The sequence below is a fragment of the Kitasatospora nipponensis genome (assembly GCF_039528135.1).
In the GTDB taxonomy this organism is placed as follows: Bacteria; Actinomycetota; Actinomycetes; order Streptomycetales; family Streptomycetaceae; genus Kitasatospora; species Kitasatospora nipponensis.
Map to the genome: position 1 here is coordinate 1 of NZ_BAAALF010000041.1, position 52,175 is coordinate 52,175.

Consider the following 52,175-nt stretch of genomic DNA (forward strand, 5'->3'; position numbering starts at 1 on the left):
GCCGCCGGGACGGCGGCCCCGACCACCGGTCCGGACTCACCCGGTGAGCTGGCGGCCCGCTGCGTACGGGAGTTGACGGCGGGTCTGCGGCTGTGGGAGAGCGCCGCGCCGGGCACGCCGGAGCCGGCCGCCGAAGGGGCGACCGGCTCGGGTTCCAGGCCCTGACGACCGGCTCTGAGCGCCCGCCGGGAGCAGCGGCTGAGGGTACTGGCTCAGAGCACCGGCTCCAGCGTGCCGGTGTGCAGCTCGCCGACCCGCCCGCCCTCGCCCTCGTACGTCCAGAACGCCCGCACGGTCAGCTTCGCCAGGTCCATCACGTGGCTGACCGTGATGCCGCTCTGCTCGGTCCAGCTGACGAAGTACACCTGCGGCGCGACCAGCGCCACGTGCAGCGCCACGTCCTCCCACTGGCCGGCCGACTCGCCCAGGCCCTCCCAGCGCAGCCGCGTGCCGTCGGCCGAGTAGGCGTTGCGGAAGGCGGCGCCGTTGTCGACCTGGAAGAGGTACGTCCGGCCGGCGAAGCCCGGCAGGGCAGCGGTCTCGGTCATGCTGGTGGTGTTCCTCGTCTCGGGAGTCGTGGACCGGGATGTCGAACGGGTGCGTCCCCCAAGCTATCCGACCGGCGCGGAGGAGGGACAATGGTCGAGCGACACGCCCGTACCGCCACGTGCCGGTCCTCCGGCCAGCGGGTGGCCCGCCGGTGCACGCGGCGCTGCGGGGAGTCGGGAGGCTGACATGCGTAAGGTCGCCGACTGCCGGGAGTACCCGAGCGAGATGAACTGCTCGCTCGCCATCTCCGGCAACGAGGAAGAGGTCGTGCGGGCCGCCGCCGAACACGCGGTCTCGGTCCACGGTCACCAGGACAGCCAGGAACTGCGGGACCAGATCCGGGCCGGCCTGAAGGACGAACTGGTGCTCCAGCACACCTGATCCGCTGATCCGCGGCCCCGGCCGCTCACCCCTGCCCCGGACCGTACGGAGAATTCCGTATGGCCCGGGGCGGGTGCGTTCTGCTGCAGTGGAGGGGTAGCCCCGAGGAGGTGGGAGCCATGGCCGACGCCGTGGACGAGGAACGGACGATGGAGTTCCTGGGCCGGGTGGTGACCGATGCCGGAGCCGCGGTGGCGGGGCTGTGCACCTCGCTCGGCGACCGGCTGGGCCTGTACACCGCGATGGCCGGCTCCGGGCCGATGACCGCGGCGCAACTGGCCGAGCGGACCGGGCTGCAGGAACGCTACGTCCGCGAGTGGCTGGCGGCCCAGGTGGCCGGCGAGTACGTGACGTACCAGGCCGAGGGCGACAGCTACCTGCTGCCGGACGAGCACGCCGCCGTGCTGGCCGATCCCGAGGCGCCGACCTACGCGGCCGGTTTCTTCACCATGATGCAGGCGCTCTACGGCACCGAGGACACGCTGATGGAGGCGTTTCGCACCGGCCGGGGCGTCGGCTGGGAGGAGCACAGCAGCGCGCTCTTCGCCGGCACCGCGAAGTTCTTCCGCCCCGGCTACACCGGCGCGCTGGTCCCCGAATGGATCCCGGCCATGAACGGCACCGAGCGCAAGCTGCGCGACGGGGCCGAGGTCGCCGACGTGGGTTGCGGCTACGGCTACTCGACGATGCTGATGGCCAAGGCGTACCCCGCCTCGAAGTTCCACGGCTTCGACTTCCACGGCCCCTCGATCGAGGCTGCCCGCGGCATCGCCGCCGAGCAGGGCATGGCCGACCGGGTGACCTTCGAGGTGGCCACCGCCCAGGACTTCCCCGGCGCCGGCGAGGGCTACGACCTGATCACCTTCTTCGACTGCCTGCACGACATGGGCGACCCGGGCAGCGCGCTGCAGCACGCGCAGGAGGCGCTGGCCCCGGACGGCGCCTGCATGATCGTCGAGCCCAACGTCTCGGCCGACGTGCGGGAGAACGCCAACCCGATCGGCCGCGCGGTGGTCTCCGCCTCGGTCGCGGTCTGCCTGCCCTCCGCGCTCGCCCAGCAGGGCCCGCAGGCGATGGGCAACCACGCCGGTGAGGACGCCATGCGCCACCTCGCCGACGACGCCGGACTGCACCACTGGCGGCTGGCCGCCGAGAGCCCGGTCAACCGGGTGTACGCGGCCAGCCGGTAGCCGGCCCGTGGATCGTCCGTAGAACGTCCCTTCCGCAGACCGCCTCCCTTGGGCCGGGGCGGTGCCGCAGGGCCGGGTTTGTCGGGGCCCGGCTTGACCCGGCCTCCCCGACGGCGCACGCTCCAAGAGTGGCTCCGTCCGGGGAGGCCGGGTTGCGGCGTATCTGCGCCGTGATCGACCTGCTGCTCGACGCCGTCGACGAGGAGACGCTCCTCCCGGCGCTGTTCCCCACACTGCTGCGCGCCGTGCCGGGGGACAGCCTCACCTGGTCCACCCGCACCCCCGCCGGCCGCTTCCCGCTGCACTCGCCAGCCACCCTCTACACCCCCGACGCGGTGGCCGGCTTCTACCGCCACGCGGCCCAGGACTCGTTATTCCGCCACACCGACACCGGCACCGGCATCCCGCTGCGCCGCTCCGACCTGCAGTCGCGCACCGAGTACCACCGGCTGGGCACCTACCGCGAGGCGCTGCGCGCGGTGGACGCCGAGTACCAGCTGGCGATGGCCTTCCCGGCCGGCTGGGCGCGCACCGGGCGGCGCACGGTCTGCGTGGCGATCAGCCGCGGCGGCAGCGACTTCACCGACGCCGACCTGGAGGCCGCGGTGCTGCTGCGGGCCCGGCTGACGCACGCGCTGGACCGGCTGGCCCCGCCGCAGCGGCTGCCGCACTCGGTGACCGCCCGGGAGGCCGCGGTGCTGGACCTGCTCGCCCGCGGGCTGACCGACCAGCAGATCGGCCGACGCCTGGAGGTCTCGGCCCGCACGGTGGACAAGCACCTGGAGCACGCCTACGCCAAGCTGCGGGTGCACAGCCGGGTGGAGGCCGCGGCGCTGTGGCGGGCGGCGGCGGCGGTCGACGCGCGGTAGCAGCGCGGTGGCGCGGTGGCAGGGGAGGTGGGGGTGGACCCGTGGGGCGCATGTGAGTTCTGTGACAGGGCGTTGTCAATGATCTTGGGGTCTGCCTACCCTGCAGATCGTTCGTCGTCCACCGGCGGGCCCTGTCGCCGGGACGCCGAGTCCTGCCCGCCCGTCGGCCGGAACCACAGCATCGCACCGGGCAGGAGCGGGGGACCCACGGTAGTGCCACGACCCCGCGCGCGCCGACCGCCCCTCGGGCCCGGCGCGCAGCACACGCGGAGTCCTGGCTAGGGGTGAAGCCGTCCTCACCGACGGCCGGGCCACCTTGCGGCCCGAACCCGACAGCTCACCTCGCAGGCGTCGCAAGAGGACTCCCCATGATCCCTTCCGCCAAGCCTGCCCGTCTCGGTCTGGTCGCCGGAGCGCTCGGTCTGCTCGCCGCCCCCGTCGTCGGCCAGGCCCACGCCTTCGCCTCGACCACGACCGCGCCCAGGGTCACCCAGGACCGGCTGACGCCCACCACCGCCACCGCCGGCGCCGCGACCACCGCCTCGCTGACCCTGCACGCCAGCTCCTGCTTCACCGCGAAGACGGTGGGCGTGGGCGTGCGCGACGCGGCCGGCGCCAACCTCGACTTCCCCGGCTCGCTGAGCAACGCGCGGATCTGCCCCGGCGGGCTCTCGCTGACCACCGGCGCCCGCACGCTGGCGGCCGGCAGCTACAGCACCTTCGGCTTCTACCAGGACCTGGCCGGCGCCTGGCACAACCTCCCCGCGCAGACCCTGACGGTCGGCACGGGCGGCAGCACGACCCCGGCCCCGAAGCCCACCCCCACGCCGACTCCCACCCCCACCCCGACGCCGACCCCGGCCCCCGCGCCCGGCGGTTCGCCCGTCGCCGGCAAGAACCTGACCTGGTCCGACGAGTTCAACGGCCCGCTCGACGGCTCGCGCTGGAACAGCTCCACCACCAGCTCGTTCAAGTACGGCACGCACAACCCGGACGACAACAAGCTGGACTGGCTCACCCCCTCCGACGTCGCCGTCGCCGGTGGCACGGCCACCTTCACCGCCCAGCCCAGCAGTCACACCCTGGAGAACGGCAAGCAGGCCTGGACCACCGGCCTGCTGACCACCGAGGGCACCAGCCAGGGCTTCAAGGTCAAGACCGGCGACTACGCCGAGACCCGGGTGCAGCTGCCCGGCGCGGCCGGTGCCTGGCCGGCGCTGTGGACCTGGCAGAACGGTGGCAACGAGATCGACTCCTTCGAGTACCACCCGGACAACCCGAACCTGCTGGAGCTGACCAACCACGTCAACGCCGCGCAGAAGTACTACACCGACGCCAACGCGATCAAGCCCGGCCAGTGGGTCACCATCGGCACGTACTACGGCGCGAACTCGGTCGACTACTACGTCAACGGGGCCAAGGTCTTCTCGGACAACACCGGGGTCGGCGCCAACTGGTCGGCCTACCTGATCCTCAACCTGTCCATCGGCGCCGGCGCCTACCACCCGGCGCCCAGCGGCACCGCGCCGATCAGCTTCGCCGCGGACTACGTGCGGGTCTACCGCTGACCCTTTCCGGGACGAGCCTCCTTCGGACCAGATGAGCGCGGGCGCCGCGGCGCCCGCGCTCACCGCGTTCCGGTGACCTCGATCGTGAACGAGCCCGTGTTGTTCGCCGGGTTCGGGTCGCCGGCGCCGGTCACCAGCACCTCGCCGCGCAGCCTCCCGCGCGCCGAGGCGGCCAGTTGCACCGGCACCAGCGCGGTCGCGCTGCGCAGCGCCGGCAGACCGGCGCCGAAGGAGCAGCGCACCTCGCTGCCGGCCGCCAGCACCGCGCAGCCGGCCGGGAAGTACGGTCCCACCGCCCTGGCTCCCGGCGGCAGCAGCACGGTCACCACGAAGGCCCCCGCCGGCCCCGGCCCGCCGTTGGCCACGAAGGCGAGCACGGTGGTGCGGCCGATCCCCGGCGCCGGGTCGGGATCGAGCGGCACCACCTGGAGGTCGGCGCCGGTGGCGCCCCAGGCGGCGGGGGCGGGCACCGCGGCGAGCAGGGCGGCGGTCAGCAGCGGAACGATCGGCAGTCGCATGCGATCACTCTAAGCCTCGCCGAACTCACCCGCGGTGACCGACCTCCGTCCCGTCAGGGCGCCAGCACCGCGCCGAGGCGCTCGGCGATCTCGCGCATCACCGGGACCAGGGCGGAGTCACCGGTCTGCTCCTCCAGCGCGCGGATCCGGGCCTCGGGGCCGCTCACCGACAGGGCGGTGGGGGTGGGTGCGCCGGGGACGGCAACCGCGATGCAGCGCACGCCGATCTCCTGCTCCTGGTCGTCGACGACGTAGCCCGCCGCGCGGGCGGCGGCCAGTTGGGCGAGCAGCTCGTCCGGGTCGGTCAGGGTGAACTCGGTGTGCGCCGGCAGCTGGTGGGGGCCGAGTACGGCGCGGGCCTCGTCCTCGGGCAACTGCGCGAGCAGCGCCTTGCCGACGCCCGTGCAGTGCGGCTGCACCCGGCGGCCGACCTCGGTGAACATCCGCATCGAGCGGCGCGACTGCACCTGTCCGACGTAGACCACCTCGCCGCCCTCCAGGACGGCCAGGTTGGCGGTCTCGCCGGTGGCCTCCATCAGCTCCGCCAGGTAGGGGCGGGCCCAGCTGCCGAGCAGTCGCCCGGCGGTCTCGCCCAGCCGGATCAGGCGCGGACCCAGGGTGTAGCGGCGCGCGGTGTCCTGGCGGACATATCCCTGCTGTGCGAGGGTACGAACCAGCCGGTGGATGGTGGGCATCGGAAGGCCCGAGGTGGTGGACAGCTCGCTGAGGGTGGCGATCCCGCCGGAGTCGGCGAGTGCCTCCAGGAGCTGGAAGGCGCGCTCGACCGACTGCACGCCGCCACTGCTGCGGTCGGAGCCTGTCGGTGCTGCGGCAGGAGTGCTGGCCACCGGCGTTCCCTTTGCTGTCGGGGGAGGAGTAGAGTCCCAGCGATCTACTCAACAAACCGTTGAAATTCTGTATCGCGGAAACTAGTCTCCACCTTACAGAATCGAACTCGCCGGTAGGTGGGTTCAGATCGGGGAAGTTCCCACCGGAGCTCCCCTCAACAGGCTCAACCGTCCAAGGAGTGTCCTGCCCATGGCTACAGATCAGGGACCCGCCGGCGCCGCCCCCGCCGCTCCGGTCGTCACTGTCGCCGGACCGCGCGTCCCCCGTGCGGAGGAGGTGCTCACCCCCGAGGCGGTCGCCTTCGTCGTCGGCCTCCACCGCGCCTTCGAAGGCCGCCGGCAGGAACTCCTCGCCCGCCGCCGGGTGCGCCGCGCCGAGATCGCCCAGGCCGGCACCCTCGACTTCCTGCCCGAGACCGCCGCGGTGCGGGCCGGCGACTGGACGGTGGCCCCCGCGCCGCGGGCCCTGCAGGACCGCCGGGTGGAGATCACCGGTCCCACCGACCGCAAGATGGTCGTCAACGCGCTCAACTCCGGCGCCAAGGTCTGGCTGGCCGACTTCGAGGACGCCACCTCGCCCACCTGGCACTCGGTGGTCAGTGGCCAGGTCAACCTGATCGACGCCTTCGAGGGCCGGATCGACTTCACCTCCGAGCAGGGCAAGGAGTACCACCTGCGCCCCGCCGCGGAGCTCGCCACCGTGGTGGTCCGCCCGCGCGGCTGGCACCTGGACGAGAGCCACCTGCTGGTGGACGGCGTGCCGGTGGCCGGCGCGTTCTTCGACTTCGGCCTCTACTTCTTCCACAACGCGGTGCGGCTGCTCGCCAAGGGTCCCGAGGACCCCAACTCCGGGCCGTACTTCTACCTCCCCAAGACCGAGAGCCACCTCGAGGCCCGGCTGTGGAACGACGTCTTCACCCACGCCCAGCGCCAGTTGGGCATCGAGCACGGCACCATCCGGGCCACCGTGCTGATCGAGACGATCACCGCCGCCTTCGAGATGGAGGAGATCCTCCACGAGCTGCGCGAGCACGCCGCCGGGCTCAACGCCGGCCGCTGGGACTACCTCTTCTCGATCGTCAAGAACTTCCGCGACGCCGGTGAGCGCTACATCCTGCCGGACCGCAACAGTGTGGGCATGACCTCGCCGTTCATGGCCGCCTACGCCCGCCTGCTGGTGCAGACCTGTCACCGGCGCGGCGCGCACGCCATCGGCGGCATGGCGGCCTTCATCCCCTCCCGCAAGGACCCCGAGGTCAACGCCGCCGCGCTGGAGAAGGTGCGGGCGGACAAGGACCGGGAGGCCGCCGGCGGCTTCGACGGCTCCTGGGTGGCGCACCCCGACCTCGTCCCGGTGGCCCGCGCCAGCTTCGACGCGGTGCTGGGCGATCGCCCCAACCAGAAGGAGAACCCGGGCTCCGCCGAGGTGGTGACGGCCGCCCAGCTGCTGGACATCGCCGGCGCCGGCGGCTCCTGCACCGAGGCCGGCCTGCGGAACGCGGTCGCGGTGGGCCTGCGCTACAGCGAGGCCTGGCTGCGCGGACTCGGCGCGGTGGGCATCTTCAACATGATGGAGGACGCGGCCACCGCCGAGATCTCCCGCTCGCAGATCTGGCAGTGGATCCACAACGGCGTGGTGCTCGCGGACACCGGCGAGAAGGCCACCGCCGAGCTGGCCCGCCGCCTGGTCGCCGAGGAACTGACCACGATCCGTGCGGAGTCGGGGGACGAGGCGTACGCGGCCGGCCGGTGGGCCGAGGCGCGCGAACTCTTCGAGCAGGTCTCGCTCGCGGAGGACTTCGTCGACTTCCTGACGCTGCCAGGCTACGCACGGCTCGGCTGAGCCCGTACTGCCGTTTCGTACGGTCCACCGCGGCGAACTGTCCCCGGTGGACCGTACGCGTTCGCGCCGCTCGCGCTAACGACCGGCCGCGCTGTCGACCGGCCGCCGAGCGCCGGCCGACGGCTGCGGGGCCGCCGGGTCGCGGGGCGGGGTGCGCAGGACCAGGACGGTGACCAGCAGGGCCAGCACGGTGATGGCGGTGGCACCGGTGAAGGCGGCGTCCAGGCCGCGGACCAGGTGGTGCACCGGGTCGCCGGAGCCGTGCCGGCCGGCGGTGCCGTAGACGGTGACCAGCACGGCCAGGCCCACCGTGCCGCCGGTCCACTGCAGGGTCTGCAGCAGCCCGGCCGCGGCGCCCGACTCGGCGGCGCCGACACCGGTCAGCACCAGCGCGCTCATCGGCATGAAGCTGAACCCGGCGCCCAGTCCCAGCACCAGCATCGGCCCGAGCAGCGAGGTCAGGAAGCCGCCGTCGGCCCGCAGTTGGGTGAGCCACAGGCCGGCCACGGTGAGCAGCACGGCGCCGGCCACCAGCACCGGGCGCGGTCCGAAGCGGGCCAGCGCCCGCGGGGCCAGACGCACCGCGGTGAACATCGACAGGGTCAGCGGCAGGAAGGCGAAGCCGGCGCGCAGCGGGGAGTAGCCGAGCGCGTTCTGCACGAAGAGGGTGAGGAAGAAGAAGGCCGGCAGCATCCCGGCGGGTATCAGCAGCAGGTTGAGGTAGGCGCCGGCCCGGTTGCGGTCGGCCAGCAGCCGCAGCGGGACCACGGGTTGGGCCGCGCGGCGCTCGATCAGCAGGAAGCCGGCCAGCAGGAGCAGCGCCGCGCCGAAGCCGGCCAGCGCCTGGCCGTCGCCCCAGCTGTGCCCGGCCACCCGGATGAAGCCGTAGACCAGCGCGGTGGTGCCGAGCGTTCCGGTGAGCGCGCCGGCGGCGTCGAAGTGGCCGCTGTGCCGCGGCGGTTGGGTGATCAGGCGAGGGGCCGCCAGGGCCACCGCGGTGCCGACCGGCACGTTGATCAGCAGCGCCCAGCGCCAGGAGACGAACGAGGTGAGCAGCCCGCCGAGCACCAGGCCCACCGAGGCGCCGATCCCGGCGGTGGCGGAGTAGATGCTCAACGCCCGGTTGCGCTGCGGCCCTTCGGCGAAGTTGGTGGCGATCAGCGCCAGCACGTTGGGGGTGGCCAGCGCCGCGCCGACGCCCTGCAGGGCGCGGGCGGCCAGCAGCCAGCCGTTGTCGGGCGCCAGGCCGCCGAGCAGCGAGGCGAGGGTGAAGAGCAGCACACCGGCGGTGAAGGTCCGGCGCCGGCCCAGCCGGTCGCCGATCCGGCTGCCGAGCAGCAGTAAGCCGCCGAAGGCCAGCGTGTAGCTGTTGAGCACCCAGGAGAGCCCGGTGGGGCTGAAGTGCAGCTCGTGCTGGATCTTGGGCAGGGCGACGTTGATGACCGTGGAGTCGACGCCGATCATCAGGTAGGCCCCGACCAGCACGGCCAGGGTCGCCCCTGAGCCCCGTTCGGTGGGCGTGGCGGTGTTGGATACGGGAGACAGGATCGTCATGGGGTGGGCTCCGGGGGAGACGAATAAGCGGAGAGACTCTCCAGTTGACGGTCAGTAAGATACGGAGAGTCTCTCCGCTTCGCAAGGAGGTATGGGGCATGCCCGAGCGGCCGATGCGGGCCGATGCGCGCCGCAACTACGAACGGTTGCTGAGTGCGGGGGCGGCGGCCTTCGCCGAGCGCGGCGAGGACGCCTCGATGGACGAGGTCGCCAAGCGGGCCGGCGTCGGCGCCGGCACGCTCTACCGGCACTTCCCGACCCGCGAGGCTCTGGTGGAAGCGGTCTATCGGGCCGGACTGGAGGCTGCCTGCGCGCAGGCTCGGGTGCTGCTGGAGGCCGGCCCGCCCGGCGGCGCGCTGGCCGCCTGGCTGCCGGTGCTGGCGGCGCACTGGCGCGAGGGCGGTGAGCTCAAGACGCTGATGTCCGCGCTCTTCGGGCGCGACGGCGCGGCCCTGGCCTCCTGTCGCGACCTGGTCTTCGCGACGGCGGGCGAGGTGCTGGAGGACGCCCGGCGGGCCGGTACCGTGCGGGCGGACCTCCAGGTGACCGAGTTGCTGCGGCTGACGCACGCCGTGGTGCTGGCCGCGGACGGTGGCGGCCAGGGCGCCGTGCCGCTGGAGCGGATGGTGACCCTGGTGCTGGAGGGCCTGCGCGGGCAGGGCTGACGGCTCCCGTGGTGGCGAGTAGAGCCTCCCTCGCCCTGGTGCTCCGTATGCGAATGGTGTGTTCCGTGCCGATCGGCGCCGGTCGCGGGGTCCGATCCTGGTGGGATCGCCAATGGCCGGACCTTCAACGAGTTGTTGAAGATGGGGCAGCGGAACCCTTGACGCCCCGTCGGGCTGACGCCTACCTTTATTTCGCATCCTAAAAGCAGTATTCCGTATCGTGGAATACGAGCCGACCGCAGGAGTAACCCGATGCCTCGAATGACAGCCGCCCGCGCGGCAGTTGAGATCCTCAAGCGCGAAGGCGTTGAGGTCGCGTTCGGCGTGCCGGGCGCCGCGATCAACCCGTTCTACGCCGCGCTGAAGGCCGCCGGCGGGATCAACCACACCCTGGCCCGCCACGTCGAGGGCGCCTCCCACATGGCCGAGGGCTACACCCGGGCCAAGGCGGGCAACATCGGCGTCTGCATCGGCACCTCGGGCCCGGCCGGCACCGACATGATCACCGGGCTCTACTCGGCCAGTGCCGACTCGATCCCGATCCTGTGCATCACCGGCCAGGCGCCCGTGGCCCGGCTGCACAAGGAGGACTTCCAGGCCGTCGACATCGCCTCGATCGCCAAGCCGGTCACCAAGTCGGCGACCACCGTGCTGGAGGCCGCGCAGGTCCCGGGCGTCTTCCAGCAGGCGTTCCACCTGATGCGCTCGGGCCGCCCGGGCCCGGTGCTGATCGACCTGCCGGCCGACGTGCAGATGACCGAGATCGAGTTCGACCCGGAGACCTACACCCCGCTGCCCGTCTACAAGCCGACCGCCAGCCGCGCGCAGGCCGAGAAGGCGCTGCGGATGCTCAACGAGTCCGAGCGCCCGCTGATCGTGGCCGGCGGCGGCATCATCAACGCCGACGCCGCCGAGCTGCTGGTGGAGTTCGCCGAGCTGACCGGCATCCCGGTGATCCCGACCCTGATGGGCTGGGGCGCCATCGCCGACGACCACGCGCTCAACGCCGGCATGGTCGGCCTGCAGACCTCGCACCGCTACGGCAACGAGAACTTCCTCGCCTCGGACTTCGTGCTCGGCATCGGCAACCGCTGGGCCAACCGGCACACCGGCGGCCTGGAGGTCTACACCCAGGGCCGCACCTTCGTGCACGTGGACATCGAGCCCACCCAGATCGGCCGGATCTTCGCGCCGGACTACGGCATCGCCTCCGACGCGAAGGCCGCGCTGGAGCTCTTCCTCGAGGTCGCCCGCGAGCTGAGGGCCGCCGGCACGCTGCGCGACCGCACCGCCTGGGCCGACTCCACGCAGGCGCGCAAGGCCGCCCTGCAGCGCAAGACGCACTTCGACGACGTGCCGCTCAAGCCGCAGCGGGTGTACGAGGAGATGAACAGGGCGTTCGGGCCCGAGACCCGCTACGTCACCACGATCGGCCTCTCGCAGATCGCGGGCGCGCAGATGCTGCACGTCTACAAGCCGCGGCACTGGATCAACTGCGGCCAGGCCGGCCCGCTGGGCTGGACCATCCCGGCCGCGCTGGGCGTCGCCACCGCCGACCCCACGACCCCGGTGGTCGCGCTCTCCGGCGACTACGACTTCCAGTTCATGATCGAGGAGCTGGCGGTCGGCGCCCAGCACAACATCCCGTACGTGCACGTGCTGGTGAACAACGCGTACCTGGGCCTGATCCGCCAGGCGCAGCGCAACTTCGACATCGACTTCCAGGTCAAGCTGGAGTTCGAGAACATCAACTCGCCCGAGCTCGGCGTCTACGGCGTCGACCACGTCAAGGTCGCCGAGGGCCTGGGCTGCAAGGCGATCCGGGTCACCCGGCCCGAGGACCTGCTGCCCGCGCTGGAGGAGGCCAAGAAGCTGGCCGCCGAACTGCGGGTGCCGGTCGTCGTCGAGGCGATCCTGGAGCGCGTCACCAACATCTCGATGAGCGGCAGCGACATCGACAAGGTGAACGAGTTCGAGGAGCTGGCGACCGCGCCGGGCGACGCCCCCACCGCGATCCTGCCGCTGGCCGTCTGAGCCGTCTGAGCCGTCTGAGCCGTCTGAGTCGGACGAGCCGTCTGAGCTGTCTGAGTCGGACGAGCCGATCGGACGAGCCGTCCGACTCGTCCGGGCGGTCCCCGACAGCCGGGCCTGTGCCAGTTGGGCGGGCGAACACGGGGTGCCGCGGGTCAGCGCGTAGCGGCCGGTGATCCGGTAGGTGCCGGGGGCCGGCGCGTAGAGCACCGTCCACTCGCCGGCCTCGGCCAGGCAGCCCGCGGTGCCCCCCCGGGAGCCCGCCACCCCCAGCCACGGCGACCACGGCACCAGCAGCCGCACCGGTCCCGCGGTCGGCACCTGCACGGTCAGCGCGGCCGCGCCGGCCTCCTGCACCACGGCCGGCGGTTCGGCCAGCGGGGTGGCGTCGGTGACCTGGTAGAGCCGCCAGCTGCCGTGCTCCCAGATCGGCCGCAGCCAGGGCTGACCGGCCGTCACCAGCGCCGCCTCCTCCTTCGCCGCGTCGTCCGGGCGTTCGGTGGTGGACAGCGCCACGTAGCCCACGCCCCAACGGCGCAGCCAGCCGTGATAGTCCTCGGGCGCCAGTCTGTCGGCGTAGAAGATCGGGTTGCGGGTGACGTCGGCCTGCCGGTTCCAGCCGCGGGCCAGCTCGACGTGCGGCGCCACCCCGCTGGCCTCCCAGTGCGAGGCGAGCGGAACCACCTCCACCCGGCCCCGGTCGGCGCCGAGCCGGTGCAGCTCGTCGATCAGGGCCTGGCCGTCGCGGGCCGGCGCGGAGACCGGGACGGTGGCCAGCAGGTCGCCCAGGGTGCGCCCGGTCAGCCAGGAACTCACCGTCAGGAAGGCCACCACCATCAGGACCGGGCGCCGGCGCAGCGGGTAACAGGCCAGCAGCGCGGTCCCGGCGAAGAGCAGGCTCAGGCGCTCCACGTTGCTGCCGACCGGCGAGGGGATCAGCCAGACCAGCACCACCCCGAACGCGTAGACCACCGCGCCGCGGCGCACCGCCAGCCAGTGCCCGGGGGTGAGCCAGAGCACCGTGAGCGCGGCCGCCACCACCGGGGCGGCGGTGTGCCCGTCGAAGGGCTGCACGCCGCTGAACGGGAAGAGCAGGCTGGTGGTGGCCACCACCAGCACCGGGGCGGCGGCCAGCGGGTAGCTGTCGCGGCGACGGTCGGTCAGGAAGAGCGCGGCGGCGGCCACCTCCAGGAAGAGGCCGACCACCGGGCTGCCCATCGTGGCCAGCGCCGCCAGCGCGAAGAGCGCGGTGCGCCGCAGCCGGGTGAAGGGCGGGGTGAAGGCCACCACGGTGGCGGCCAGACCCAGCGCCAGGCCGACCGCGAAGGTCACCCGGCCGGAGGCGACGTCACACCACAGGGCGACGGCGGTCCACAGCGCGGCCGGCATCGGGTGGGACACCCCGGAGCGCCTGAGCAGCGTGGCGGCGAGCGCGGCCGAGGCGGTGCCGGCCAGCACACCGGTGGTGCGTACGCCCAGCCAGCCCATCAGGTACGGCGACAGGACGCTGTACGAGGCCGTGTGGATCCCGCCGTACCAGGAGAGGTTGTAGGCCGAGTCCGGGTGGCTGCGGGCGAAGTCCATCCAGGCGTACTGCGCGGCCAGGTCGCCGGCGTCGTTGGCCAGCCACAGCGCCCAGATCCCGTTCAGGAGCGCGGCCAACAGGGTGGCGGCGACCACCGGATGGCGCAGGAGGGCTGGCAGGCGGGCAGCGGACGTCGCTGACCCCACGGTGGTCATATCGTCTCTTTCGGGCTTCGGAAAAACAGTGCGGGCAAGCAGTAACCTACGGGGCCGCCGCTTGCGGCACGCCACAGCCCCGGACCCTCGCCGTGGGTCCGGGGCTGTGGTCCGCCCGCCCTGAGGGGGCGGACGGAGTCCGGGTCACGCACCGTCCCAGGGCGGCCCGGAGTATGAGGAGGTGTGGGAGGGCGGCCGGTCCGCCCCCCACACCGTCAGGCGACGGCGGGTCAGACCCGCGAGGCCAGTTCCCTGGCGGCCCGCGCGCAGGCCAGGGCGATCCGGTCCTCGTTGACGGTGGTCAGGTTGCCCTGCTCCACCACGGCGTTGCCGTTGACGAAGAGCACCGCCAGCGGCGGCAGCGCGCCCATGGTCAGCGCGGCCACCGGGTCGGCGATCGAGGAGTGCATGATCCCGTCGACCTTCCAGAGCGCGAGGTCGGCGAGCTTGCCCACCTCGATCGAGCCGATCTCGTGCTGCCGGCCCAGCACCCGGGCGCCGCCCATGGTGCCCAGCCGCAGCGCGCCGCGCGCGGTCAGCGCGTCGGGACGGCCGTGCAACCGGTTGATCAGCAGCGCGTTGCGCAGCTCGGTGCCCAGCTCGCCGGACTCGTTGGAGGCGGTGCCGTCCACGCCCAGGCCCACCGGCACGCCGGCCGCCAGCATGTCGGGCACCCGTGCGATGCCGGCCGCCAGGCGGGCGTTGGAGGAGGGGCAGTGCGCCACGCCGGTGCCGGTCTCGGCGAACTTGGCGATGTCGGAGTCGTTCATGTGGACGCAGTGCGCCATCCAGACGTCCTCGCCCAGCCAGCCCACCGACTCGAAGTAGTCGGTGGGGCCCATGCCGAACAGCTCCTTGCAGAACTGCTCCTCCTCGGCCGTCTCCGAGCCGTGGGTGTGCAGCCGCACGCCCTTGCGGCGGGCCAGCTCGGCGGCCTCCCGCATCAGGTCGGTGGTCACCGAGAACGGCGAGCAGGGCGCGATCGCCACGTGCTGCATCGAGCCGAACGAGGCGTCGTGCCAGCGGTCCACGGCCGCCTCGGAGGCGATCAGGATGTCCTCGGTCCGCTCCACGGCGAAGTCCGGCGGCAGGCCGCCGTCGCTCTGCCCGCGCGACATCGAGCCGCGCAGCGCGGTGAAGCGCAGGCCCAGCTCCTGGACGGCCTCGATCGAGGCGCCCAGGATGTCGCCGCCGCCCTGCGGGAAGACGTAGTGGTGGTCGCTGGCGGTGGTGCAGCCGGACTTCAGCAGGGCGGCGGCCGAGCCCTGGGAGGCCGCGTGCACCAGCTTGTCGTCGATCCGGGCCCAGGTCGGGTAGAGCGCCACCAGCCAGTCGAAGAGGATGTTGTCCTGGGCCAGGCCGCGGGTGATCCACTGGTAGAAGTGGTGGTGGGTGTTGACCAGGCCCGGGGTGATCAGGTGGCCCTCGCCGTTGATCCGGCGCACGACGTTGTCCAGCCACTGCGGAGCCGGCCCCTCGCCGACCGACTCGATGACATTGCCCTTGATCACGACGTGGCCGCGGGCGTGCTCGGTGTCCTGGGCGTCGACCGTGGCGATCGCGACGTTCTCGATCACGATCCGCTGGTCGGCGGGCGGGGGCTGGACTGCCATGGTGACTCCTAGGGAGTGGGGGAGGACTGCTGGGCGGCTCTGGAGCGCGCGCCCAGGTGATGGAAGAGCAGGTTGAGCAGGACGGCGCAGACGCAGCCGGCCGAGATGCCCGAGTGCAGCAGGGTGCGGACGGCCTCCGGGAAGGCGTCGTAGAAGGTGGGGGCGGCGATCGGGATGATGCCGACCCCGAGCGAGACCGAGACGAGCAGGATGTGCGAGCCCGACTCCAAGCCTGCCTCGCCCAGGGTGCGGATGCCGCTGGCCGCGACCGTCCCGAAGAGCACGATCCCGGCACCGCCCAGCACCGGTTGCGGCACCAGCGAGACCAGCGAGCCGAGCACCGGGAAGAGCCCGAGCAGCAGCAGGATCGCGCCGGCCGTCGCCACCACGAACCGGCTGCGGATCTTCGTGAGCGCCACCAGCCCGATGTTCTGGGCGAAGGCGCTGCACGCGAACCCGTTGAGCAGCGGGCTCAGCGCGGTGGCCAGCCCGTCCGCCCGCAGGCCGGCGGCGAGCGTCGGCTCGTCGGCCGGCCGCTCCACGATCCGTCCCAGCGCCAGCATGTCGGCGGTGGACTCGGTCATCGAGACCACCATCACGATCGCCATCGAGACGATCGCCGCACTGTCGAAGACCGGCGCGCCGAAGTGGAACGGTGCCGGGAGGGCGAAGACCTTCGCGTCCTTGACCGGGCCGAAGTCGGCCAGGCCCAGCGGGAAGGCCAGCGCGGTGCCCACCGCCAGACCCACCAGCAGCGAGAGCTGCTGCCAGAAGCCGCGCAGCAGCCGGTTGCCCAGCACCACGGCGGCCAGCGTCAGGGCGGCCAGCCCGATGGCGCGCATCGAGCCGTAGCCCGGTGCGCCCGGACTCTCCCCGCCGCGCGCCCAGTTGACCGCCACCGGCAGCAACGAGACGCCGATCAGGGTGATCACCGTGCCCTGCACGACCGGCGGGAAGAACCGGATCAGCCGGCAGAAGTACGGCGCCGCGAGCAGGCACAGGGTGCCCGCGACGATCACCGCGCCGAAGATGACCGGCAGCGCCTGGGCGGGCCCGTGTTCCTTGGCGATGGCGAGCATGGGGGCGACGCCGGCGAACGACACGCCGTTCACGAACGGCAGCCGGGCGCCGATCCGCCCCCAGGGCAGGGAACGGAGGAGTCCCAGGGTCTGCAGCAGGGTGGCCAGGCCCGCGGTGAACAGGCTGGCCGAGATCAGCAGGGCGAGGTCGCCGGGCGAGAGCCCGACGCCGGCGCCCACGATGAGCGGGGGCGCCACGACGCCCGCGTACATCGCCGCGACGTGCTGCAGACCGCTGCCGATGAGTCGGGCGGGCGGGAGCAGCTCGTCCACGGGGTGGACGGCCGACCGGTCGGACGCGGCGGCGGGCGGGTGTGCCGCGCCGGTGTCCGACCGGCCGGGCCGGTCAGGGGTGGAACCGCCGTCGGTGCTGCTGGTGGAGCGCAGTGCCATGTCGGGCTCCTCGTCTGCTCGAGGCTCCCGGCGCGCCCGCGGTGCCGGAGTCCCGAGGGCGGGACGGCGGTGCAAGGGTCCCTCGGGCAGCGTCTCCAGCGCCCCGGGGCGATCGCCGTGAGGCGAGCGTGATCTCCGGTGGGTGGGGGTGGAGAGACAACTGGTGGAGCGGGTGGTGCTGGTGGTGCTGGTGGTGCTTGCGGTTCTGGTGCTGCTGGTCGTGCTGGCGGAGCGGGTCGGCCGGCCGGCCGCGCGGGCCCGGCGCGCGGTGCTGGTGCGCTGGGTGTCCGAACGCGGGGCGCGGCCCATGGTCAGGCGACCGGGATGACCGGGACGACGCCCTCGCGGTGCACGGTGCCCTCGATCAGGCCGTACATCCGGTCGGCGGCGTAGTAGACCTCGTTCTCGTTCTTGAGGCCGAACGGCTCGAGGTCGACCAGGAAGTGGTGCTTGTTCGGGAGCTCCAGGCGGACCTCGTCCACCTCGGCGCGGTTGTTCAGCACCCGGGTGCCCATCGCGTGCAGGGTCTGCTGCAGCGAGTAGGAGTAGGTCTCCGCGAACGCCTCCAGCATGTGCCGGCGCACGTGCTGGTAGGAGCGGTTCCAGTTCGGCTGGGCCTCACCCTCCTGGCCGCGGAAGGAGTACTTCCAGCGGGCGGTCACCTGGGTGGCCAGGATGCGGTCGTACGCCTCCTGGAGGGTGGTGTACCGGTCCTTGATGTAGCCCCAGAACTCCGAGTTGGTGGAGTTCATGACGACCAGGTCCTTGAGACCGGAGATCACCTGCACGCTCTCGCCGTCGTAGCTGATCTCGCTGGTGCGGACCTCGCCGCCGTTGCGTACGAAGGAGTGGCCGACCTCCTCGGAGCCGATGAAGCGCGAGGAGCTGTCCGGGGTCCGGATCCGGTCCCAGGTGTACTCCTCGATCCGGATCCGGGCGCGGTGGATCGGCTCGTTGTTGTCCACGAAGTGCCGTGCCAGCGTGATGCCGAAGGCCTCCGCCGACTCGATGCCGTACTCCTTCGCGAAGGCGAAGACGGTGTTCTTGGTGGTGTCGGTGGGCAGGCAGTTGGCGTTCGAGCCGGTGAGGTGCACGTCGTCGAGGTCGCCGGAGAGGGCGACCGAGACGTTCAGGTCCTTGATCTCGTGACGGGTGCTGTCACGGTAGACCCGGACGATGCGGTTCTCCGCCTTGCCGTACTGGTTCTGACCGAGCACGTGGGCCATCGTCGGCTCCTAGCTGTCTAGCTTCCGCGGTAGACGGAATATCCGAAGGGGTTGAGCAGCAGCGGCACGTGGTAGTGGTGCTGCGCGGGCGCGACCGTGAAGACGATCGAGACCTCGGGGAAGAACGGCGCCTCGTTCGAGCCGGTCGAGGTGGTCGACCGGGCCGCGTAGTAGGCCGCGGTGTCGAACTGGAGCCGGACGACCGAGCCCGCCTCCACGGCCGGCAGGTCCTTGGCCCGGCCGTCGGAGTCCGTGGCGGAGGTGCCGAGCACCCTCCAACCACCCTCGGTGTTCAGTGCGAGCTCGACCGGGACACCCTCGGCCGGACGGCCGAGGCTGGTGTCGAGCACGTGCGTGGAGATGCCAGTCATGGCGGAAATGACCTTACTGGTGGCAGGGTTGACGATCCATCAGCGGATGGACGGATCAGGCGGTGTCGCCCAGGAGGCGGCCCAGACGGATGTCGTTGATCTTGCGCAGCTCGCCCCGGACGATCTCGGCCTCGGTGGCCGCGTCATGGGGGAAGCGCTCGCGCAGCGCGGCGAGCATGGTGGCCGCGGTGCGCCCGGTGGCGCAGATCAGGAAGACGTGGCCGAACTTCGCCTCGTAGGCGGCGTTCGCCTCGTGCAGTTCATCCAGGAGCGCGGTGTCCACTCCCTGGATGCCGGCCTGCTCGCGCTCGGAGGTGGCGTCGCCCGCCTTGGGCTTGCCGATCCGGGCGTGGCCGGCCATCGCGTCGTTCAGGTCGGCGACCGTGAGCCCGGCCATCGCCGCGCGGTTGGCGGCCAGCAGGGCCTGTCGGTCGGACCAGGGCCGGGCGGCCGCGACGGCGGCGGCCCAGGCGGGGCTGGAGCAGACCTCCGAGAGGATGTGCTCCAGTTCGGCGGCCGGAGCCGCCGCGAGCGCCGCGAGGGCGTTCGCTGCGTCAGATGACGCGTGGGGGTGGTTGGTCACGGGTGGACCTCCTGAAGAGTGGTGCCACCCGCACAAGCTAGATCCACCACCCCCGGCCGTCAACACTTTGTTGAAGCCTTGGTGGTTACGTTTCGAACCGCCGGCGTCGTCCACGCGGTTTCGTGTGTGATCCGCCAAGTGTGCCGGGCCGTGGGCTCGGCGAGACTGGCCTGGTCAGTCGGCCTTGGGGCCCTCGACCTGCCGGTTCAGGTAGTTGTACACCGTGAACCGGCTGACGCCCAGGGCGGACGCGACGGTCTCCACCCCGTGTCGCACGGTGAAGGCGCCGCGTTCCTCCAGAAGGGCGACGACCCGCTGCTTCTCCAGGCGGTCCAGCTCCGCGAGCGGGCGGCCGTCGAACTGGCGGGTCATCTCGGCCAGCAGGCGCTCCAGCGCGCTGCTCAGGTGGGGCAGGCGGACGGCGAGGGCCGGGTGGCCCTCCCACTCCAGGACCACGTCGTCCGGCTTCGCCTCGTCGACCGCGAGCGGGGTCGCGCCGACGGCGTCGAGCAGCGGCTTTATCGCCACCGCGAGCGGGTGTTCCAGGGCGTCGGTCACGGCGTACCCACTCCTTCGGGGGTCTCGGGGTCCTCGGCCTTCGAGGGGACCACGCTGACCTGCACCGAGATCCGGCTGGCGCCGGCGTCCAGGGTGTCGTGCAGCAGTCGGGTGACCGCGGCCAGCACCTGCTCGGCGTCGCCCTCGGCACTCGTGCCGAACGGGCCGACCGAGACGGCGAGGCCCGCCTCGTCGACCACCCGCCGGGCGGCCACCGCGTGGTCCGGGAAGTTGACCAGTTCGAACGGTTCTGTCGTGAACTCCACCATCAATCGCACGCGCTCACTGTAGCGAGCGGCCGGTGGGAGGGGGTGGGCGAGTGGGCCGCTCCGGCGGCCGCGGTCGAACCGCCGTGCCGGCGCCGGTCCTCATGCGGCCCGCTGTCGTACGAATGCTTCAACAAACTGTTGCAAGGCTCTTGACACCCCTGCGGGTGCTCGTGGCAAGCTTCCATCAAGCAGAATCCCTCTTCCGCATCATGGAAGTTGCGGATGAAGAAAAGGGAAAGGTGATGGTCGTGACGGCCGCTTCCGGGCACAACTACACGGTCAACCTGTCGATCCTGTTCAGCGAGCTCCCGCTCCTCGAGCGCCCGGCCGCCGCGGCCGCCGCCGGCTTCACGGCCGCCGAGCTGTGGTGGCCCTTCGGGACCGACCACACGCCGGCCGCCGCCGAGCTCGACGCGCTGCGCGCCGCGTTCACCGCGGCGGGGGTGCGGCTGACCGGCCTCAACTTCCTGGACGACCTCACGGTCGGCGCCAAGGGCACGCTCGGAGTACCGGCCCAGAGCGAACGGTTCCGGGAGAACGTCCCGGTGGCCACCGCGCTCGCCGCCTCGCTGGGCGCCGGCGCCCTCAACGCCCTCTACGGCAACCGGGTCGAGGGCGTGCCCGCCGCCGAGCAGGACGCCCTCGCGCTGGAGAACCTCGTGCTGGCCGCCCGGGCCGCGCACGCGGTGGGCGCCGACCTGCTGATCGAGGCGCTGAACCGCAACGACGCCCCGGACTACCCGCTGCACACCGCCAAGGCCGCCGTCGAGGTGGTCGACCGGGTGAACGCCGCCACCGGCCTGGGCAACGCCAAGTTCCTCTGCGACTTCTACCACCTGGCCGTCAACGGCGAGGACCTGGTCGAGGTGATCGACAACTACGCCGACCGCTTCGGCCACGTGCAGATCGCCGACAACCCGGGTCGCAACGAGCCCGGCACCGGCTCGCTGGACTTCGAGGACCTGCTGGCCCGGCTCACCGCCGCCGGCTACACCGGCCGGATCGGCCTGGAGTACCGCCCCTCGAACGGCGTCAGCGCCGACAGCTTCGACTGGCTGCCGCGCGAGCTGCGCGCCGCCCGGTAGCCGACCGCCGCGCCGCGCCGCAGGCGTTCGGGCGAGCTCCAGCCGTCCCGGCGAGCGAGCCCGGGCCGTTCGGCCGGCCACACCCTCCCCACCCCGTCACGTAAGGAACACGACGCGATGAGCGCCTCCCGCAAGATCGCCTTCATCGGCCTGGGCATCATGGGCAGCCCGATGGCCGCCAACCTGGTGAAGGCCGGCCACCACGTCACCGGCTTCAACCTGACCCAGCCCCCGATCGACGCCCTGGTGGCGGCCGGTGGCCACGCCGCGAGCAGCATCGCGGACGCGGTCAAGGACGCCGAGGTCGTCATCACGATGGTCCCGGCCGACCCGCACGTCGAGCAGGTCGTGCTCGGCGAGGACGGCGTGCTGGCCAACGTCGAGGCCGGCACCCTGGTGATCGACATGTCCTCGATCACCCCGCAGACCTCGATCAAGGTGGAGGCCGCGGCCAAGGAGAAGGGCGTGCGCACGCTGGACGCCCCGGTCTCCGGTGGCGAGGCCGGTGCCGTCGAGGCGGTGCTCTCGATCATGGTGGGCGGCGAGGCGGCCGACTTCGCCGAGGCCAAGCCGCTCCTCGACGTGCTGGGCACCACGGTCATCCACGTCGGCCCGGCCGGCGCCGGCCAGACCGTGAAGGCCGCCAACCAGCTGATCGTGGCCGTGAACATCCAGGTGGTCGCCGAGGCCGTGGTCTTCCTGGAGAACGCGGGCGTGGACCTGCCGGCCGCGCTCGACGTCCTCGCGGGCGGCCTGGCCGGCTCGACGGTGCTCAACCGCAAGAAGGCCAACATGGTCGAGCGCCAGTTCGCCCCGGGCTTCCGGATCGACCTGCACCACAAGGACATGGGCATCGTGACCGCCGCCGCGCGCGCCGTCGAGGCCCCGCTGCCGGTCGGCTCGCTGGTCGCCCAGCTGGTCGCCTCGGCCCGCGCCAACGGTGACGGCTCGCTGGACCACTCGGCCCTGCTGCGCGGCGTCGAGCGCCTCGCCGGCCGCGAGGTCAAGTAGCCGCAGCCCGGATCCCGAGGGGGTGACCCCCGCGGGTCCACAGACTCCTCCTGGTGGCGTGTACCTGTCCGGTCGTGCCCGCGTCGCCAGGAGGGCCCCATCGACCAGCAGGCGGGCCGGTGCTCACCCCCACCTGCTGGTCGTGCCAACCGGCGGCGCAAGCGCACTTCGGTCGTGCGCAGGCGCCGCCCGGCCCCCTCCCTCGCCGAGGGGAGCCCCCCGTACGTCGGAAGCGGGACGGGGGGAACGGCGGGGAGGGGGTCGCACCCCGCACCATTGAGAGACCGTCAGCTCGACTCGGAAGTGAGGCCAGCACCATGCCCGCCACCCCCACCCAGGGCCATGTGGTCGTAGCTCCCGACAAGTTCAAGGGCACCCTGGAGGGTGCCGAGGTCGCCGCGCGGCTGGCCGCCGGCATCCGCCGGGTGGCCCCCGGCATCGAGGTCCGCGAGCTGCCCGTCGCCGACGGCGGCGAGGGCACCCTCGCCGCCGCGCTGGCGGCCGGCCACCGGCGGATCCCGGCCAAGGTGGCCGGCCCCACCGGCCTGCCGGTGGACGCCGCCATCGCCGTGCGGGGCGACACCGCCGTGGTCGAGCTCGCCCAGGCCTCCGGCCTGGCCAGGCTCCCCGGCGGGCGCACCGCGCCGCTGGCGGCCGGCTCCTACGGGGTCGGCCAGCTGATCGGCCGCGCGGTGAGCCTGGGCGCCAAGCGCGTCGTGCTGGGTCTGGGCGGCAGCGCCTGCACCGACGGCGGCGCCGGCATGGTGCAGGCGCTGGGCGTGGGCCTCTACGACGCCGAGGGCGCCGAGCTGCCGCCCGGCGGTGCGGCCCTGCGCCGGCTGCACCGCCTCGACCCGGGGGCGCTGGCGGACACGCTGAGCGGGGTGGAGGTCGTGGTCGCCTGCGACGTCGACAACCCGCTGCTCGGCCCGCGCGGCGCCACCGCCGTCTACGGCCCGCAGAAGGGTGCGGACGGCGAGGACCTGCTGGTCCTGGAGGCCGGCCTGACCCGGTGGGCCGACGTGGTGCGGACCAGCACCGGCGTGGACCTGCGGGACGCCCCCGGCGCCGGGGCCGCGGGCGGGGTCGGCTTCGCCGCGCTGGCCCTGCTCGGCGCCACCATGCGGCCCGGCATCGAGCTGCTGCTCGAGTTGCTGGGCTTCGACGAGGCTGTGCGTGGGGCACGCCTGGTCGTGACCGGTGAGGGTTGCCTGGACGCGCAGACGCTCCATGGCAAGGCCCCCGCCGGAGTTGCCGCGGCGGCCACCGGGGCGGGGGTTCCGGTGGCCGCTGTGGCAGGTCGGCTCGAACTGTCCCAGGACGAGTGGCGAGGAGCCGGCTTCGCCGCCGCCTACGCCCTGACCGACCTGGCCGAACAGCCGGGGGAGAGTCTCACCAGGGCCGCCGAGCTGGCCGAGGTCGCCGGTGAGCTGCTGGCGCGGGACCTGCTCGGCGAGCACTGATCTGGTGCGCGAGCAGTGCTCTTGTGTGTGAGTGCCGCTCTTGTGTGTGAGCGCTGCTCCTGTCCGAGAGTGCCGCTCACTGCTACGAGCGCTGCTCTTGTCCACGAGCGTCGCTCCTGTGCGTGGGCGCTGCTCTGCTTCGTGAGTGCCGCTCTGCGGGTATGTCCCCCAGAGCACTGATCTCCCGTGTGAGCACTGCTCCGAGAGCACTGATCTGGTGCGCGAGCACCCCATAGTTCCTCGTATTTTCCTACATTGACGTTTTGTTGAAGGCGGGCCTAGGCTCCGAGCCACCCGTACAGCAGCCCAGTCCGGAGGTCTTGATGCAGCAGTCGCCTGCGGTGATCCGTTCCCGTCGCGTGGTCCTCCCCGACGGTGAGCGCCCCGCCGACGTGCTGGTCCGCGACGGGCGGATCGAGCAGGTCGCCGCGCACGGCTCGCTGCTGGCGGGCGACGCGCACCTCACCGACCTCGGCGAGTGCGCGCTGCTGCCCGGCCTGGTCGACACCCACGTGCACGTCAACGAGCCGGGCCGCACCGAGTGGGAGGGCTTCGCCACCGCCACCCGGGCCGCAGCGGCCGGTGGCGTCACCACGATCATCGACATGCCGCTCAACTCCATCCCGCCCACCACCACGCTGGCCGGTCTGGCCGCCAAGCGGGGGATCGCCGAGGGGCAGGCCTGGGTCGACCTCGGCTTCTGGGGCGGCGCGATCCCCGGCAACGCGGGTGACCTGGAGCCGCTGCACGAGGCGGGCGTCTTCGGCTTCAAGAGCTTCCTGGCCCCCTCCGGCGTGGACGAGTTCCCGCACGTCGAACAGGCCGACCTGGAGAAGGCGCTCGCCGAGCAGGCCCGGATCGGCGCGCTGGCGATCATCCACGCCGAGGATCCCGCGGTGCTGGCGGCCGCCCCGCAGCACCCCGGCGTGCACTACCGCGACTTCCTGGCCTCCCGGCCCGACGACGCCGAGGCCGCCGCGGTGGCCCGGCTGCTGGACACCGCGCGGCGCACCGGGGCGCGGGTGCACATCCTGCACGTCTCCTCCGCCGCCGTCCTGCCGCTGCTGGCCCAGGCCCGGGCCGACGGCGTCCAGGTCACCGCCGAGACCTGCCCGCACTACCTGACGCTGACCGCCGAGGAGGTGCCGGACGGCGACACCGCCTTCAAGTGCTGCCCGCCGATCCGCGACGAGTCCAACCGCGACCGGCTCTGGGCGGCGCTGGCGGCCGGCGAGTTCATCGGGGTGGTCTCCGACCACTCGCCCTCCACCCCGAACCTGAAGCTGCTGCAGAGCCTGGGCGGCAGCGGTGACTTCGCCGCGGCCTGGGGCGGCATCGCCTCGCTCCAGCTCGGCCTGCCGGCGATCTGGACGGAGGCCCGCCGCCGCGGCCACACCCTGGCGGACGTGGTCCGCTGGATGTCCGCCGGCCCGGCCTCGCTGGTCGGACTGGACGGCAGCAAGGGCGCCATCGCGGTCGGGCACGACGCCGACCTGGTCGCCTTCGACCCCGACGCCGAGTTCTCCGTCGACCCGGCCGGCCTGCACCACCGCAACCCGGTCACCCCCTACGCGGGCAGGACCCTCAGCGGGGCGGTGCGTACCACCTGGCTGCGCGGCCGCGTGGTGGACGTGCACGGCGAGCCGTTCGGTCGCCAGATCCGCCGCCCCCTCCCATCCTGACCGCACCCTCCTGTCCTGACCGCGCGCTGCACCCCGACCACGCACACCTGACCACGCACTGCACCCTGACCACGCGCTGAGGAGCGACCACGACATGAATGACCGTCAGAGCCCGGCCGCTCCCTTCACCGAGCTGGTCAACCTGGCCTCCCGGCTCCTGGGCGCCGGTGTGGTGGCCACCAACGAGGACACCTTCGCGGACGCGGAGAACCTGCTGGTCGCCAAGCCCGCCGAGTTCCGCGCGCACACCTTCGGCCACAAGGGCCAGATCATGGACGGCTGGGAGAGCAAGCGCCGACGCGGCGTCAGCGCCGAGCAGCCGCACCCCACCGACGAGGACCACGACTGGGCGATCGTCCGCCTCGGGGTGGCCGGCCGGATCCACGGGGTCATCGTCGACACCGCGCACTTCACCGGCAACTACCCCGAGACCGGCGCGGTGCAGGCCGCCTCGATACCCGGGCACCCCTCGGTGGAGGAGCTCGCCGACGCCCAGTGGACCGACCTGGTCCCGCGCACCGCGCTGCGCGGGAACACGGCGCACGAGTTCGCGGTCACCGACCCGACGCGCTACACCCACGTGCGGCTCGTCATCTGGCCGGACGGCGGGGTGGCCCGGCTGCGGGTGCACGGCGAGGTGCTGCCCGACCCGCGGGACCTGGAGGGGCTCAGCTTCGACCTGGCCGCCCAGGAGTACGGCGGCGTGGCCGAGGCGGCCTCGGACCGCTACTTCTCCTCCCCGCACAACCTGAACGCTCCCGGCCGCGCCACCGTCATGGGCGAGGGCTGGGAGACCCGGCGTCGGCGCGACAAGGCCAACGACTGGGTACAGATCGCCCTGGCCGGGGGCGGCGAGGTCCTGGCCGCCGAGGTGGACACCACCCACTTCGTCGCCAACGCCCCCGGCTGGGCCGACCTGGTGGGATACGACGCCTCGCACGGCGGTGACCCCGCCACGGACGCCGAGGGCTGGTTCGAACTGCTGCCGCGCACCCGGCTGCAGCCCGACACCCGGCACCGGCTGCGGCTGTCGGCGGGCCGTGCGGTCACCCACGTACGGATCAACGTGTACCCGGACGGCGGACTGGCCCGGCTGCGGCTGACCGGGCGGCTCACCGAGGCCGGCCGCGCCGCCCTGGCGCTGCGCTGGTTCAACGCGCTGCCGGCCGTCGAGGCGGCCCAGGCGCTGGCCGAGGCGGGCCTGAGCGGCGGCGAGGCGATCACGCTGGCCGCGGCCCGTCCGCTGGCCACCCCCGCCGAGCTGACCGCCGCGGTCGCGGCGCTGCAGCCGGCCGACGGTCCGGACGGCACCGAGACCTCCCGCCGGGCTGCCGCCGTCTGGCGCCTGCTCGGCGTCTGACCTTCCTTTTGCCCTTTGCAACCTTTGCACGCCTGCTCTTTCGGCTTTGCAACGTTTGCAAACCCGCACTCTTGCTACTGAAGGACCCCCCATGTCCAAGATCCTGACCACGGAGTCCGGCGCCCCGATCGCCGACAACCAGAACTCGGCGTCGGCCGGCGAGTACGGCCCGCTGCTCATCCAGGACCAGCAGCTCCTGGAGAAGCTCGCGCGCTTCAACCGCGAGCGCATCCCGGAGCGCGTGGTGCACGCCCGCGGCTCCGGCGCCTACGGCTACTTCGAGGTGACCGACGAGGTCTCCCGCTACACCCGCGCCGACTTCCTGTCCGAGGTCGGCAAGCGCACCGAGATCTTCCTGCGCTTCTCGACGGTGGCCGGCAACCTGGGCGCCAGCGACGCCGTGCGCGACCCCCGCGGCTTCGCGCTGAAGTTCTACACCGGCGAGGGCAACTACGACCTGGTCGGCAACAACACCCCGGTGTTCTTCATCAAGGACCCGATCAAGTTCCCCGACTTCATCCACTCGCAGAAGCGCGACCCCTTCACCGGCATCACCGAGGCCGACAACGTCTGGGACTTCTGGGCGCACGCCCCCGAGGCCACCCACCAGATCACCTGGCTCTTCGGCGACCGTGGCATCCCGGCCTCCTACCGCCACATGAACGGCTACGGCTCGCACACCTACCAGTGGGTCAACGAGTCGGGCGAGGCGTTCTGGGTGAAGTACCACTTCAAGACCAACCAGGGCGTGCGCTCGCTGGACGGCTCGCAGGCCGCCGAGGTGGTGGGCGGCGACGCCGACAGCCACCAGCGCGACCTGCACCAGGCCATCGAGCGCGGCGTCTTCCCCTCCTGGACCCTCCACGTCCAGCTGATGCCGGTGGCCGAGGCGGCCGACTACCGCTTCAACCCCTTCGACCTCACCAAGGTCTGGCCGCACGCCGACTACCCGCTGGTCAAGGTCGGCCGCCTGGTGCTGAACCGCAACCCGGAGAACGTCTTCGCCGAGGTCGAGCAGGCCGCCTTCTCGCCGAACAACTTCGTGCCCGGCATCGGCCCGTCCCCCGACAAGATGCTGCAGGGCCGGCTCTTCGCCTACGCGGACGCCCAGCGCTACCGCCTGGGCGTCAACCACACCCTGCTCGCCGTCAACGCCCCCAAGGCGACCGAGGCGAACAACTACGGCCGTGACGGCTTCTCGGCCGTCAACAAGGCCGGCCGCGGCAAGAACTACGAGCCCAACTCGTACGACGGCCCGGCCCAGAGCGACAGCGCGCTGGCCGCGCCGCTCGCCCTGAACGGTCACACCGGCACCTACACCACGCCGGCGCACACCAAGGACGACGACTTCTACCAGGCCGGCGAGCTCTACCGGCTGATGTCCGAGGGCGAGAAGGCGCGCCTGATCGACAACCTCGCCGGGTTCCTCGCCCAGGTGACCCGCGACGACGTGATCGAGCGGAACCTCGCCCACTTCCACGCCGCGGACGAGGAGTACGGCAGCCGGCTGGAGGCCGCGGTCGCGGCGCTCCGCGCCGGCGACGAGGGCTGACCGGAGCGGCGGCGAACGCTTCGCGGCAGAGGCAGCAGCAGACCTTCTGACGAACCCTCAAGGACCCCTTCCCCCAGGACAGCGGGGGGAGGGGTCCGCCCGCGTTCCGGCCACCGGATGAGGCGTCACCGTCCGCTTGGCATATGCCAATCGGCCATTACCCGTCACCAGCGGGATTATCGGGCGACCGGGGCGTGCGAAGGGCCCCCGGTGGATAGGCTGGAAACCGTAAACCGCACAGTAGGCACACAAGGCAGCAGGGGAGGGCCAATGCCGGCACACGGTCAGGGGCATCAGGTCATGCTCGACCAGGGCTCACCCGGCCCGCACGCCTCGCTGCGCCGCGCCCTGCGCCTGCTGGAGGCCGTCGACCGCCACCCGTACGGCGCGAGCCTGGCCGACCTCTGCCGCGAGAGCGCGCTGCCCGAGCCCGCCGTGCGCGACCTGGTCTCCCTGCTCTGCGAGGAGGGGTACCTGCAGAAGGTCGACGACGGCTGGGTGCTGGGCGGCACCTTCGCGATGCTCGGCCAGTACAACCGCGAGCAGCTGATCCGGATCCGGTTGCACCACAAGCTCGCCGAGCTGCGCGACGAACTCGGCGCCGCCGTCTACTTCAGCCGCTACCACGACGGCGAACTGCGGGTCGAGGCGGTGGCCGAGGCCGAGCACGCGCCCGCCGTGCACGAGTGGGTGGACTTCAAGGCCACCGCGCACGCCAGTGCGATCGGCAAGTGCCTGCTCAGCCAGCTGGACCACGACGGCCGCCTCGACCACCTCTCGCGCCACCCGATCGCCCGGCTCACCTCCCGCACGATCACCGACACCGAGCAGCTGATGCACCGCCTGGAGCGCCAGCCCGCGACCATGCCGATGCTGGACCTGCAGGAGTACGCGCTCGGCACCGTCTGCGCCGCCGTCCCCGTCACGGCCGGCAGCACGGTGGGCTGCCTGGCGACCTCGCTGCCCGCCGGCAACGCCCACCGCCTGCGCGCCGCGGCCGAACTGCTGGCCGAGCGGGCCGCCCCGCTGATGCTGGCGATGGCGGTCTGACCCCACCTCGTGCCACCGCTCCCGCAGGATCGTCCAGGAGGCCTCCGGCGCGAGCACCCGTCAGTGCACCCAGTTCTTGAGCGGTTCGGTGTCCAGGCTGATGCCCACGGGATGGGGGAGGAGCCCCGGCTTGCCGAACGGCACGGTCTGGGCGAGTTCGTACCGGACGCCGTCGGGCGCGCTGCGGACGGTGACCTCGCAGCTGTCCCGGTCGATCAGAAGGTAGACCGGGATGCCGGTCTCCGCGTAGGCCCGGGGCCCCGGGCGGGGGGAGTGGTGGTGCGCGGGTAGCCTGAGGGTCCTTCACGTACCCGTGACGTACCCGTGCGACTGGTCGCGCCGGGACGGCCGCCGTGTGCCTGCCGGGTTCGGCGGCCGGGCCATCGACCTCCCCTGAACGGAGCGTGCGTTGACCGAGAACACCGTCGTGGTGATACCGACGTACAACGAGGTGGAGAACCTCCCGCGGATCGTCGAGGCGATCCTGGGACTGGGGCTGGCGGACCTCGGTGTCCTGGTGGTCGACGACGGGAGCCCGGACGGCACGGGCGAGGTGGCCGACAAGCTCGCCGGGCAGCACCCGGGCGTCGTCACCGTGCTGCACCGCACCACCAAGGACGGGCTGGGCCGCGCCTACCAGGCCGGGATCGCGCAGGCCCTGGCGCAGGGCGCGCGGCGGGTCGTGCAGATGGACGCCGACTTCTCGCACCCGCCCACCGCGCTGTCGCCGATGATCGAGGCCGCGGACCGGGGGGCCGGCCTGGTCATCGGCTCGCGCTACACCCCAGGCGGCTCGCTGGACGACGCCTGGGGCCTGCACCGCCGGTTGCTCTCCCAGTGGGCGAACCTCTACGTGCGGACGATCCTGCGGGTGCCGGCCGCCGACATCACCGCCGGCTTCAACCTCTGGTCCAGGGAGGCGATCGAGGCGGTCGGGCTGGCGCGGATCGAGTCCAACGGCTACTCGTTCCAGGTCGAGATGAAGTACCTGGCGGCCCGGGCCGGGGTGCGGATCGCCGAGGTGCCGATCCGGTTCGCCCAGCGGGTGGCCGGCACGTCCAAGATGTCGCTCACCACCCAGCTGGAGTCGGCCTGGATGCCCTGGCGACTGCGCGCCAAGCACCGCGGCGGCGTCCAGGGGCCCGCGGCCTGAGCGCCGCCCGCCCCTGACCGACCGAACGGCGTCCCCGCGGGGGCGCCGTTCGGCGTAGCCGGCCCGGGAGGCTTATTAGACTCGATGTCGATAAGACTCGTCGAAACCCTTGTGGGCCGCCGTACCCGCCAGTAGTTTGAGGTGCTGTCGCCACTCCCGCAGGTCAGGAGGCCCCCATGCCCAGAAATGCCGTCGAGGTGCACGACAACCTCGTGCTGGAACCGCGTGACGTGAAGTTCGACTGGAGCGACCTGCCGCTGCACTGGGTCCCGGACGAGCCCTTCGTCACGCACACCATCAACGTCCTGCACCTGCTGCTGCCCGAGGGCGAGCGCTGGTTCATCAAGGTCTTCCGGGACGCCCTGCCGATGATCCGCGACGAGCAGTTGCGTGAGGAGGTGCTGGGCTTCATCGGCCAGGAGTCGATCCACGCCGAGGCGCACCAGGAGGTGCTCGAGCACCTGCTCGCGCAGGGGCTGGACCCGCGTCCGTACGTGCGGCAGATCGCCTGGCTCTTCCAGCGGGTGCTCGGCGAGAAGCCGGGGCTCAGTGCCCGCCGGCGGCGCGAGAACGTCATCGAGCGGGTCGCCTTCGTGGCCGCGATCGAGCACTTCACCGCCTTCCTCGGCCACTGGGCGCTCAACTCGCCCGCGCTGGACCGGGCCAAGGCGGATCCCACGATGGTCGACCTGCTGCGCTGGCACGGCGCCGAGGAGGTCGAGCACCGCAGCGTGGCCTTCGACCTGATGGTGCACCTGGACCCGGGCTACCTGCGCCGGGTGCGCGGCATGACGGTCAGCGGACCGCTGCTGGTGCACCTGTGGGTGCGCGGGGTGCGCTTCCTGCTGGCCGCCGACCCGACCCTGCAGGGCAGCATCCGCCCCAGTTGGAAGCTGGCCTGGGACGGTGCCCGGCGCGGCCTGCTGCCCGACCCGATCGCGTCGCTGCGCTCGGGCCTGCGCTACCTGCGGCCCGCCTACCATCCCACCCAGGAGGGTTCCAGCGCCCAGGCGCTCGGCTACCTCGCCACCTCCCCGGCCGCCCGCGCCGCCGCCCACTGACCGGTCGGAGACCCACCCGATGGACCTGAGCACCCCGCCGGCCGCGGTACCGGCCCCGGTCACCGAGGCGCCGAACGCCGCACCGCACGCCTGTCCGCCCCCCGCGCCGAACGCCGGGGTGGTCTACGGCCGCACCACCGCCGCGGACCTCGACACCCCGCCGCCCGACCTCTACGGCCGCCCGCAGGCCGACCGCTTCATGCGCGGGCTCACCACCTTCGGCGACCGCTACACGCCGGCGCTGGGCAGCCCGCTGCTGCGCCGCAACCCGCGCCGCCCCGACCCACTGCGCAGAGCACCGCTCTCGTTGGTGATCACCGCTCACCGCGCGGTCGCCGAGGACGTGGTCGAGCTGCGGCTGGCCGAGCCGGGCGGCGACCCGCTGCCCGCCTGGCAGCCCGGCGCGCACCTGCGGCTGACCCTGCCCTCGGGCCGCGAGCGGCACTACTCGCTCTGCGGCGACCCGGCCGACCGCACCGCCTACCGGATCGCGGTGCGCCGCCTCGCCCAGGGCGGCGGCGGCTCGCTGGAGATCCACGACGACCTGCACGTCGGCGCCCGGCTGACGGTCCGCCGCCCGCGCAACGGCTTCGCCTTCTGCGGCGAGCCCGTCCTGCTCCTGGTCGCCGGCGGCATCGGCATCACCCCGCTGCTGCCGATGGCCCGCGAGGCCCAGCGCCGGGGTCTGGACTGGCACCTGGTGCACGCCGGCCGCAGCGCCGCGTCGATGCCGTTCACCGAGGAGCTGCGCGCGCTCGCCCCCGAGCGGGTCAGCCTGCTGACCGGCTCCGTGCCGACCGGCGCCGAGCTGCTCGCGCACGCCCGTCCGGGCGCGGCGGTCTACTGCTGCGGCCCGGCCCCGATGCTGAGCGCCGTCAAGCGCGCGCTGGAGGCCTCGCCTGCCACCGCGCTGCACTTCGAGCGCTTCGGCGCCGCGCCGATCACCGACGGCCACCCCTTCACGCTCCAGCTCGGCGAGGGTGGCCAGCGCCTCGCCGTCCCGGCCGACCGCTCGGCGCTGGACGTGCTGCGCGAGGCCCGCCCCGAGCTGCCGTACTCCTGCCACCAGGGGTTCTGCGGTACCTGCCGGGTCCAGCTGCTGGCCGGCGCCCCCGAGCACCGCGACCGTCGGCTCACCGCCGAGGAGCGCGCCGACGGCGCCCTGCTGCCCTGCGTCTCGCGGGCCCCGCAGGGCGAAACCCTGGTCCTGGAGGTCTGACGCGATGGCCGCGACGGCAGTGAAGCCCGCCACCCCCGCCTTCGACTACAGCGCCCACGACCTGGACCGCTTCCGCGAGGTCCAGCAGCTGGCCTACCGCTGCGCCGAGCAGGTCGCGGCCTGGATCGAGCCGGGGGTGACCGAGCGCCAGGCCACCGCCAAGCTGCGCTGGTGCCTGGTGGCCGAGGGAGTGGACGACTTCTTCCACGTCCCGTTCGCCTGGTTCGGCGACCGCACCGCCTTCCGGCACTTCCACACCCCGCTGCAGTTCTTCGCCGGCAGCCGGGTGCTCCAGGAGGGCATGCCGTACGTGCTGGACTGCGCCCCGGTGGTCGACGGCTACACCGCCGACATCGGCTACGGCGGCAAGGTCGGCGAGAACCGGATCTGGGACCGCCTCGCGTTGGACCTGCGGGTCTACCGCGAGCTGATCCTGCGCGAGGTGAAGGCCCGCAGGCCCTTGAACGAGGTCTACGCCGCCGTGGACGCGCAGATCGCCGCGCACGGCTACGACAACCGCCACCGGGTCTACCCCGGCCGGGTGATCGGCCACCAGGTGACCCGCAACACCAGCCGGGCGCCGGCCGGCGTCAACCTCTTCGGCTTCGGCCTGCGCACCCTGCAGACGCTGGGCCGGGAGCTGATCAGCGAGCGGCTGCACGGCCGTTCGCCGCTCTGGGCCGACGGCCGCTCCTCGCAGCACGCGCCGACCCCCGGACTCTGGGCGGTGGAGCCGCACATCGGACTGCGGGAGGTGGGTATCAAGTTCGAGGAGCTGCTGGTGGTCACCGACGACGACGCCTACTGGCTCGACGACGACCTGCCGCACGTGCGGCGTTGGGCAAGCCTTGAGGAGGCCGCCGCATGACCACCCCCGCCGTCCGCCGCCGGACCGTGCACTCGGCCGGTGTCGACCTCGCGGTCTTCGAGCAGGGCGACCCGCAGGACCCCACCGTCCTGCTGGTGCACGGCTATCCGGACACCCACCGGGTCTGGGACGACGTGGCCGAGGACCTGGCCCTGGACCACCACGTGGTCCGCTACGACGTGCGCGGGGCGGGCGAGTCCGGCGTGCCCGGTGCCCGCGACGAGTACCGGCTGGAGCTGCTGGCCGCCGACCTGCTCGCGGTCGCCGACGCGGTGAGCCCCGAGCACCCGGTGCACGTGGTCGCGCACGACTGGGGCTCGCTGCAGTCCTGGGAGGCGGTCACCGAGCCCGACGCCGAACGCCGGATCGCCTCGTACACCACGATGTCCGGGCCGTGCCTGGACCACATCGGCCACTGGATCCGGCACCGGATGCGCCGCCCCGCGCCACCTGCGCCAACTCCTGCTCCAGGGCGCGCACTCCTGGTACATCACCGCCTTCCACCTGCCGTACCTCGCGCCCGCCACCTGGCGGCTGGGCCTGGCCCGGGCCTGGCCGCGGGTGCTGCGCGACCTGGAGGCGGTGCGGCCGCGCCCCGACCACCCGCAGCGCACGCTGCGCCAGGACGCGGTGCGCGGGATCGAGCTGTACCGCGCCAACATGCGCCCGCGGCTGCGCCATCCGCGCGAGCGCTCGACCCAGGTGCCGGTGCAGCTGATCACGCTGCGGCGCGACCACTACGTCAGCCCGTTCCTCTCCGAGGGCCTGGAGCGCTGGGTGCCCCGGCTGACCCGGCGCGAACTCAACGCCACCCACTGGTCGGCGCTGCTGGAGCAGGGACCGGCGGTTGCCGCGATGGTCCGCGAGTTCACCGCGCGGACCGACTCGGCCCTCCAGACGGGCAGCGAACTGCCCGGCGGGGAAGGCCCGTTGGTGGTCATCACCGGGGCCGGCAGCGGGATCGGGCGGGCCACCGCGCTGGCCTTCGCCGAGCAGCGCGCCACCGTGGTGGTCTGCGACCTCGACCTCGCCGCCGCCGAGCGGACCGCCGAACTGGTCACCCTGCTGGGCGGCAGCGGGCACGCCCACCGGGTGGACGTCAGCGACGGCGCGGGGATGGACGCCTTCGCCCAGCAGGTCGCGGCCACCCACGGCGTGCCGGACGTGCTGGTCAACAACGCCGGTGTCGGCCACTCCGGGACCTTCCTGCAGACCACCGAGAAGGAGTGGCAGCGGATCCTGGACGTCAACCTCTGGGGGGTGATCCACGGGTGCCGCGCGTTCGGCTCGATGATGGCCGAGCGCGGGCAGGGCGGGCACATCGTCAACCTCGCCTCGGCGGCCGCCTACCTGCCCTCCAAGCTGCTGGCCGCCTACGCCACCAGCAAGGCCGCGGTGCTGATGCTCTCCGACTGCCTGCGGGCCGAACTCGCGCCCACCGGCGTCGGGGTGAGCGCGATCTGCCCCGGCATCGTGAACACCAACATCACCCGCACCACCACCTTCTCCGGACTGACGGGCGACGAGCAGGCGGCCAGGCAGACCAAGGTCTCCAAGCTCTACGCCCGGCGCGGCTTCCCGCCGGAGAAGGTGGCGGCGGAGATCGTCCGCGCGGTGCGGACCCGTCAGGCGGTGGTCCCGGTCACCGTCGAGGCCAAGGCCGCCCGGCTGCTGGGCCGGCTCTCGCCGGGCCTGCTGCGACTGGCGGCCCGCTTCGACCTGGGCTGAACGGCGCCCGGGAGATGGTTCGCTGGGCCCGCCCGGTATGGTCGGGCGGGCCCAGCGGGTTCGGGTCGGCTCTCGCCGTCGGGGGAGGGTCAGCCGAGCTCGGCCAGCAGCGCCGCCGCCTGCTCGACGGTCTGCGGGTCCACCTCGTCGTCCCCGGCGGCGCCCGCGCAGGCCTCCAGGTCCGGGCGGGCCTCGGGGGCGCGGCCAAGCCGGATCAGCACCTGGGCCCGCCGCAGCCGGGCGTCCGGGTCCTCGGTCTGCTCGACGACCTCGTCCAGCAGGCCCAGCGCGAGCGCCGGTTCGTCCGCGTCGTGCAGGGCCACCGCCAGGTTGAAGGCGATGCCGGGGTCGGTGGAGTGCGACCGCGCGGTCTGCAGGTCCGCCACCGCCTGGGTCAGGTCGCCGCGCTGGTGGGCCAGCGCGCCGCGCAGCGCCCAGGCCTCGGCGTTCTCCGGGTCGCTGGCCAGGGCCGCCGACAGCACCTGGTCGGCACCCGCCAGGTCCTCGTCGGCGGCGAGGAACTGGCCCTTGATGGTGAGCAGTTGGGCGTGGTCGGGCTCGATCGCCAGACCCGCCTCGACGTCCCGCCAGGCGGCCGCCGCATCGCCCAGCTCGGCCAGCAGCGAGGACCGGTTGACGTAGGCGTCCACGAACTGCGGGTCGAGCTCCAGCACGTAGCCGAAGTCGGCCGCGGCGCCGGCCAGGTCACCGAGCTCCACCCGCACGTCGGCGCGGTTGTAGTAGGCCTCCGGGAACGGCGGGGAGAGCCGGATGGCCTGCTCGAAGTCGGCCAGCGACTCCTCGAGTTGGCCCAGCTTGCGGCGGATCATGCCGCGGTCGAACCAGTACTCGGCGTAGTTGGGGTCGAGGTCGATGACCGCCGCGTAGTCGGACAGCGCCTCCTCGTACCGGCCCAGCGCGTTGTAGACCTGGGCACGGTTGTAGCGCAGCACCGAGCGGTGCAGGCCCTGCTCGCCCGGCTCCAGGGCCTCGTTCAGGTTGGCCATGGCGTCGTCCAGCAGGTCCAGCGCCGCCTGCGGGCGCCGGTCGTGCACCTCGATCAGGGCCAGGCCGTTGCGGTTGAAGGCCGTCTGCATGGCCCGTTCCTTGGGCGCGCCGAACAGCCGGGCCAGCGCGATGGCCTGGTTGATCCAGCCGCGGGCCAGCTGGTGGTCGCGGTGGTCCTCGTCGAGGTGGCGGGTGTAGAGCATCGCGGTGGCGTAGGCGGCCTGCATGTGGACGGCGGGGCTGTCGCTGGCGGCGCGGGCCTCGGCGTAGATCGGCAGCGCCTGCTCCGGGACGCCCAGCGCGGCGTAGGAGGTGGTCATCTTGGTGCTGAAGATCCACCAGAGGTCCGGCGCCTCGTCGTAGACGGTCAGCGCGCGGCCACGGCCGCCGTAGTCCACCACCGCGTGGTAGAAGCCCAGGTCCATGCAGTAGTCGAGGGCGTGCACCAGTGCCTTGCGGCCGGCGCCCATCGGGTCGCTGCCGTGCTCCGCGTGCCAGGCGATCGCGCCCAGCGCCAGCGAGGGCTCGCCGCGCAGCTCCAGCACCTGGCGGCGGGTGTCGTGCAGCAGGGCGCGCTGCTCCAGCGGCAGCGAGAGGTAGGCGGCCAGCACCTGCGGGTCGTCCGAGGTGCCGTCCTGCTCGACGAAGCGCGCGGCGGCGTCGGCGCCGGGTGCGGCCGGCTCGCAGGCGAGGTCCAGCGCCAGGCAGTGGGTGGCCAGCGCGGCCGACAGCGGGACGGCGATCGGGGTGTCCGGCTCGGTCACCTCCTCGACGCCGGTGGTCACCACGACGGTGAGCTGGGCCGGGTCGAGCCGGCGCAGCAGCACGGCGATCAGCTCGCGGTCGGTCGGGTCGCCCTGGTGCAGGTCCTGGACGACCAGCGTGCGCGGGCCGTCGCCGAGCGCCTTGAGGTAGTCGGTGAGGAACTCGGCCAGCCCGTGCGCGATGCGCAGCGTGCGCAGCCGCGAGTAGAACCGGGTGCGCTCGGAGGGCACCGCCAGCGAGGTGAGGGTCTCCCGGCTGGCCGGCACGATGGCGCGCAGCTCGGGAGTGGTGGAGAGGATCTCCACGTCGTGCCGGGCCACCGCGTCCGGGCAGCGCACCAGCGCGTCCGGCACGATCGCGCGCAGCAGGGACCCGGCGGCGGTGTACGGACCGCGCAGCCGGCGGTGGGCCTCGACCTCGGCCAGGAGGGTCGGTACCTGCAGATCGGCGACCGCCGTGCGCCGGGTGCTCGGGTCGGCGGCCCGCAGCCAGAGGTGCTGCGGGGTGCTGGGGGCGCTGGAGCCGGTCAAGGTGCTGCCTTTCATCCGACGCTGACGGAGGAGGGGAGGGCGGTGCGGGCGCGCCGGCGTCCGCGGTAGGAGAGCCAGCCGACGACGGCCAGTTGCGCGACGTTGAGGACCACCAGGGTGGTGGAGTCGATCAGGCCGCTGACCGAGCCGTGGCCGTTGTAGCGGCTGAGCACGCCGGTCAGGAAGTGCCAGCCGACCGGCACCACGATCGAGACGAACGTGACGGCGGTGAGGGTGTAGCCGCCGACCATGAACCAGACGTACCAGCGGGCCACCTTGCGGTCGGTGGGGTGCCACTGCTCCGGGTCCTCCAGCGGCCGCTTGGTCCAGCGCCGCACCATGTTGCGCAGCGTGCCACGGGCCGTGGTGTGCAGGTCCACGCAGCCCAGCAGGGTGGTGGCCAGCAGGTAGAGGTCGGTGCGCAGGTGCAGGAAGAACTGCCAGATGAGCCGCAGCAGCGTGGCGTAGGCCAGCGCCAGGCAGAGCCGGCCGACCAGCGGGAAGGCGCCGCCGGGCATCCGGGTGGCGTCGGCGATCAGGGTGAGCAGGGCCATCACCAGGACGTCGGCCACCATGCCGGCCAGGATCGGCAGGTAGCGCCTGCGGCGGGGGACGGCGACCAGGCCGTCCATCGAGGTCTCCAGGACGATGTACATCATCCGGTGGCTCAGGCCGAGCCGGGAGCGCAGTCCCAGCCGCCGGCCGGCCAGCGTGTGGAATCCCTCGTGCACCAGCAGGAGCGGGAACTGCCCCAGGAACAAGGTGAGTTCGATGACCGTGAAGTAGTCGGTGTAGAACAGGTGGTGCCGGTCGAGGTCGAGGCCGGGGACCCGGAACATCTCGAAGACGGCGGCGGCCACCAGGAGTCCGTAGCAGACCCAGGCCGCCGGGCTGAACATCGCCCGGCCGAGCTTCTGCCAGCGCACCGGAGCCGGCGTCGCGGGCGGGGTCTCGCCGGGGGCGGCCAGGAAGCCGAGCTCCTCCAGCGTGGTGAGGAAGTCGGCGATGTCGACGCTCTCGCCGTACTGCTCGGCGTACCGCTCGGCTGCCTGACGGGGCGTCATGCCCTCGGTCAGGAAGCGGATCAACTCCGCCCCGTCGGCGGGGAGTACGACGTACTCGTCGGTGTCGGCCCGGCCGACCACCACGTCGTCCCCCTCGGGGAGGAAGACCAGCGCGTGCAGCGCCCGGGGGTGGTCCAGGTCGGTCTCGGGGAGGCTGCTGCCGGCCGTGGATTGCACGTACGCTCCTTCGCGCGGTGGCGCCGGTTGGGGGGAGATCCCCGGGGGACGGTGGGTGGGTCGCCTTGCCCGTGCGGCCCATCCACCGTCCTGGGGATGGATCAGCTGCTTCAGCAGAGAACGCCATTGCTGCCGTACAGCGGCTGCGCGACGCTGGTCAGGCGAACCGGACCGGCCTTGCGGATGACGAGCTTCTTCATGCTGATCACCTCCTCACGCGTTCTCGGGCTTCGCGGCACCGGGAACGGTGTTCTGCTCAGAAGCGGATGATGATGACACCGCCACCCGTGCAGGTGCTGCCGTAGAGCGGCTGCGCGGCGCTGGTCAGCCGGACCGAACCGGCCTTGCGAACGACGAGCTTCTTCATGTGAGTTCACCTCCCGTGAGCCTGGTAGCTCTGGTCAGCCCCGGGGGCCGGTCAGAAGCGGATGATGATGACACCGCCACCGGTGCAGGTGCTGCCGTAGAGCGGCTGCGCGGCGCTGGTGAGGCGAACCGAACCGGCCTTGCGAACGACGAGCTTCTTCATGCGAATTCACCTCCCCATGGACTCGAGCGGAAGGGGCGTGTGTGGGGACGGATCAGAAGTCACACACACAGGTGCTGCCGTAGAGCGGCTGCGCGGCGCTGGTGAGGCGGACCGAGCCGACCTTGCGGACGACGAGCTTCTTCATGCGAATTCACCTCCTCTGGAACTCGGTAGCGGGTCCTGCGAGTTGACGCCGGTCAGGCGGCGTCGCAGAAGATGCCGTAGAGGGCCTGCGCGGCGCTGGTCAGACGGACCGACCCGGCCTTGCGGACGACGAGCTTCTTCATGTGCGTTCACCTCCCCCGCAAACTCGGTGCGAGTGCTGCGAGCGAGAGCCCGGTCAGGCGTCCGCGAACACGCAGGTGATGCCGTACAGCGGCTGCGCGGCGCTGGTGAGGCGGACCGAGCCGGGCTTGCGAACGGTGAGCTTCTTCATGTGCGTTCACCTCCCCGCACTCCGTGGGAGTACTGCGAGTGAGTGTCGGTCAGGCGTACGCGACGCAGGTGCTGCCGTACAGCGGCTGCGCGGCGCTGGTGAGCCGGACCGAACCGACCTTGCGCACGACGAGCTTCTTCATGCTGATCAACTCCTCTCGCGGGTACCACGGTTGGGTTGGCTGATCGAGCTGACGCCAGATCAGCTGGAGACAGCATGCTCACGGCTCGCGAACGTGTCAACGGATGTGAATGAGATTGATCTGAGCATCCGTTTAGGTTTGACGGCTTGGCCGTGGTGACCTGCGAAGTCGCGGAACCAGTGCTTCGCGGTCAGAGGCTCGCTCGCCGAGGATTTAGCTGAGGTGAAAATGGCGGCCGCTGCGATGTACCGCGGGCGGTCACTGCGCCGCGGGTGCCCCGGGGCCGCGCGGAAGCGCTCAGAGTGCGCTCGAGGCATGCCCGGGGCTCGCTCGGGCGCCGCTCGGGGTCCGCCCAGGGATCGCTCAGGCGCCGCCCGGGAACCGCTCAGGGGCCGTTCAGGAGTCGCTCGGGTCCGCTCGAGCCGTCCGGGGCCGCACGCGGCCCGTCCGGAGGGCTCGGGGTCAGTCCTGGCCCGAGCGGCGGGACTCCGCCTCCCGGCGGGCGATCACCTCGATCATCTCGGCGATCGTGCCCAGCCCCTCGGGGGAGAGCATCACGGCCCGCAGCGCCACCTCGCGCACGCCGACGTCGCGCAGCGCCCCGAGCAGGATCAGCTCCTCGGTGATCCGGCTGCTCTGGTCGTCGTCGAAGAAGTAGGCCGGCGGCACCTGGAAGAACTGCGCCAGCGCCTCCAGGTGCCGCTTGGTGGGGTTGTCGCGCCGCCCGGTGCGCAGCTGCCACAGGTAGGTGAGCGAGAAGCTCTCGCCGGTGGCCTCCCGGCAGGCCCGGGCGACCTCCTCGTTGGTGAACGGTGCGCGGTCGGGCCGGCGCACGACGTCGAAGAGCCGCTCGATCCGGTCGGCGAGCGTGGTCCTGCTGCGATCCGCTGCCATCACGGGGCACCTCCCTCGACTGCTGCCAGGACCGGTTCAGCGGCACATCGTATCGCGGTGATCCGCTGCGGCGGGGGGTCAGCCGCGCCGGGCGCCGGCCTCCAGCAGGCCCGAGGTGATGTCCAGTTCCTGCGGTGTGGTGGAGAGGTCGTAGTGCAGGCGCTCGGCGGGCACGCCGTCGCGCTGGAAGCGCTCGATCATGCTGACCACCATGTCGTCCGGGCCCGCGACGAAGACCTCGTGCTCGTTCCAGTGGCCCTGCCCCGGTACCACCTCGGGCAGCCGGCCCTGCACGCCGGCGAAGCCGACCTCGTCGGAGACCACCGGGACGAGCAGCAACCGCGGGAAGACGGTCGCCAGTTGGCGCAGGCTCTGCAGGTCGTAGAAGTCGCTCTCGCGGCGCACCCCGACGAACAGGTGCAGGGTGAGCGGGCGGTTGCGCGCGATCATCTCCTCGACCAGCGCCTTCACCGGCGCCAGACCGCTGCCGCCGGCCACGCAGACCACCCGGCGGGCCGGTCTGGCCGGCAGGGTCATCGTGCCGCGCCCCGGGCCCAGCCGCACCACGTCGCCGACTCTGGTGTGGTGGACCAGCGTGTTGCTCACCCAGCCGGCCGGGACGGCCCGCACGTGCAGGCTCAACAGGCCGTCGCGCCGCGGCGCGTTGGCGATCGAGTACGGTCGCCAGACCCGCGGCCAGCGGGCCGTCTCGACGGTGGTGTACTGCCCGGCCTGGTAGGGGAACGGCGCGTCGGGCCGCAGGGTCAGTACGGCCAGGTCCGGGGTGCGCAGCTCGTGCCCGACCACCTCGGCCAGCCAGGACGGCGGGGTGCTCCCGGCGTCCGCCTCGGCCGCGCCGCGCATGGCGGTGGCGATCTGTCCGTACGCCTCGCTCCAGGCCGCCTCGTGGGCCGGCGTCCAGGCGTCGCCGACGTAGCGGGCCAGGGTGGCCAGCAGGGCGGCGCCGACCGCGTCGTAGTGCGCGTCCTGCACCCCGTACTTGCGGTGGTCGCGGCCTAACTGCTGGAGGAAGGGGATGAGTTCCTCGGGGCGGTCGAGCATCCGCACCGCCCCGGCCAGCGCCCGGAAGAGCCGGTCGCGCTGCAGGTCCATCGCGGGCGGGAACAGCTCGCGGGCCTGTGGGTTGTGCAGGAACAGGGTGGCGTAGAAGTGGCCGGTGAGCTTGTCCCCGTGGGCCTGGGCGAGCGCGAAGCTCTCCCGGATCAGGGTCAGGTTGTCAGTCATGGATATTCGGTGACGATCCCTCAGAGGCCTTGGCGGCTGGTGTCCTTGGCGCCGAAGAAGTCGCCGCCCTTACGTCGTGCGTCGTCCGATCCCCAGGCCCTGGTGCGCGGCGCGGGGGTCAGCCGGGGGATGTGCTTGGCGCAGTGGATGTACGCCTCCTCGACCTCGATCAGCACCCAGTGCTCGGCCCGCCGTCCCGGCACGGTCTCGGTGGGCAGTTCGGGTACCTCGGGCCGCAGTTCGGCGTCCTCGGCCACCGTGGCCTGGCCGTTGATGTGCAGGCCGATCAGGTCGCGGACGAAGTCGATCAGCAGCAGGCCGATCTGCCCGGTCTCGCTGATGTTGCCGAGGCTGGCCATCACGCCGTTGCCGCGGTACTCCGGGTAGGCCAGGGTCCGTTCGTCGATCACGTGCAGGAAGCCGGGCGGCCCGGCCCGGAAGGTGGCGTCGCAGGCTCCGTTCGCGTCGGCGGTGGCGACGAAGGCCATCTCCTGGCGGGTGACGAACTCCCGCATCTGCTCGTTGAGATGGTCCAGTACCTGCTCGCGGTAGAACCGCTCCGCCCGGTCCTCGCTGCCGAATGCGCGTTGCAGGCGTCGCTCGCCCGCGGATCCTGGGCGGTGGAGCAGATGGCTGGTCACGGATCCTCCGCTATGTCAAGGGCATGACAATATCTCCCCGAGATGTCCGCGTTCGTGTATCGAACGCAACACCCCTCGAACGCAACCGCGTTCGACCACCCACCGCACCCTACACGTAGCGCGATGAGTGGTCACCTGGCGGTCAACGCGCGTTGAGCAGTCTGGGCCTGGACCCGGTCAGGCCGACCCCAACCGGGCCGGGTCCAGGCGTCCGCTGCGGGGTGGCGGGCCCGGGGGAGCCCGCCAACCCGGCGGAGCCGGCAGCCAACTCATGCACAGTCAGGGCTGCCGGTGCCGGGCGGGTGGTGTGTCCGGGGAAGACCACCACCCGTCCGGAGATCGAGGGTTACCGCTGGTCGTGACTCGTGGTGAAACGGGCCAGGGGACGCGAGCCGGCGTCGCCGAGGCCGGGTGGTGACGGGAGGGTGCGCCCGTCGCGGGCGTTCCCGCCCTGGGCGGGAGGGGGACTCGCGGCGCCGGCGCCCCGGGAGGGCGGCACGAGGGTGGGGTGCGGTGAGACGCCCCCGTCGTGGCCGCCCGGGTCGGCCACCGGCGCAGGGGTCCGCCCGTGGGCGGCGTCGGGCGTGGCGGACGCGGCGGGTGTGCCGGTCCCGGTGGAACGCAGCACCTCCGCGCAGTACGCCCGGACCCGGTCCAAGCCGCCCGCCGCGCGCGTCAGCGGCTCGAACCGGGGGTCAGGGGTGGCCGGGCCGTCGGCCGGCCAGAGCCGGCAGAGCGGGACCACCGCGGGGGGGACCGGCAGGCCCGACAGCTCCGGCCGATCGGGGTCCGGCGCGCCGTCCGTCGGGGACGACCCGGCGGACGCCTGCGAGGACTGCGGCCGGCCCGATTCGGCCGACCCCGAGGGGTTCGGCGCGGCGAGGCCCGGCCCCGCGGTGCGCAGCGGCGGCCGCCGCACCGGCGGCACGTTCGGCAGCCAGCTGGAGGCCGGCGCGCCCGCCACCGCGGACCCGGCGTTCTCGGTCGGCGGACCGCCGCCCGGACCGCCGAGCACCTCGGGCAGGTGCCCGGTCCCGGCCGCCACGGCCACCCCGCCCAGCGCGGTGACCGCCAGCGCGGCCGCGGCCGCACGGGCACCGAGGAAACGCGCCGGAGCGCGGAACCTCATCGGTGCACAGCTGGTCATCGAGCGACTCCGGGACTTGGCGAGGGACGCGGGAAGGGGCGAGCGGTCGGTACTGGGACGGGCAGCCTCCCGGAACGCGGCCACGGCAGCCTCCTCACCGGCCAGCTCGCGCCCGGTCGCGGGGGCGGCCGCGGCGGCGAGCAGTTCGGCGAGGGCGCCCTGACCGCCCTGCGTACCGCCCGTGGCACCACCGAGCAGCTGCTCGGCGGCGTCGCGGTCGATCCGACGGGATCGGTTGGTGCTCATCTCATGTCCTTCAGCGTCGAAGTCCCCGGGTTTGTCACACCTTCGGCAGAACTTTTTTTCTTCCGTCCCGTGCCACCCGCCGCCTCGCCCGCCGCGGCCGGTGCCGCGGCCCGCTGCAGGGGCACCGTGGGGGGTGCCTCCAGCAGCCGGGCCAGCCGGCGCAGGCCGCGGTGCGCGGCCATCCGGACGGTGGCGGCGCGCTTGCCGAGCACCCGCGCCGCGCTCTCGCCGTCCAGTTGCAGGACCACCCGCAGCAGCACCGCCTCGGCCTGGTCGCGCGGCAGGCCGGCGATCATGGCCAGCGCCTCCCGGGTGCCGGCCGCGGCCAGCACCGCGCCCTCGGTGTCGTCGTGGGCGGGCAGCTCGCTGAGGTACTCCTCCGGCAGGTCCGCGGTGGGCCGCCGGCGTCTGGCCCGCAGGTGGTCCATCGCCCGGTGACGGGCCACCGTCGCGGCCCAGCCGCGGAAGCCGTCCCCGTCGCCGTGGAAGGTGTGCAGGTCCCGGGCGATCTGCAGCCAGGTCTCGGAGGCGATGTCCTCGGCGTCCGAGCCGTCCCCGCCCACCAGCACCCGCAGGTAGCGCAGCAGCGCGGGCTGCACGGCCCGGAACACCTGCCGAAAGCCCTCCTCGTCGCCCTGCTGGGCCGCGGCGACCGCCGCCGTGAGGTCGGGTATCAGCGGTTCTGGCGCGCCGGCGGCGTCGTCGGCGCCGAACTGATCTGCGTTTTGCACTGCGCCATCATCCGTCATGCGGGGGGTGTCCTCTGTCGCTCACCCCCGCCGATCGGCAGGGGAGCAGACGCGGACGCCGCCCGGCGGCCTCATGAGGCGGCCGGACGGCGTCCGGGTCGAAGGTGGACCGACGTGCGGGCCCGGCCCGCTGCCGGGGGCCGGCCGGGCGGTGCTCAGACCACCCGGCGCAGGGCGGCCGGCGGCTCGCCCGGGCGTTCGAGGTCGTGGTGGATCGGCCCGGCGCCGGCCGACAGCGGCAGGCAGCCGCCGCCGCGCCGGCTCGCGACGATCTCGGCGGCCACCGCGACCGCGGTCTCCTCCGGGGTGCGGGCCCCCAGGTCGAGGCCGATCGGCGAGCGCAGCCGGGCGATCTCCGCCTCGGTCAGGCCCACCTCGCGCAGCCGGGCGTTGCGGTCCAGGTGGGTGCGGCGCGAGCCCATCGCGCCGACGAAGCCCACCGGCAGCCGTAGCGCCCGCTCCAGCAGCGGGATGTCGAACTTGGCGTCGTGGGTGAGCACGCACAGCACGGTGCGGCCGTCGAGCAGGGCCGCCCGGTCGGGTCCGGCGAGCTGCGAGTCGAGGTAGCGGTGCGGCCAGTCGACCACCACCTCGTCCGCGTCGGGGAAGCGGCGTGCGGTGGCGAAGACCGGGCGCGCGTCGCAGACCGTCACGCGGTAGCCGAGGAACTTGCCGATCCGCACCACGGCGGCGGCGAAGTCGATGGCCCCGAAGACGATCATGCGCGGGGCGGGCACGTAGGCCTCGACGAAGAAGGTGACGGTGCCCTGCTCCTCGCCCAGGCCGGGGTCGGAGGGGGTGCAGGGACGGCCGTCCAGCGCCAGCACCACCCTGCCGGTGCGCCCGGCGTCCAGCAGCGCGCGGGCCTCGGCGACCACGGCGCGCTCCAGGGCGCCGGTGGTGGTCGGGCCACCGGGCGCCAGGGTGCCGTGGTGGGCGTCGGCGGTCACCGCGAGGGTGGCACCGAGCAGGCCGGCCGGCCCCTCGATCACCCGCGCCAGTGCCACCGGGGTGCCCGAGGCGATGTAGGCGATGCCGGCGTCCAGTCCGGCGTCGGTGCCGGGCACCACCGGCTGGACGAAGACGTCGAGCAGGCCGCCGCAGGTCAGGCCCACCGCGAAGGCGTCCTCGTCGCTGTAGCCGAAGCGCTCCAGCACCGGCTCGCCGTCGGCGATGGCCTGCCGGCACAGCTCGTAGACCGCGCCCTCCACGCACCCGCCGGAGACGCTGCCGATCGCCTCGCCGGCCGCGTCCACCGCCAGCGCCGCACCCGGGTCGCGCGGGGCGCTGCCGGAGACGCCGACCACGGTGGCCACCGCGAAGGAGCGCCCGGAGGCGTGCCAGGCCTGCAACTGCTCGGCGATGTCCTGCATGTCCGTGGCTCCTGTCGATGTGTCGAGGGCGTGTGGTGGGTCGTGGCTCTACGGGCGGGGAGTGGGTCCACGGGTGGGCCGAACGGGGTGCCGCCGTACCGGTGGGCTCGGGCCCCCGGTACGGCGGCGGTTGTCGCGTCCGTCCCCCGCTAGTGAACGCCGAGCCACTCCTTGATGGGGGTGAGCGCGAAGTACGCGACGAAGACCGCGGTCAGGATCCACATCAGCGGACCGGGCTCGCGCCACTTGCCCTGACCCGCCTTGATGACCGTGTAGGCGATGACGCCGGAGGCGACACCGGCGGTGATGCTGTAGGTGAACGGCATCATCACGCAGGTCAGGAAGGCCGGGATGGCCACCTCGCGGTTGGCCCAGTCGATGTGCCGGGCCTGGCTCATCATCATCGAGCCGATGACGACCAGCGCGGCGGAGGCGACCTCGACCGGCACGATGCCGGCCAGCGGGGAGAAGAAGAGCATCAGCGTGAAGACACCGCCGGTGACCGTGGAGGCGAGGCCGGTCCTGGCGCCCTCACCCACACCGGTGGCCGACTCCACGAAGACCGTCTGGCCCGAGGCGCCGACCAGGCCGCCGATCGCGCCGCCGGCGCCGTCGATGAACAGCGCCTTGGACAGGCCCGGCATCCGGCCCTGCCGGTCGGCCAGCCCCGCCTCGGTGCCGACCCCGATGATGGTGGCCATCGCGTCGAAGAAGCCGGCCAGCACCAGGGTGAAGACCGCCACCGAGGCGCTGATCGCGCCCATGCCCTTGTTGGTGAAGGCCCCGAACAGGTCGACGTGGCCGACCAGGCCGAAGTCGGGGGCGGAGACCGGGCTGCCCGGCCACACCGGTGCCGCGCTGCCCCAGGCCTTGGCCGGGACGTGCGCCACCGCGTTGACGACGAAGGCGAAGACGGTGCCCGCGCCGATGCCGATCAGGATGGCGCCGCGCACGTTGCGGGCCAGCAGGACGAATATCGTCAGCAACGTGACCGCGAAGCACAGGACCGGCCAGCCGGTGAGCTCGCCGAAGGGGCCGAGCGAGACCAGGGTGGGCCCGCCGCTCATCACGAAGCCCGCCTTGTGCAGGCCGATCAGCGCGACGAACAGGCCGATGCCGATGGTGATGGCGTGCTTGAGCGGCAGGGGTATGCCGTTCATGATCTTCTCGCGCAGTCCGGAGACCACCAGGAGCACGATCAGCAGGCCGTAGATGACGCACAGACCGAAGGCCTGGGCCCAGGTGGTGTGCGGCACGACCAGCGCGGAGACCGCGCCGGAGACCGAGAGACCGGCGGCGACCGCCAGCGGGACGTTGCCGATGACCCCCATCAGGATGGTGGTCACGGCGGCGGCGAGCGCGGTGGCCGTGGTCAGTTGGGCGTGGTCGAGCTTGGCGCCGGTGACGTCGGCCCCGCTCAGGATGAGTGGGTTGAGCAGGACGATGTAGGCCATCGCCATGAAGGTGGTCAGCCCGCCACGGATCTCGTTGCCGAAGGTCGAGCCTCTGGCGGAGATCTTGAAGTACGCGTCCAGGGCGTTCTTCGGAGCGGGTGCCGGGGCCGGCGTGGGGGTGCCGGCCTGGGCGGGGATGTCTTCAGTGGTGCCGGGCTCCGTGGGAATCCGGGTCATGTCCACTCCCAAGGTTCAAAGGGGGTTGGGGTGGGCGAGTCGACCTGGCCGTCCATCAGGGGCGGCGCAGGGGGACTGGATCGACTCACGAGGTGCACTCTGAGGTGCGTGCGGTGCGTGGGATGGTGCGCACCGCTGCAGAGCCCCGGCGTGGGAGAGGCAGCGGGATGGTGCACGGGGTACTTCCTGTGGGTGAAGCACCCCGGGGCGGCGGGGGAAGACGTTGGCCGCCGCCCCAGGGGGTCTGCGGACCGGGACTACAGGGTCCCGGTGAGGTGCTCGGGCCGGACCGGGATCCGGTTGAGAGCGATGCCGGTGGCCTGCCGGATGGCGGCCACGATCGACGGTGTGGCGGAGACCGTGGGCGCCTCGCCGACCCCGCGCAGCCCGTAGGGGGCGTGCGGGTCGGCCAGCTCCAGTAGGTCCACCGGGATCGGCGGGACGTCCAGGATGGTGGGGATCAGGTAGTCGGTGAAGGAGGCGTTGCGCACCTTCCCGTCCTTGACGATGATCTCCTCCATCACGGCCAGGCCCAGCGCCTGGGTGCAGCCGCCCTGGATCTGGCCCACCACGGAGAGCGGGTTGAGCGCCTTGCCGACGTCCTGGGCGGCGGTCAGCTCGACCACCTTGACCAGGCCCAGCTCGACGTCCACGTCGACCACCGCTCGGTTGGCGCAGAAGGTGTACTGGACGTGGCCGAAGCCCTGACCGGTCACCTTGTCGAACGCCTCGGTCGGGCGGTGGTGGTGCTCGCGGGTCAGGTCGATCGCCTCGTCGCCGAGCAGGTCGACCATCGAGACCAGCGCACCCGCCGACTCGGAGACCACCTTGCCGGCCACCAGGTCGATGTCGTCCTGGGTCCAGCCGTAGCGCTTGCGGCCCTTGTCGATCAGGGCGCGCTTGACCGCCTCGGCGGCCAGCTTCACCGCGCCGCCGGTCATGTACGTCTGGCGCGAGGCGGAGGTGGAACCCGCCGAGCCGACCTCGGTGTTGGCCGGGTGGATGGTGACCTTCTCCACGCCCAGCTCGGTGCGCGCGATCTGGCCGTGCACGGTGACGCCGCCCTGGCCGACCTCGGCCATCGCGGTGTGCACCATGGCCACCGGCTCGCCGCCGATGACCTCCAGGCGGACCCGGGCGGTGGAGTAGTCGTCGAAGCCCTCGGAGAAGCCGACGTTCTTGATGCCCACCGAGTAGCCCACGCCGCGCACGATCCCCTCGCCGTGCGAGGTGTTCGACAGCGCACCGGGCAGCTCGCGCACGTCCAGGTTGTCCAGGTCCAGCGGCGGCGGCAGCGGCATGTCCTTGACCCGCCGCAGCAGTTCGGCGACCGGGGCCGGCGAGTCGATCCGCTGGCCGGTCGGCAGGTGGTCGCCCTCCGCCATCGCGTTCAGCCGGCGCAGCTCGACGGGGTCCATGCCGAGGGCCGCGGCCAGCTTGTCCATCTGCGACTCGTAGCCGAAGCAGGCCTGCACCGCGCCGAACCCGCGCATCGCGCCGCAGGAGGGGTTGTTGGTGTAGAGCGCGATCGCGTCCATCCGCACGTTGGGGATGTTGTACGGCCCGTTGCCCAGCGAGGCGGCGTTGCCGACCACGGCGGGGGAGGCGGAGGCGTAGGCGCCGCCGTCCAGCACCAGGCGCACGTCGGCGTAGACCAGCTTGCCGTCGCGGGTGGCGCCGTGCTCGTAGGTCATCTTGGCCGGGTGGCGGTGCACGTGGCCGAAGAAGGACTCGTCCCGGGCGTAGACGATCTTGACCGGCTTGCCGGTGCGCTGGGCCAGCAGCGAGGCGTGGATCTGCATCGACAGGTCCTCGCGGCCGCCGAACGCGCCGCCGACGCCGGCCAGGGTCAGGCGCACCTTCTCCTCGGGCAGGCCGAGCACCGGGGCCATCTGCTGGCGGTCCACGTGCAGCCACTGGGTGGCCACGTAGAGGTCGATGCCGCCGTCCTCGGCGGGCACCGCCAGACCGGACTCGGGGCCCAGGAAGGCCTGGTCCTGCATGCCGACCTCGTACTCGCCGCGCACGATCACGTCGGCCAGCGCCTTGACCTCGTCGGTCACGCCCAGCCCGTAGACCAGCTTCTGGCTGTGGCAGATGTTGCCCGAGCCGTGCGACTTGTACTCGTGCGGCTCGTGGACGTAGCCGTGCACCTCGGGGTGGAGCGCCTGCTCCTCGGTGGTGATGGGGGTGAGTACCTCGTACTCCACCTTGATCTTCTTCACCGCGCGGCGGGCCGTCTCCGGGTGGTCGGCGGCCACGATGGCGATCGCCTCGCCGTGGTAGCGGACCTTGTCGATCGCCAGCGCCGGCTGGTCCTGGATCTCCAGGCCGTAGAACTTCTCGCCCGGGATGTCCTCGTGGGTGAGCACCGCGTAGACACCCGGCGTCCTGAGCGCGTCCGAGATGTCCACCGAGAGGATGTTGGCGCGCGGGTGCGGGGAGCGCAGGGCCATGCCCCAGAGCATGTCCTCGTGCCACAGGTCCGAGGAGTAGGCGAACTCGCCCTTGACCTTCAGCGTGCCGTCCGGGCGCAGCGGGGAGCCGCCGATGCCGTCCTTGCCGCCGGTGGTGATGTCCTGGAGGTTCTTCTCACCCTGGATCGTTCGCGTCGTCATGCGGAGTGACCCACCTTCTGGCACTTGCGGGCGGAGGCGAGCCGCACCGCGTCCATGATCTTCTCGTAGCCGGTGCAGCGGCACAGGTTGCCGCTGAGCGCCTCACGGATGTCCGTGTCGCTCGGCTGCGCGTCGCGCTCCAGCAGGGCGTCGGTCTGCACCAGCAGCCCCGGGGTGCAGAAGCCGCACTGCACGGCGCCGGCGTCGATGAACGCCTGCTGCACCAGACCCAGCTCCTCGCCCTCGGCCAGGCCCTCGACCGTGCGCACCTCGCGGTCCTGCACCTGGCCGGCGGCGACCAGACAGGAACAGACCGGCACGCCGTCCAGGTAGACCGTGCAGGATCCGCACTCGCCCTGCTCGCAGGCGTTCTTGGAACCCGGCAGGCCGACCCGCTCGCGCAGCACGTACAGGAGGCTCTCGCCCTCCCAGACGTCGTCCGCCTCGACGGGCTTGCCGTTGGCGGTGAAAGTGACCCTCATGCCGCGCTCCTGATCTGCTTGCTGTAGTCGTTCCAGGTCCAGGTGAGCGTGCGCCGCGCCATCACGGCCAGCGAGTGCCGGCGGTACTCGGCGGTGCCGCGCACGTCGTCGATCGGCGAGGCCGCGGCCCGCACCAGTTCACCGAACTTCTGGATCACCTCGGCACCCAGCAGGGCGCCGGACTCCCACAGGCCGCGCTCGGCGAGCACGCCCTGCAGGTACTCCTCCGCCGCGACCGCCCGGCGCGGGGTGGGCGCGGCCGACCCGATGCCGGTGCCGACCGTGCCGTTCTTGGGGTGCAGCGCGAAGCCGAAGGCGCAGACCGCGATCACCATCGCGTTGCGGGTCCCGATCTTCGAGAACTGCTGGGGGCCGTCGGCGACCGGGATGTGCACGGCGCGGATCAGCTCGTCCTGCTCCATGGAGTTGCGCTTCACGCCGACGTAGAAGTCGTCGATGGCGATCATCCGGATGCCGCGGGCCTGCGAGGCGACCTCGACGAAGACGTCCCGGCCCGCGGCCAGCAGCGCGGGGTGCGCGTCGCCGGCCGGCGAGGCGCCGCCGAGGTTCCCACCGACGCCGCCCCGGTTGCGGATCTGCGGCGAGCCGACGGTGTGGGCCGCCAGGGCCAGGCCGGGCAGCGGCCCGGACAGCTCGTTGATGATCCGCGTGTAGGGGACCGAGGCGCCGAGCCTGACCACACCGTCGGTGATCGACCAGTCGGTCAGCTCGGTGATGCGGTTCAGGTCGAGAATCGCGGATGGCCGGTGCACGTCGAAGTTCATCTCGACCATCACGTCCGTGCCGCCCGAGATCGGCAGCGCGGACGGGTACTCAGCCTTCGCCGCGAGTGCCTCGTCCCAGCTGGTGGGCCGCAGGAACTCCATGCGGGTGTCTCCTCAAGTCGTCGCCAAGTCGAACCTGTGGGCACTGTGCCCGGAATCCGCGGGGCTTGGCCCGAATGGGGGCGTCTGCGGGGATTCCAACCTTCGGTGTTCGGACGGTGCTACCGGAACGTTGCCCGGGCGTCGGGTCCTGGTCACCGGGGTGTGTCCGGCGGCGTGTGGCCAGTGAACCGCTGCCGGACCACCCGGAGGCAGTCACCGATGGCATGAAGCCCGTGCGCCGGGGTCGCCCGGCATCCTGTACGTTCCTCTAAGGGCAACGAATGCCCAGCTGAGCGGTTTCCCAGCCGCCCCATACGACCGTAATGCGGCCGTGATGACGAAGCGACGGCCCCGTGACCCGGGGGAGTGCTGATGCGTACCACCGAACGCCCGAACTCGGGCACACTGTGAGCCCCCGGCCCGCGGGACGCGCCCACCCCCAGCGCCGCCGCCCGGCCCCGCGCGCCCCGGCCCACCTGGACGCCGCCCTCGGCGCCACCACCTTCTCCGCAGGAAGCGGGCCCCCCCCGC

Annotated in this window: 45 protein-coding genes, 2 pseudogenes and 1 riboswitch; of the genes and pseudogenes, 23 read left to right on the forward strand and 24 right to left on the reverse strand. The window is 72.6% G+C overall.

The window, feature by feature from the left end; all coding sequences use genetic code 11:
• Window positions 1-212 precede the first annotated feature (212 nt).
• A complete protein-coding gene (locus ABD323_RS14410) occupies window positions 213-548 on the reverse strand; it encodes a MoaF-related domain-containing protein (RefSeq protein WP_344441906.1) in 336 nt (111 codons plus the stop codon).
• A 187-nt stretch (window positions 549-735) separates the two neighbouring features.
• On the opposite strand from ABD323_RS14410, the gene ABD323_RS14415 reads away from it, so the two are divergent.
• From ABD323_RS14415 to ABD323_RS14430, 4 genes are all read left to right on the forward strand, one after another.
• Entirely contained in the window at window positions 736-930 is a 195-nt protein-coding gene (locus ABD323_RS14415) for a DUF1059 domain-containing protein (RefSeq protein WP_344441907.1), read from the forward strand.
• Window positions 931-1,049: 119 nt separating this feature from the next.
• On the forward strand, window positions 1,050-2,120 hold the full coding sequence (locus tag ABD323_RS14420; RefSeq protein ID WP_344441908.1) for a class I SAM-dependent methyltransferase: 1,071 nt from the start codon (window positions 1,050-1,052) through the stop codon (window positions 2,118-2,120).
• 152 nt (window positions 2,121-2,272) lie between these two features.
• Complete coding sequence (locus tag ABD323_RS14425; RefSeq protein ID WP_344441909.1) at window positions 2,273-2,989, forward strand: LuxR C-terminal-related transcriptional regulator; 717 nt, start codon at window positions 2,273-2,275, stop codon at window positions 2,987-2,989.
• Window positions 2,990-3,239: 250 nt separating this feature from the next.
• A riboswitch (cyclic di-AMP (ydaO/yuaA leader) is annotated at window positions 3,240-3,338 on the forward strand.
• A 19-nt stretch (window positions 3,339-3,357) separates the two neighbouring features.
• Entirely contained in the window at window positions 3,358-4,557 is a 1,200-nt protein-coding gene (locus tag ABD323_RS14430) for a glycoside hydrolase family 16 protein (RefSeq protein ID WP_344441910.1), read from the forward strand.
• 59 nt (window positions 4,558-4,616) lie between these two features.
• On the opposite strand, the gene ABD323_RS14435 is transcribed toward ABD323_RS14430, so the two are convergent.
• Together ABD323_RS14435 and ABD323_RS14440 are read right to left on the reverse strand one after the other, a co-directional pair.
• Window positions 4,617-5,075 (reverse strand): hypothetical protein, encoded by a 459-nt coding sequence (locus ABD323_RS14435; RefSeq protein ID WP_344441911.1) that lies wholly within the window; start codon window positions 5,073-5,075, stop codon window positions 4,617-4,619.
• 53 nt (window positions 5,076-5,128) lie between these two features.
• Complete coding sequence (locus ABD323_RS14440) at window positions 5,129-5,923, reverse strand: IclR family transcriptional regulator (RefSeq protein ID WP_344441912.1); 795 nt, start codon at window positions 5,921-5,923, stop codon at window positions 5,129-5,131.
• Between the two features lie 190 nt (window positions 5,924-6,113).
• On the opposite strand from ABD323_RS14440, the gene aceB reads away from it, so the two are divergent.
• Window positions 6,114-7,766 (forward strand): malate synthase A, encoded by a 1,653-nt coding sequence (gene aceB, locus ABD323_RS14445; protein ID WP_344441913.1) that lies wholly within the window; start codon window positions 6,114-6,116, stop codon window positions 7,764-7,766.
• A gap of 75 nt (window positions 7,767-7,841) precedes the next feature.
• Here aceB and ABD323_RS14450 read toward each other — a convergent pair whose 3' ends face one another.
• The gene (locus ABD323_RS14450) at window positions 7,842-9,320 is read right to left on the reverse strand and encodes an MFS transporter (protein WP_344441914.1); all 1,479 of its coding nucleotides are present in this window, start codon (window positions 9,318-9,320) and stop codon (window positions 7,842-7,844) included.
• Between the two features lie 98 nt (window positions 9,321-9,418).
• Between ABD323_RS14450 and ABD323_RS14455 the strand changes: the two genes are divergently transcribed.
• From ABD323_RS14455 to ABD323_RS14475, 5 genes are all read left to right on the forward strand, one after another.
• Window positions 9,419-9,985: a TetR/AcrR family transcriptional regulator gene (locus ABD323_RS14455; protein ID WP_344441915.1), complete on the forward strand. Its 567-nt coding sequence runs from the start codon at window positions 9,419-9,421 to the stop codon at window positions 9,983-9,985.
• 252 nt (window positions 9,986-10,237) lie between these two features.
• Window positions 10,238-12,019 carry a glyoxylate carboligase gene (gene gcl, locus ABD323_RS14460; protein WP_344441916.1) on the forward strand — a complete coding sequence of 594 codons (1,782 nt, stop codon included), beginning with the start codon at window positions 10,238-10,240 and terminating at the stop codon, window positions 12,017-12,019.
• 241 nt (window positions 12,020-12,260) lie between these two features.
• Window positions 12,261-12,419 carry a hypothetical protein gene (locus ABD323_RS14465; RefSeq protein WP_344441917.1) on the forward strand — a complete coding sequence of 53 codons (159 nt, stop codon included), beginning with the start codon at window positions 12,261-12,263 and terminating at the stop codon, window positions 12,417-12,419.
• A 603-nt stretch (window positions 12,420-13,022) separates the two neighbouring features.
• Window positions 13,023-13,157: a hypothetical protein gene (locus ABD323_RS14470; protein WP_344441918.1), complete on the forward strand. Its 135-nt coding sequence runs from the start codon at window positions 13,023-13,025 to the stop codon at window positions 13,155-13,157.
• Window positions 13,158-13,235: 78 nt separating this feature from the next.
• Entirely contained in the window at window positions 13,236-13,568 is a 333-nt protein-coding gene (locus ABD323_RS14475) for a hypothetical protein (protein ID WP_344441919.1), read from the forward strand.
• Window positions 13,569-13,986: 418 nt separating this feature from the next.
• On the opposite strand, the gene ABD323_RS14480 is transcribed toward ABD323_RS14475, so the two are convergent.
• Together ABD323_RS14480 and ABD323_RS14485 are read right to left on the reverse strand one after the other, a co-directional pair.
• Entirely contained in the window at window positions 13,987-15,369 is a 1,383-nt protein-coding gene (locus ABD323_RS14480) for an 8-oxoguanine deaminase (RefSeq protein WP_344441920.1), read from the reverse strand.
• Between the two features lie 8 nt (window positions 15,370-15,377).
• Window positions 15,378-16,841, reverse strand: a complete 1,464-nt coding sequence (locus ABD323_RS14485) for a nucleobase:cation symporter-2 family protein (protein WP_344441921.1) — start codon at window positions 16,839-16,841, stop codon at window positions 15,378-15,380.
• Between the two features lie 148 nt (window positions 16,842-16,989).
• Here ABD323_RS14485 and ABD323_RS14490 point away from each other — a divergent pair, with 148 nt between their 5' ends.
• Entirely contained in the window at window positions 16,990-17,169 is a 180-nt protein-coding gene (locus tag ABD323_RS14490; RefSeq protein WP_344441922.1) for a hypothetical protein, read from the forward strand.
• On the opposite strand, the gene pucL is transcribed toward ABD323_RS14490, so the two are convergent.
• The 5 genes from pucL to ABD323_RS14515 form a co-directional block, all read right to left on the reverse strand.
• Window positions 17,153-18,067 carry a factor-independent urate hydroxylase gene (gene pucL, locus ABD323_RS14495; RefSeq protein ID WP_344441923.1) on the reverse strand — a complete coding sequence of 305 codons (915 nt, stop codon included), beginning with the start codon at window positions 18,065-18,067 and terminating at the stop codon, window positions 17,153-17,155. The two genes, ABD323_RS14490 and pucL, sit on opposite strands and share 17 nt — an antisense overlap.
• 17 nt (window positions 18,068-18,084) lie before the next feature.
• Window positions 18,085-18,438: a hydroxyisourate hydrolase gene (gene uraH / locus ABD323_RS14500; RefSeq protein WP_344441924.1), complete on the reverse strand. Its 354-nt coding sequence runs from the start codon at window positions 18,436-18,438 to the stop codon at window positions 18,085-18,087.
• A gap of 55 nt (window positions 18,439-18,493) precedes the next feature.
• Window positions 18,494-19,021, reverse strand: coding sequence for a 2-oxo-4-hydroxy-4-carboxy-5-ureidoimidazoline decarboxylase (gene uraD / locus ABD323_RS14505; protein ID WP_344441926.1), 528 nt, complete (start codon window positions 19,019-19,021; stop codon window positions 18,494-18,496).
• A 174-nt stretch (window positions 19,022-19,195) separates the two neighbouring features.
• Window positions 19,196-19,579 carry a helix-turn-helix domain-containing protein gene (locus tag ABD323_RS14510; protein WP_344441928.1) on the reverse strand — a complete coding sequence of 128 codons (384 nt, stop codon included), beginning with the start codon at window positions 19,577-19,579 and terminating at the stop codon, window positions 19,196-19,198.
• Entirely contained in the window at window positions 19,576-19,857 is a 282-nt protein-coding gene (locus ABD323_RS14515) for a thiamine-binding protein (RefSeq protein WP_425555988.1), read from the reverse strand. The genes ABD323_RS14510 and ABD323_RS14515 overlap by 4 nt, the downstream gene beginning before the upstream one ends.
• 233 nt (window positions 19,858-20,090) lie before the next feature.
• On the opposite strand from ABD323_RS14515, the gene ABD323_RS14520 reads away from it, so the two are divergent.
• From ABD323_RS14520 to ABD323_RS14550, 7 genes are all read left to right on the forward strand, one after another.
• The gene (locus tag ABD323_RS14520) at window positions 20,091-20,933 is read left to right on the forward strand and encodes a TIM barrel protein (protein ID WP_344441929.1); all 843 of its coding nucleotides are present in this window, start codon (window positions 20,091-20,093) and stop codon (window positions 20,931-20,933) included.
• Window positions 20,934-21,050: 117 nt separating this feature from the next.
• Window positions 21,051-21,944, forward strand: a complete 894-nt coding sequence (locus ABD323_RS14525; RefSeq protein WP_344441930.1) for a 2-hydroxy-3-oxopropionate reductase — start codon at window positions 21,051-21,053, stop codon at window positions 21,942-21,944.
• Window positions 21,945-22,261: 317 nt separating this feature from the next.
• On the forward strand, window positions 22,262-23,407 hold the full coding sequence (locus tag ABD323_RS14530; RefSeq protein ID WP_344441931.1) for a glycerate kinase: 1,146 nt from the start codon (window positions 22,262-22,264) through the stop codon (window positions 23,405-23,407).
• 323 nt (window positions 23,408-23,730) lie between these two features.
• Window positions 23,731-25,089 carry an allantoinase AllB gene (gene allB / locus ABD323_RS14535; protein WP_344441932.1) on the forward strand — a complete coding sequence of 453 codons (1,359 nt, stop codon included), beginning with the start codon at window positions 23,731-23,733 and terminating at the stop codon, window positions 25,087-25,089.
• A 94-nt stretch (window positions 25,090-25,183) separates the two neighbouring features.
• Window positions 25,184-26,449, forward strand: coding sequence for an allantoicase (alc, locus tag ABD323_RS14540; RefSeq protein ID WP_344441933.1), 1,266 nt, complete (start codon window positions 25,184-25,186; stop codon window positions 26,447-26,449).
• Between the two features lie 91 nt (window positions 26,450-26,540).
• Complete coding sequence (locus ABD323_RS14545; RefSeq protein ID WP_344441934.1) at window positions 26,541-28,001, forward strand: catalase; 1,461 nt, start codon at window positions 26,541-26,543, stop codon at window positions 27,999-28,001.
• A gap of 270 nt (window positions 28,002-28,271) precedes the next feature.
• Window positions 28,272-29,051 (forward strand): IclR family transcriptional regulator, encoded by a 780-nt coding sequence (locus tag ABD323_RS14550; RefSeq protein ID WP_425555989.1) that lies wholly within the window; start codon window positions 28,272-28,274, stop codon window positions 29,049-29,051.
• 60 nt (window positions 29,052-29,111) lie between these two features.
• Here ABD323_RS14550 and ABD323_RS14555 read toward each other — a convergent pair.
• A pseudogene (locus ABD323_RS14555) lies at window positions 29,112-29,309 on the reverse strand (Uma2 family endonuclease); the annotation flags it as partial.
• A gap of 151 nt (window positions 29,310-29,460) precedes the next feature.
• Here ABD323_RS14555 and ABD323_RS14560 point away from each other — a divergent pair.
• The 5 genes and pseudogenes from ABD323_RS14560 to ABD323_RS14580 all read left to right on the forward strand — a co-directional run bounded on the left by ABD323_RS14560 (window position 29,461) and on the right by ABD323_RS14580 (window position 35,080).
• Window positions 29,461-30,204: a polyprenol monophosphomannose synthase gene (locus tag ABD323_RS14560; protein WP_344441935.1), complete on the forward strand. Its 744-nt coding sequence runs from the start codon at window positions 29,461-29,463 to the stop codon at window positions 30,202-30,204.
• Window positions 30,205-30,380: 176 nt separating this feature from the next.
• The gene (locus ABD323_RS14565) at window positions 30,381-31,265 is read left to right on the forward strand and encodes a metal-dependent hydrolase (RefSeq protein ID WP_344441937.1); all 885 of its coding nucleotides are present in this window, start codon (window positions 30,381-30,383) and stop codon (window positions 31,263-31,265) included.
• A gap of 19 nt (window positions 31,266-31,284) precedes the next feature.
• A complete protein-coding gene (locus tag ABD323_RS14570; protein ID WP_344441938.1) occupies window positions 31,285-32,484 on the forward strand; it encodes a PDR/VanB family oxidoreductase in 1,200 nt (399 codons plus the stop codon).
• Window positions 32,485-32,488: 4 nt separating this feature from the next.
• A complete protein-coding gene (locus tag ABD323_RS14575; RefSeq protein ID WP_344441939.1) occupies window positions 32,489-33,352 on the forward strand; it encodes a M24 family metallopeptidase in 864 nt (287 codons plus the stop codon).
• A pseudogene (locus tag ABD323_RS14580) lies at window positions 33,349-35,080 on the forward strand (SDR family oxidoreductase). The gene ABD323_RS14575 and the pseudogene ABD323_RS14580 overlap by 4 nt, the downstream one beginning before the upstream one ends.
• Window positions 35,081-35,169: 89 nt before the next feature.
• Here ABD323_RS14580 and ABD323_RS14585 read toward each other — a convergent pair.
• The 12 genes from ABD323_RS14585 to ABD323_RS14640 form a co-directional block, all read right to left on the reverse strand.
• The gene (locus ABD323_RS14585) at window positions 35,170-37,398 is read right to left on the reverse strand and encodes a tetratricopeptide repeat protein (protein ID WP_344441940.1); all 2,229 of its coding nucleotides are present in this window, start codon (window positions 37,396-37,398) and stop codon (window positions 35,170-35,172) included.
• Entirely contained in the window at window positions 37,395-38,624 is a 1,230-nt protein-coding gene (locus tag ABD323_RS14590) for a hypothetical protein (protein WP_344441941.1), read from the reverse strand. Before ABD323_RS14590 ends, ABD323_RS14585 begins: the two co-directional genes overlap by 4 nt.
• 1,569 nt (window positions 38,625-40,193) lie before the next feature.
• Window positions 40,194-40,625 (reverse strand): XRE family transcriptional regulator, encoded by a 432-nt coding sequence (locus tag ABD323_RS14595; protein ID WP_344441942.1) that lies wholly within the window; start codon window positions 40,623-40,625, stop codon window positions 40,194-40,196.
• A 78-nt stretch (window positions 40,626-40,703) separates the two neighbouring features.
• Complete coding sequence (locus ABD323_RS14600; protein WP_344441943.1) at window positions 40,704-41,870, reverse strand: globin domain-containing protein; 1,167 nt, start codon at window positions 41,868-41,870, stop codon at window positions 40,704-40,706.
• Window positions 41,871-41,890: 20 nt separating this feature from the next.
• Window positions 41,891-42,511 carry a pyridoxamine 5'-phosphate oxidase family protein gene (locus tag ABD323_RS14605; protein WP_344441945.1) on the reverse strand — a complete coding sequence of 207 codons (621 nt, stop codon included), beginning with the start codon at window positions 42,509-42,511 and terminating at the stop codon, window positions 41,891-41,893.
• Window positions 42,512-42,857: 346 nt separating this feature from the next.
• Window positions 42,858-43,904: a hypothetical protein gene (locus ABD323_RS14610; protein WP_344441946.1), complete on the reverse strand. Its 1,047-nt coding sequence runs from the start codon at window positions 43,902-43,904 to the stop codon at window positions 42,858-42,860.
• Complete coding sequence (locus ABD323_RS14615) at window positions 43,901-44,635, reverse strand: RNA polymerase sigma factor (protein WP_425555991.1); 735 nt, start codon at window positions 44,633-44,635, stop codon at window positions 43,901-43,903. Before ABD323_RS14615 ends, ABD323_RS14610 begins: the two co-directional genes overlap by 4 nt.
• A gap of 173 nt (window positions 44,636-44,808) precedes the next feature.
• Window positions 44,809-46,026 carry an XdhC family protein gene (locus tag ABD323_RS14620; protein WP_344441947.1) on the reverse strand — a complete coding sequence of 406 codons (1,218 nt, stop codon included), beginning with the start codon at window positions 46,024-46,026 and terminating at the stop codon, window positions 44,809-44,811.
• 149 nt (window positions 46,027-46,175) lie between these two features.
• Window positions 46,176-47,657 (reverse strand): NCS2 family permease, encoded by a 1,482-nt coding sequence (locus tag ABD323_RS14625; RefSeq protein ID WP_344441948.1) that lies wholly within the window; start codon window positions 47,655-47,657, stop codon window positions 46,176-46,178.
• Between the two features lie 257 nt (window positions 47,658-47,914).
• The gene (pucD, locus tag ABD323_RS14630) at window positions 47,915-50,275 is read right to left on the reverse strand and encodes a xanthine dehydrogenase subunit D (RefSeq protein ID WP_344441949.1); all 2,361 of its coding nucleotides are present in this window, start codon (window positions 50,273-50,275) and stop codon (window positions 47,915-47,917) included.
• Window positions 50,272-50,757 (reverse strand): (2Fe-2S)-binding protein, encoded by a 486-nt coding sequence (locus ABD323_RS14635; protein WP_344441950.1) that lies wholly within the window; start codon window positions 50,755-50,757, stop codon window positions 50,272-50,274. Before ABD323_RS14635 ends, pucD begins: the two co-directional genes overlap by 4 nt.
• Entirely contained in the window at window positions 50,754-51,644 is an 891-nt protein-coding gene (locus tag ABD323_RS14640; protein WP_344441951.1) for an FAD binding domain-containing protein, read from the reverse strand. The genes ABD323_RS14635 and ABD323_RS14640 overlap by 4 nt, the downstream gene beginning before the upstream one ends.
• Between the last annotated feature and the right edge of the window lie 531 nt (window positions 51,645-52,175).

Excerpts from the sequence above, each read along its gene's own strand:
- ABD323_RS14410 (WP_344441906.1), bottom strand. The coding sequence starts at position 548 with ATGACCGAGACCGCTGCCCTGCCGGGCTTCGCCGGCCGGACGTACCTC.
- ABD323_RS14415 (WP_344441907.1), top strand. The coding sequence starts at position 736 with ATGCGTAAGGTCGCCGACTGCCGGGAGTACCCGAGCGAGATGAACTGC.
- ABD323_RS14420 (WP_344441908.1), top strand. The coding sequence starts at position 1,050 with ATGGCCGACGCCGTGGACGAGGAACGGACGATGGAGTTCCTGGGCCGG.
- ABD323_RS14430 (WP_344441910.1), top strand. The coding sequence starts at position 3,358 with ATGATCCCTTCCGCCAAGCCTGCCCGTCTCGGTCTGGTCGCCGGAGCG.
- ABD323_RS14435 (WP_344441911.1), bottom strand. The coding sequence starts at position 5,075 with ATGCGACTGCCGATCGTTCCGCTGCTGACCGCCGCCCTGCTCGCCGCG.
- aceB (WP_344441913.1), top strand. The coding sequence starts at position 6,114 with ATGGCTACAGATCAGGGACCCGCCGGCGCCGCCCCCGCCGCTCCGGTC.
- ABD323_RS14450 (WP_344441914.1), bottom strand. The coding sequence starts at position 9,320 with ATGACGATCCTGTCTCCCGTATCCAACACCGCCACGCCCACCGAACGG.
- ABD323_RS14455 (WP_344441915.1), top strand. The coding sequence starts at position 9,419 with ATGCCCGAGCGGCCGATGCGGGCCGATGCGCGCCGCAACTACGAACGG.
- gcl (WP_344441916.1), top strand. The coding sequence starts at position 10,238 with ATGCCTCGAATGACAGCCGCCCGCGCGGCAGTTGAGATCCTCAAGCGC.
- ABD323_RS14480 (WP_344441920.1), bottom strand. The coding sequence starts at position 15,369 with ATGGCAGTCCAGCCCCCGCCCGCCGACCAGCGGATCGTGATCGAGAAC.
- ABD323_RS14485 (WP_344441921.1), bottom strand. The coding sequence starts at position 16,841 with ATGGCACTGCGCTCCACCAGCAGCACCGACGGCGGTTCCACCCCTGAC.
- pucL (WP_344441923.1), bottom strand. The coding sequence starts at position 18,067 with ATGGCCCACGTGCTCGGTCAGAACCAGTACGGCAAGGCGGAGAACCGC.
- uraH (WP_344441924.1), bottom strand. The coding sequence starts at position 18,438 with ATGACTGGCATCTCCACGCACGTGCTCGACACCAGCCTCGGCCGTCCG.
- ABD323_RS14520 (WP_344441929.1), top strand. The coding sequence starts at position 20,091 with ATGGTCGTGACGGCCGCTTCCGGGCACAACTACACGGTCAACCTGTCG.
- ABD323_RS14525 (WP_344441930.1), top strand. The coding sequence starts at position 21,051 with ATGAGCGCCTCCCGCAAGATCGCCTTCATCGGCCTGGGCATCATGGGC.
- ABD323_RS14530 (WP_344441931.1), top strand. The coding sequence starts at position 22,262 with ATGCCCGCCACCCCCACCCAGGGCCATGTGGTCGTAGCTCCCGACAAG.
- allB (WP_344441932.1), top strand. The coding sequence starts at position 23,731 with ATGCAGCAGTCGCCTGCGGTGATCCGTTCCCGTCGCGTGGTCCTCCCC.
- alc (WP_344441933.1), top strand. The coding sequence starts at position 25,184 with ATGAATGACCGTCAGAGCCCGGCCGCTCCCTTCACCGAGCTGGTCAAC.
- ABD323_RS14545 (WP_344441934.1), top strand. The coding sequence starts at position 26,541 with ATGTCCAAGATCCTGACCACGGAGTCCGGCGCCCCGATCGCCGACAAC.
- ABD323_RS14550 (WP_425555989.1), top strand. The coding sequence starts at position 28,272 with ATGCCGGCACACGGTCAGGGGCATCAGGTCATGCTCGACCAGGGCTCA.
- ABD323_RS14565 (WP_344441937.1), top strand. The coding sequence starts at position 30,381 with ATGCCCAGAAATGCCGTCGAGGTGCACGACAACCTCGTGCTGGAACCG.
- ABD323_RS14570 (WP_344441938.1), top strand. The coding sequence starts at position 31,285 with ATGGACCTGAGCACCCCGCCGGCCGCGGTACCGGCCCCGGTCACCGAG.
- ABD323_RS14575 (WP_344441939.1), top strand. The coding sequence starts at position 32,489 with ATGGCCGCGACGGCAGTGAAGCCCGCCACCCCCGCCTTCGACTACAGC.
- ABD323_RS14585 (WP_344441940.1), bottom strand. The coding sequence starts at position 37,398 with ATGAAAGGCAGCACCTTGACCGGCTCCAGCGCCCCCAGCACCCCGCAG.
- ABD323_RS14595 (WP_344441942.1), bottom strand. The coding sequence starts at position 40,625 with ATGGCAGCGGATCGCAGCAGGACCACGCTCGCCGACCGGATCGAGCGG.
- ABD323_RS14600 (WP_344441943.1), bottom strand. The coding sequence starts at position 41,870 with ATGACTGACAACCTGACCCTGATCCGGGAGAGCTTCGCGCTCGCCCAG.
- ABD323_RS14610 (WP_344441946.1), bottom strand. The coding sequence starts at position 43,904 with ATGAGCACCAACCGATCCCGTCGGATCGACCGCGACGCCGCCGAGCAG.
- ABD323_RS14620 (WP_344441947.1), bottom strand. The coding sequence starts at position 46,026 with ATGCAGGACATCGCCGAGCAGTTGCAGGCCTGGCACGCCTCCGGGCGC.
- ABD323_RS14625 (WP_344441948.1), bottom strand. The coding sequence starts at position 47,657 with ATGACCCGGATTCCCACGGAGCCCGGCACCACTGAAGACATCCCCGCC.
- pucD (WP_344441949.1), bottom strand. The coding sequence starts at position 50,275 with ATGACGACGCGAACGATCCAGGGTGAGAAGAACCTCCAGGACATCACC.
- ABD323_RS14635 (WP_344441950.1), bottom strand. The coding sequence starts at position 50,757 with ATGAGGGTCACTTTCACCGCCAACGGCAAGCCCGTCGAGGCGGACGAC.
- ABD323_RS14640 (WP_344441951.1), bottom strand. The coding sequence starts at position 51,644 with ATGGAGTTCCTGCGGCCCACCAGCTGGGACGAGGCACTCGCGGCGAAG.